Source organism: Arthrobacter sp. T572, assembly GCF_056780115.1.
The window spans coordinates 3,480,032-3,533,497 of record NZ_JBRAZQ010000002.1 but is presented as its reverse complement, the minus strand read 5'-3'; the positions used below and the strand labels follow the sequence as shown (position 1 = coordinate 3,533,497).

At 63.6% G+C, this 53,466-nt stretch carries 63 protein-coding genes (2 of these 63 only partly in view); 36 read left to right on the top strand and 27 right to left on the bottom strand.

The window, feature by feature from the left end; translation table 11 throughout:
* The 11 genes from ACUYMZ_RS17575 to ACUYMZ_RS17525 form a co-directional block, all read left to right on the top strand.
* A protein-coding gene (locus ACUYMZ_RS17575) for a daptide-type RiPP (RefSeq protein WP_426004142.1) crosses the window boundary here: on the top strand, positions 1-100 show its 3' portion. 44 nt of this gene lie to the left of the window's left edge; only the last 100 of its 144 coding nucleotides appear in the window; its start codon lies beyond the left edge, outside the window; its stop codon occupies positions 98-100.
* 40 nt (positions 101-140) lie between these two features.
* Positions 141-281, top strand: coding sequence for a daptide-type RiPP (locus tag ACUYMZ_RS17570; protein ID WP_426004141.1), 141 nt, complete (start codon positions 141-143; stop codon positions 279-281).
* Positions 282-324: 43 nt separating this feature from the next.
* The gene (locus tag ACUYMZ_RS17565; RefSeq protein WP_426004139.1) at positions 325-450 is read left to right on the top strand and encodes a daptide-type RiPP; all 126 of its coding nucleotides are present in this window, start codon (positions 325-327) and stop codon (positions 448-450) included.
* Positions 451-524: 74 nt separating this feature from the next.
* Positions 525-1,343, top strand: coding sequence for a daptide-type RiPP biosynthesis methyltransferase (gene mpaM / locus ACUYMZ_RS17560; protein ID WP_481604878.1), 819 nt, complete (start codon positions 525-527; stop codon positions 1,341-1,343).
* The gene (locus tag ACUYMZ_RS17555; protein WP_481604876.1) at positions 1,340-2,551 is read left to right on the top strand and encodes a YcaO-like family protein; all 1,212 of its coding nucleotides are present in this window, start codon (positions 1,340-1,342) and stop codon (positions 2,549-2,551) included. The genes mpaM and ACUYMZ_RS17555 overlap by 4 nt, the downstream gene beginning before the upstream one ends.
* 14 nt (positions 2,552-2,565) lie before the next feature.
* Positions 2,566-4,233 (top strand): daptide biosynthesis intramembrane metalloprotease, encoded by a 1,668-nt coding sequence (mpaP, locus tag ACUYMZ_RS17550; RefSeq protein ID WP_481604873.1) that lies wholly within the window; start codon positions 2,566-2,568, stop codon positions 4,231-4,233.
* Complete coding sequence (locus ACUYMZ_RS17545) at positions 4,230-4,940, top strand: ATP-binding cassette domain-containing protein (RefSeq protein ID WP_426004133.1); 711 nt, start codon at positions 4,230-4,232, stop codon at positions 4,938-4,940. Before mpaP ends, ACUYMZ_RS17545 begins: the two co-directional genes overlap by 4 nt.
* Positions 4,934-5,686, top strand: coding sequence for a hypothetical protein (locus tag ACUYMZ_RS17540; RefSeq protein ID WP_481604871.1), 753 nt, complete (start codon positions 4,934-4,936; stop codon positions 5,684-5,686). Before ACUYMZ_RS17545 ends, ACUYMZ_RS17540 begins: the two co-directional genes overlap by 7 nt.
* Complete coding sequence (locus ACUYMZ_RS17535) at positions 5,687-6,385, top strand: hypothetical protein (protein ID WP_481604869.1); 699 nt, start codon at positions 5,687-5,689, stop codon at positions 6,383-6,385.
* A 26-nt stretch (positions 6,386-6,411) separates the two neighbouring features.
* Positions 6,412-6,600: a hypothetical protein gene (locus ACUYMZ_RS17530; protein ID WP_481604867.1), complete on the top strand. Its 189-nt coding sequence runs from the start codon at positions 6,412-6,414 to the stop codon at positions 6,598-6,600.
* On the top strand, positions 6,600-7,199 hold the full coding sequence (locus ACUYMZ_RS17525; protein WP_481604865.1) for an NUDIX hydrolase: 600 nt from the start codon (positions 6,600-6,602) through the stop codon (positions 7,197-7,199). The genes ACUYMZ_RS17530 and ACUYMZ_RS17525 overlap by 1 nt, the downstream gene beginning before the upstream one ends.
* A gap of 6 nt (positions 7,200-7,205) precedes the next feature.
* Here ACUYMZ_RS17525 and ggt read toward each other — a convergent pair whose 3' ends face one another.
* The 3 genes from ggt to ACUYMZ_RS17510 all read right to left on the bottom strand — a co-directional run bounded on the left by ggt (position 7,206) and on the right by ACUYMZ_RS17510 (position 11,194).
* Complete coding sequence (gene ggt, locus ACUYMZ_RS17520) at positions 7,206-9,047, bottom strand: gamma-glutamyltransferase (protein ID WP_426004127.1); 1,842 nt, start codon at positions 9,045-9,047, stop codon at positions 7,206-7,208.
* 132 nt (positions 9,048-9,179) lie between these two features.
* On the bottom strand, positions 9,180-10,121 hold the full coding sequence (locus tag ACUYMZ_RS17515; RefSeq protein ID WP_481604863.1) for a diacylglycerol kinase catalytic domain-containing protein: 942 nt from the start codon (positions 10,119-10,121) through the stop codon (positions 9,180-9,182).
* Positions 10,121-11,194, bottom strand: a complete 1,074-nt coding sequence (locus ACUYMZ_RS17510) for an SPFH domain-containing protein (protein ID WP_481604861.1) — start codon at positions 11,192-11,194, stop codon at positions 10,121-10,123. The genes ACUYMZ_RS17515 and ACUYMZ_RS17510 overlap by 1 nt, the downstream gene beginning before the upstream one ends.
* A gap of 103 nt (positions 11,195-11,297) precedes the next feature.
* On the opposite strand from ACUYMZ_RS17510, the gene ACUYMZ_RS17505 reads away from it, so the two are divergent.
* Together ACUYMZ_RS17505 and ACUYMZ_RS17500 are read left to right on the top strand one after the other, a co-directional pair.
* Positions 11,298-12,026 (top strand): NUDIX hydrolase, encoded by a 729-nt coding sequence (locus ACUYMZ_RS17505; RefSeq protein ID WP_481604858.1) that lies wholly within the window; start codon positions 11,298-11,300, stop codon positions 12,024-12,026.
* 96 nt (positions 12,027-12,122) lie between these two features.
* Positions 12,123-12,677: a hypothetical protein gene (locus ACUYMZ_RS17500; RefSeq protein WP_481604856.1), complete on the top strand. Its 555-nt coding sequence runs from the start codon at positions 12,123-12,125 to the stop codon at positions 12,675-12,677.
* Positions 12,678-12,699: 22 nt separating this feature from the next.
* Here ACUYMZ_RS17500 and ACUYMZ_RS17495 read toward each other — a convergent pair whose 3' ends face one another.
* Positions 12,700-13,287 (bottom strand): dTMP kinase, encoded by a 588-nt coding sequence (locus ACUYMZ_RS17495; RefSeq protein ID WP_481604854.1) that lies wholly within the window; start codon positions 13,285-13,287, stop codon positions 12,700-12,702.
* 437 nt (positions 13,288-13,724) lie between these two features.
* On the opposite strand from ACUYMZ_RS17495, the gene ACUYMZ_RS17490 reads away from it, so the two are divergent.
* The 5 genes from ACUYMZ_RS17490 (at position 13,725) to ACUYMZ_RS17470 (ending at position 17,023) form a co-directional block, all read left to right on the top strand.
* Positions 13,725-13,985 (top strand): hypothetical protein, encoded by a 261-nt coding sequence (locus ACUYMZ_RS17490; RefSeq protein WP_426004119.1) that lies wholly within the window; start codon positions 13,725-13,727, stop codon positions 13,983-13,985.
* Positions 13,986-14,075: 90 nt separating this feature from the next.
* Positions 14,076-14,279 (top strand): hypothetical protein, encoded by a 204-nt coding sequence (locus tag ACUYMZ_RS17485; RefSeq protein WP_426004117.1) that lies wholly within the window; start codon positions 14,076-14,078, stop codon positions 14,277-14,279.
* Positions 14,280-14,422: 143 nt separating this feature from the next.
* Positions 14,423-14,812, top strand: a complete 390-nt coding sequence (locus ACUYMZ_RS17480; RefSeq protein WP_442423780.1) for a hypothetical protein — start codon at positions 14,423-14,425, stop codon at positions 14,810-14,812.
* 115 nt (positions 14,813-14,927) lie between these two features.
* On the top strand, positions 14,928-15,413 hold the full coding sequence (locus ACUYMZ_RS17475; protein ID WP_481604848.1) for an SRPBCC family protein: 486 nt from the start codon (positions 14,928-14,930) through the stop codon (positions 15,411-15,413).
* 83 nt (positions 15,414-15,496) lie between these two features.
* Positions 15,497-17,023 (top strand): CYTH and CHAD domain-containing protein, encoded by a 1,527-nt coding sequence (locus ACUYMZ_RS17470; protein ID WP_481604845.1) that lies wholly within the window; start codon positions 15,497-15,499, stop codon positions 17,021-17,023.
* 49 nt (positions 17,024-17,072) lie between these two features.
* Here ACUYMZ_RS17470 and ACUYMZ_RS17465 read toward each other — a convergent pair whose 3' ends face one another.
* Entirely contained in the window at positions 17,073-17,909 is an 837-nt protein-coding gene (locus ACUYMZ_RS17465) for an alpha/beta fold hydrolase (protein ID WP_481604843.1), read from the bottom strand.
* A gap of 180 nt (positions 17,910-18,089) precedes the next feature.
* Between ACUYMZ_RS17465 and ACUYMZ_RS17460 the strand changes: the two genes are divergently transcribed.
* The 4 genes from ACUYMZ_RS17460 to ACUYMZ_RS17445 all read left to right on the top strand — a co-directional run bounded on the left by ACUYMZ_RS17460 (position 18,090) and on the right by ACUYMZ_RS17445 (position 21,073).
* Positions 18,090-19,118 (top strand): AvrD family protein, encoded by a 1,029-nt coding sequence (locus ACUYMZ_RS17460; protein WP_426004110.1) that lies wholly within the window; start codon positions 18,090-18,092, stop codon positions 19,116-19,118.
* Positions 19,115-20,083: a beta-ketoacyl-ACP synthase III gene (locus ACUYMZ_RS17455; protein ID WP_481604840.1), complete on the top strand. Its 969-nt coding sequence runs from the start codon at positions 19,115-19,117 to the stop codon at positions 20,081-20,083. The genes ACUYMZ_RS17460 and ACUYMZ_RS17455 overlap by 4 nt, the downstream gene beginning before the upstream one ends.
* Before the next feature lie 86 nt (positions 20,084-20,169).
* Positions 20,170-20,415, top strand: a complete 246-nt coding sequence (locus ACUYMZ_RS17450) for an acyl carrier protein (RefSeq protein ID WP_481604838.1) — start codon at positions 20,170-20,172, stop codon at positions 20,413-20,415.
* Positions 20,416-20,461: 46 nt separating this feature from the next.
* Positions 20,462-21,073 (top strand): flavodoxin family protein, encoded by a 612-nt coding sequence (locus ACUYMZ_RS17445; RefSeq protein WP_426004106.1) that lies wholly within the window; start codon positions 20,462-20,464, stop codon positions 21,071-21,073.
* 4 nt (positions 21,074-21,077) lie between these two features.
* Here the strand turns inward: ACUYMZ_RS17445 and ACUYMZ_RS17440 are convergent, their stop codons facing one another.
* The 3 genes from ACUYMZ_RS17440 to ACUYMZ_RS17430 form a co-directional block, all read right to left on the bottom strand.
* Complete coding sequence (locus ACUYMZ_RS17440; RefSeq protein ID WP_481604836.1) at positions 21,078-21,794, bottom strand: thioesterase II family protein; 717 nt, start codon at positions 21,792-21,794, stop codon at positions 21,078-21,080.
* Positions 21,795-21,798: 4 nt separating this feature from the next.
* Positions 21,799-22,206, bottom strand: coding sequence for a winged helix-turn-helix transcriptional regulator (locus tag ACUYMZ_RS17435; protein WP_426004103.1), 408 nt, complete (start codon positions 22,204-22,206; stop codon positions 21,799-21,801).
* 78 nt (positions 22,207-22,284) lie between these two features.
* Positions 22,285-22,968: an HAD family hydrolase gene (locus ACUYMZ_RS17430; protein WP_481604833.1), complete on the bottom strand. Its 684-nt coding sequence runs from the start codon at positions 22,966-22,968 to the stop codon at positions 22,285-22,287.
* Between the two features lie 167 nt (positions 22,969-23,135).
* Between ACUYMZ_RS17430 and ACUYMZ_RS17425 the strand changes: the two genes are divergently transcribed.
* From ACUYMZ_RS17425 to ACUYMZ_RS17395, 7 genes are all read left to right on the top strand, one after another.
* The gene (locus ACUYMZ_RS17425; RefSeq protein WP_481604831.1) at positions 23,136-23,813 is read left to right on the top strand and encodes an FMN-dependent NADH-azoreductase; all 678 of its coding nucleotides are present in this window, start codon (positions 23,136-23,138) and stop codon (positions 23,811-23,813) included.
* 9 nt (positions 23,814-23,822) lie between these two features.
* The gene (locus ACUYMZ_RS17420) at positions 23,823-24,527 is read left to right on the top strand and encodes an AAA family ATPase (RefSeq protein ID WP_442423770.1); all 705 of its coding nucleotides are present in this window, start codon (positions 23,823-23,825) and stop codon (positions 24,525-24,527) included.
* A gap of 78 nt (positions 24,528-24,605) precedes the next feature.
* Positions 24,606-25,553: a helix-turn-helix transcriptional regulator gene (locus ACUYMZ_RS17415; protein ID WP_481604829.1), complete on the top strand. Its 948-nt coding sequence runs from the start codon at positions 24,606-24,608 to the stop codon at positions 25,551-25,553.
* Between the two features lie 72 nt (positions 25,554-25,625).
* Positions 25,626-27,362: an ABC transporter ATP-binding protein gene (locus ACUYMZ_RS17410; protein ID WP_481604826.1), complete on the top strand. Its 1,737-nt coding sequence runs from the start codon at positions 25,626-25,628 to the stop codon at positions 27,360-27,362.
* Positions 27,359-29,317, top strand: a complete 1,959-nt coding sequence (locus ACUYMZ_RS17405; protein ID WP_481604824.1) for an ABC transporter ATP-binding protein — start codon at positions 27,359-27,361, stop codon at positions 29,315-29,317. The genes ACUYMZ_RS17410 and ACUYMZ_RS17405 overlap by 4 nt, the downstream gene beginning before the upstream one ends.
* Positions 29,318-29,431: 114 nt before the next feature.
* Positions 29,432-29,872: a type II toxin-antitoxin system Phd/YefM family antitoxin gene (locus ACUYMZ_RS17400; protein ID WP_426004093.1), complete on the top strand. Its 441-nt coding sequence runs from the start codon at positions 29,432-29,434 to the stop codon at positions 29,870-29,872.
* 1 nt (position 29,873) lies between these two features.
* Entirely contained in the window at positions 29,874-30,257 is a 384-nt protein-coding gene (locus ACUYMZ_RS17395; RefSeq protein WP_426004092.1) for a hypothetical protein, read from the top strand.
* Positions 30,258-30,387: 130 nt separating this feature from the next.
* Here ACUYMZ_RS17395 and ACUYMZ_RS17390 read toward each other — a convergent pair whose 3' ends face one another.
* Together ACUYMZ_RS17390 and ACUYMZ_RS17385 are read right to left on the bottom strand one after the other, a co-directional pair.
* Positions 30,388-30,960, bottom strand: coding sequence for an MOSC domain-containing protein (locus ACUYMZ_RS17390; RefSeq protein ID WP_481604821.1), 573 nt, complete (start codon positions 30,958-30,960; stop codon positions 30,388-30,390).
* A gap of 107 nt (positions 30,961-31,067) precedes the next feature.
* The gene (locus ACUYMZ_RS17385; protein ID WP_481604819.1) at positions 31,068-31,580 is read right to left on the bottom strand and encodes a gluconokinase; all 513 of its coding nucleotides are present in this window, start codon (positions 31,578-31,580) and stop codon (positions 31,068-31,070) included.
* 436 nt (positions 31,581-32,016) lie between these two features.
* Here ACUYMZ_RS17385 and ACUYMZ_RS17380 point away from each other — a divergent pair, with 436 nt between their 5' ends.
* Entirely contained in the window at positions 32,017-32,496 is a 480-nt protein-coding gene (locus tag ACUYMZ_RS17380) for a hypothetical protein (RefSeq protein ID WP_481604817.1), read from the top strand.
* Positions 32,497-32,544: 48 nt separating this feature from the next.
* Here the strand turns inward: ACUYMZ_RS17380 and ACUYMZ_RS17375 are convergent, their stop codons facing one another.
* The 9 genes from ACUYMZ_RS17375 to ACUYMZ_RS17335 form a co-directional block, all read right to left on the bottom strand.
* Positions 32,545-33,132, bottom strand: coding sequence for a TetR/AcrR family transcriptional regulator (locus ACUYMZ_RS17375; RefSeq protein WP_426004086.1), 588 nt, complete (start codon positions 33,130-33,132; stop codon positions 32,545-32,547).
* Between the two features lie 28 nt (positions 33,133-33,160).
* Positions 33,161-33,763, bottom strand: a complete 603-nt coding sequence (locus ACUYMZ_RS17370) for a TetR/AcrR family transcriptional regulator (RefSeq protein WP_426004084.1) — start codon at positions 33,761-33,763, stop codon at positions 33,161-33,163.
* Complete coding sequence (locus ACUYMZ_RS17365; RefSeq protein WP_442423765.1) at positions 33,760-34,938, bottom strand: pyridoxal phosphate-dependent aminotransferase; 1,179 nt, start codon at positions 34,936-34,938, stop codon at positions 33,760-33,762. The genes ACUYMZ_RS17370 and ACUYMZ_RS17365 overlap by 4 nt, the downstream gene beginning before the upstream one ends.
* Before the next feature lie 44 nt (positions 34,939-34,982).
* Positions 34,983-35,780, bottom strand: coding sequence for an SDR family oxidoreductase (locus ACUYMZ_RS17360; protein ID WP_426004081.1), 798 nt, complete (start codon positions 35,778-35,780; stop codon positions 34,983-34,985).
* Between the two features lie 105 nt (positions 35,781-35,885).
* Complete coding sequence (locus ACUYMZ_RS17355) at positions 35,886-36,911, bottom strand: 5-oxoprolinase subunit C family protein (protein WP_426004080.1); 1,026 nt, start codon at positions 36,909-36,911, stop codon at positions 35,886-35,888.
* Positions 36,911-37,663 (bottom strand): 5-oxoprolinase subunit B family protein, encoded by a 753-nt coding sequence (locus ACUYMZ_RS17350; protein ID WP_426004079.1) that lies wholly within the window; start codon positions 37,661-37,663, stop codon positions 36,911-36,913. Before ACUYMZ_RS17350 ends, ACUYMZ_RS17355 begins: the two co-directional genes overlap by 1 nt.
* Positions 37,664-37,690: 27 nt before the next feature.
* A complete protein-coding gene (locus tag ACUYMZ_RS17345) occupies positions 37,691-38,494 on the bottom strand; it encodes a LamB/YcsF family protein (RefSeq protein ID WP_426004078.1) in 804 nt (267 codons plus the stop codon).
* 91 nt (positions 38,495-38,585) lie between these two features.
* Positions 38,586-39,935 (bottom strand): MFS transporter, encoded by a 1,350-nt coding sequence (locus ACUYMZ_RS17340; protein ID WP_481604812.1) that lies wholly within the window; start codon positions 39,933-39,935, stop codon positions 38,586-38,588.
* A 48-nt stretch (positions 39,936-39,983) separates the two neighbouring features.
* Entirely contained in the window at positions 39,984-40,616 is a 633-nt protein-coding gene (locus ACUYMZ_RS17335; protein ID WP_481604809.1) for an RraA family protein, read from the bottom strand.
* 336 nt (positions 40,617-40,952) lie between these two features.
* On the opposite strand from ACUYMZ_RS17335, the gene ACUYMZ_RS17330 reads away from it, so the two are divergent.
* From ACUYMZ_RS17330 to ACUYMZ_RS17310, 5 genes are read left to right on the top strand one after another with little or no spacing between them, the layout of a single operon-like run.
* Positions 40,953-42,515, top strand: a complete 1,563-nt coding sequence (locus ACUYMZ_RS17330; RefSeq protein ID WP_442423762.1) for an ABC transporter substrate-binding protein — start codon at positions 40,953-40,955, stop codon at positions 42,513-42,515.
* 14 nt (positions 42,516-42,529) lie between these two features.
* Positions 42,530-43,573: an ABC transporter permease gene (locus ACUYMZ_RS17325; RefSeq protein ID WP_481604807.1), complete on the top strand. Its 1,044-nt coding sequence runs from the start codon at positions 42,530-42,532 to the stop codon at positions 43,571-43,573.
* A complete protein-coding gene (locus tag ACUYMZ_RS17320) occupies positions 43,566-45,341 on the top strand; it encodes a dipeptide/oligopeptide/nickel ABC transporter permease/ATP-binding protein (RefSeq protein ID WP_426004072.1) in 1,776 nt (591 codons plus the stop codon). Before ACUYMZ_RS17325 ends, ACUYMZ_RS17320 begins: the two co-directional genes overlap by 8 nt.
* Positions 45,338-46,138, top strand: coding sequence for an ATP-binding cassette domain-containing protein (locus ACUYMZ_RS17315; protein ID WP_426004070.1), 801 nt, complete (start codon positions 45,338-45,340; stop codon positions 46,136-46,138). The genes ACUYMZ_RS17320 and ACUYMZ_RS17315 overlap by 4 nt, the downstream gene beginning before the upstream one ends.
* Positions 46,139-46,182: 44 nt before the next feature.
* Positions 46,183-46,980 carry an alpha/beta fold hydrolase gene (locus tag ACUYMZ_RS17310; RefSeq protein ID WP_426004069.1) on the top strand — a complete coding sequence of 266 codons (798 nt, stop codon included), beginning with the start codon at positions 46,183-46,185 and terminating at the stop codon, positions 46,978-46,980.
* On the opposite strand, the gene ACUYMZ_RS17305 is transcribed toward ACUYMZ_RS17310, so the two are convergent.
* The 3 genes from ACUYMZ_RS17305 to ACUYMZ_RS17295 all read right to left on the bottom strand — a co-directional run bounded on the left by ACUYMZ_RS17305 (position 46,960) and on the right by ACUYMZ_RS17295 (position 48,468).
* Positions 46,960-47,244 carry a hypothetical protein gene (locus tag ACUYMZ_RS17305; RefSeq protein WP_426004068.1) on the bottom strand — a complete coding sequence of 95 codons (285 nt, stop codon included), beginning with the start codon at positions 47,242-47,244 and terminating at the stop codon, positions 46,960-46,962. The two genes, ACUYMZ_RS17310 and ACUYMZ_RS17305, sit on opposite strands and share 21 nt — an antisense overlap.
* On the bottom strand, positions 47,225-47,755 hold the full coding sequence (locus ACUYMZ_RS17300; protein ID WP_426004067.1) for a hypothetical protein: 531 nt from the start codon (positions 47,753-47,755) through the stop codon (positions 47,225-47,227). The genes ACUYMZ_RS17305 and ACUYMZ_RS17300 overlap by 20 nt, the downstream gene beginning before the upstream one ends.
* Before the next feature lie 239 nt (positions 47,756-47,994).
* Entirely contained in the window at positions 47,995-48,468 is a 474-nt protein-coding gene (locus tag ACUYMZ_RS17295) for an NUDIX hydrolase (protein WP_481605921.1), read from the bottom strand.
* A 282-nt stretch (positions 48,469-48,750) separates the two neighbouring features.
* On the opposite strand from ACUYMZ_RS17295, the gene ACUYMZ_RS17290 reads away from it, so the two are divergent.
* The gene (locus ACUYMZ_RS17290) at positions 48,751-50,076 is read left to right on the top strand and encodes a hypothetical protein (RefSeq protein WP_481604803.1); all 1,326 of its coding nucleotides are present in this window, start codon (positions 48,751-48,753) and stop codon (positions 50,074-50,076) included.
* A gap of 95 nt (positions 50,077-50,171) precedes the next feature.
* Here ACUYMZ_RS17290 and ACUYMZ_RS17285 read toward each other — a convergent pair whose 3' ends face one another.
* From ACUYMZ_RS17285 to ACUYMZ_RS17265, 5 genes are all read right to left on the bottom strand, one after another.
* On the bottom strand, positions 50,172-50,348 hold the full coding sequence (locus ACUYMZ_RS17285) for a hypothetical protein (protein ID WP_426004065.1): 177 nt from the start codon (positions 50,346-50,348) through the stop codon (positions 50,172-50,174).
* 7 nt (positions 50,349-50,355) lie between these two features.
* Positions 50,356-51,486: a glycosyltransferase family 2 protein gene (locus ACUYMZ_RS17280; RefSeq protein ID WP_481604801.1), complete on the bottom strand. Its 1,131-nt coding sequence runs from the start codon at positions 51,484-51,486 to the stop codon at positions 50,356-50,358.
* A gap of 307 nt (positions 51,487-51,793) precedes the next feature.
* Positions 51,794-51,964 (bottom strand): hypothetical protein, encoded by a 171-nt coding sequence (locus ACUYMZ_RS17275; RefSeq protein ID WP_347108458.1) that lies wholly within the window; start codon positions 51,962-51,964, stop codon positions 51,794-51,796.
* A 180-nt stretch (positions 51,965-52,144) separates the two neighbouring features.
* On the bottom strand, positions 52,145-52,975 hold the full coding sequence (locus ACUYMZ_RS17270; protein ID WP_481604799.1) for an oxidoreductase: 831 nt from the start codon (positions 52,973-52,975) through the stop codon (positions 52,145-52,147).
* Between the two features lie 99 nt (positions 52,976-53,074).
* On the bottom strand, positions 53,075-53,466 hold the 3' portion of the coding sequence (locus ACUYMZ_RS17265; protein ID WP_481604797.1) for a GNAT family N-acetyltransferase. It continues 139 nt past the right edge of the window; 392 of the gene's 531 nt are visible here — the last part of the coding sequence; the start codon falls outside the window, past its right edge; its stop codon occupies positions 53,075-53,077.

Sequence of the window (53,466 nt, the reverse complement as noted above, 5' to 3'; positions counted from 1 at the left end):
GGAACTTGAAGCCATGGATGTACCCGATGACTGGGACGAACGGATCAAGGGAATCTCCTGCGGGCTCGCCTTGGTGACGATCGCCGTCACCATCACCTGATGGCGGGTCCACTACATCCAGCCCCGGCCCAAGGAAGGAGGTGAAACAGCACCACATGCACAAGCAGCTCAATATCTCCGTCCAGGAGATCGAATCCATGGATACTCCGGACTTCACCAACTGGTTCGTCGGCGTCACCCAGGGTGTAGCAATCGGCATTATCGCCGTCAGCATCACCTAGGCCAACCATGTCCCCCTGAACAACACCCTGAAAGGAGGCAGCAATGACGCTCCAACTGTCCATCGAGGAAGTGGAAAATCTCGATACCCCTGATGACACACCGTGGTACATCCGCGTCGGTGACGTGATCATCATCGCCGGCATCGTCGTCGGAATCGCCGCGACCTGACCCGTGCGCGGGCGGGAGGTTCTGGTCCCGCCCGCGCGCACCTTTCAATGGCCACTTCCGGAGGAGACAAGTCGATGAAACCGACACCAGACAAAACCGCAGACGCCATTCTGCGCGTCCTGGGTCACGTTGATCCGCCCGAGGATCTTTACAGTGCATCAGGATCGCGCCTCTACGATCTGATCACTGCCGACGACCTCACCGAGCTTCCCGAAATCCTGGCGGCAGCCCGCAGCACCAACGGGCCCATCCTTGAGCTTGCCGCCGGGTCCGGCCGGATCACCCGTGCCCTGCTGGCTTTGGGACGCCCCCTGACGGCCGTCGACTCCTCACCTGAGATGCTGGCGATGCTCGCTTGCAAAGTCAGGACCAAGGAGTTCAACCCCCGCAGCGTCCCGGTTGAACTGGTGGAGGCGGACATGTCCACGCTGGAGCCCGACGGCGGTTACGGTTGCGTTGTCCTCGGTGCCAGTTCCATCACGCTCCTTGACCCGGAAGGACGCCGGAACCTCTTCCGCCGGGTCCGCGGTTCCCTGGCCGCCGACGGTCGCTTCCTGCTGACCGTCCTGAATGCTGACAGCCACCAAACGTCGGGAACCTACGACGGCGGCACAACAGTTTCCGCTCTTGGGGACGACGCCTTCCTGATCACCGCGGAAAGCCGCGATTCCGTAAACGGCGCCAGGCACGTGACCATGATCCACGTCAGCTTCAACGAGGGCGGCACGTACCGGTCCTCCGCCTACACCAGTGAGGTCGCCTTTGTCAGCAATCACCTGATCGAGTCCGAGATCACGGCGGCCGGGCTGGAGATCCTTGAGCGCCGGCCTGTCCGGTTGGCTACGCCCAGTCCGGAACTGAACGACGTTGAACTCTGGGTGTGTGGCCCATGAGCATTGATGCCGTCACCACGCTTGACCCGGCGTCGGGCCTGCTTTCCGAGGCAAGCGTTCACCTGCCCAATGACGTGGGCCTTTGGCGGACCGTGGGCTATCTGTCCAACACCGCCGCCGCCGGCACGGGGTACTCATCCGCGGTGGGGGCCTTCGACCTTCGTCGACGTGCCTCCATGATCCGTGCCGCCGGAGAAGCCGTGGAGCGCTTCGCGTTGGTCCGCGTTGAGGGCGATCGGGATGTCCTGGCCGTGTCAACGGACGAGGACCGCCGCATCGACTTTGTCTCGGCGGGGCTGGGACGGGCCTCCGCACTGGCCTACGACTTCCCCTGGTACCGCGCACGCAACCTGCAAACCGGTGCCGAATCACAAGTTCCGGCTCCGGTGGTGGACTACGGTCCCCAACAGCCTGGCGAACCGTGGGATGCCTTCTTTGATCCCTCTCCCAATGGGGCAGCGTCCGGTCCAACGGCAACCTTTGCCCAAGCTGCTGCCCTGGCCGAGGTCCTGGAACGGGACGGTTTCCTGGCCGCTTGGTACAAGGGAAGTCCGCTCCATCAAATAGACACTGCCCGTCTGAAGGGCCTACCGGACTGCCGCGGCCTGACCCAGCTTCTCGAATCAGCCAAGACCGCCGGCATAGATCCGTGTCTCGCGTTTGTCCCGGAAGACGGCTCCCCACTGCACACGGCTGTCTGCATCATTTGTGATGGCAGCGGGCCGGGATTTGGCGCGGTTGGGCTAAAAACGTCTGCCGACCCGCTGACGGCGTTGCTCGGGGCGCTCCAGGAAGGCCTGCAGATCCGTGAGCTTTTCCTGGCCCGGACACCGCACGCGAGCAGCGCCGCCCTGCAGGTCACTGACGACGATTCGCGCGCTGCCTACTGGTCAACCCCTGGCGCTGTTCAGCGACTTCAAAACTGGGTTGGTTCCTTTGCAGAGTCCGGAATCCCCGCAGGCAAGCCCGTTCCTGATGCAGCCGCCCTGGTCCGGCACCTGGCATCGCGCGGCGTCGGCTCACACTGGGTTGATCTCACGCACCGCCTTCCGGTACGGATCCGGGAGTTGGGTTGGGTCAGCGGCAAAGTGGTCTGCCCGGGTGCCCTGCAGTTGACAATGGACGAAACCAAGGGGCTTTCCATCCCGGATAACCGGAGGGCCGGGTGGGAATCCTCCGGCCATACGACCCCGCACCCGCTGATATGAGCTTGCGTAACAATATGTCCCGGTCCGCAGCTCAGCCGCTTGAATGGCCGGTGCGGCTCAATTCCGTGGCGTCCATCGATCAACCCCTCGACGCGGGTGGTCCGTGGATAGTTGCCCTGAATCAGGTGCCAAAGGCCCGCGTTTCGGCTGACGTGGCCGCGGTGCTGCGGACCGTTGACGGCACCCTGCTGCCCGGGCAGGTAGCAGCTGCTCTCGGGAGCCAATGGACTGCGGAGGACGTGGAAAACGTGGTGGGCCGGTTGGCCCACACCGGAATCTTCGACGCCGGTCCGCACCGTGCAGAGGTCCGTCGCGTGCAGTTCCGGGCACCCTTGACTGTCCAACTCACGCTGTTCAACCCGGCGCCCCTGCTCCAGGCCTTGCGCCCGGCGTTGGCGGTCCTGGTACGCCGGGAAACAGCGGCCGCCCTTGCGATCGTTCTGGTGGCAGGCCTCCTCGGCCTTGTCACGGCCAGCGAAGATATCGTCCGGGTTTTGTCCACACCGTTGCCCATGGAAGCTTATGTTTTTGTGGTTGCGGCCATGTTCGCCTCCACCCTGCTGCACGAACTGGGCCACGGAATGGCCCTAACGTACTTCGGAGGCACGCCCAGACGCATCGGCATCATGCTGTTCTACCTGTCTCCGGCATTCTTCTGCGACGTGACGGACGGTTGGCGCTTGGGATCCCGCAAGCAACGCGTCGTGATCGCCTTGGCCGGTCCGGTGGTCCACGCTGCCTTGGGTAGCCTGGCCCTGGCAACGCATCTATTCCTCCCGGCCTCCCCGCTTGGCGATGCTGTCCTGCTGTACGGGGTGATCTGCTTCGCGGTGGCGGTCCTCAACCTGTTCCCCTTCATCAAGTTGGACGGCTATGTGGCACTGATGTCATGGCTGGATGTGCCGCACCTGCGCAGGAAAGCCCTGGATGCATTGGCCGGCGTCGTCGGCTATTGGCTGCTGGGTGCACCCCGAAGCAATCACCATCAGGGGTGGCTGCCGTGGTTTGGCCTGGCGGGCTTTGTGTCGGGCGCAGCCTTCACCTTGGTTGGCTTCCAACGGCTGGTGCCCGTCTTCCTGCAGCTTGGGCTGGTGGGACACGTGGTTGTGGCCGCTGGTTCTTGCCTGCTCCTCGTAGTGGTCCTCAAGATTGTCCTTGCCTTCTTCGGCTCCGCGGCCAGGCAGGGAAGTCCTTTCTGGAGGCGTGCAGTAGTTGTGGTGGCTGGCGTGCTGTGCGTTGCTGCCCTTCTCGCAGCAGTTCCCGTCAGGCCCACCACTGTTGCCGGCTACACCTACAGCGACGGCGATCTTCGTATTGTCATGCCAACGGTGTCCGGGACACACTCCATCTCCGCCGGGGACGAGGTGATCCTGCAAACGCAGGGCATGGTGATCAACCTCGAAGTGGCCAGGGCCAGCGTTGGTGACCAGCCGCCGTCGAACATCAACGCACCAGTGGAGACGGTAGGGCCGGTGACTTTCCCGGGCGCCCTGGTGCCGGTGCTTGCCTACCCAGGCGAGATGCACGCCTTCGCATCCTCCACCCCTGCGTCCGGACGCGCCGTGATCAGCGGCGGCACAAGCGTGAGCCTGGGGGAGTGGCTTTGGAACGCCATCACCGGGTCGCCGTTGTGGCCGGGCTCGTCCGTGTCCGGAACCGACCCCACGAAAGGTGCCCCATGACTGTCTACGCCAAATTTGCACACTTCAGCAAGAAACGCGGAGACCAATTGGTGGTGGACGACCTGTCCTTCGAGGTGCCCGCAGGCAGTGTTGTAGGACTGATCGGCCCCAACGGTGCCGGCAAGAGCACGGCGCTCGCAGGGTTGACTGGCCTGGTGGCCGCGACCTCCGGAAGTGCCACAGTTTTCGGGACCGGGTACCGGGGACTGCGGAGACCGGCCACCAAAGTGGGAGTGAACCTCGATTGCATGGATATGGAGCCTGGCCTGAGCGGTCGCAGACACCTCCAGATCTGCCAAGTGGCCGCAGGCGTGGGCAGGGACAATGTGGAGCGGGTCCTGGAGCAAGTGGGCCTCGCCGAGCACGCCGACAGGAAGGTCAAGGACTATTCCCTGGGAATGCGTCAACGTCTGGGCATTGGATCCGCAATCATCGGCGATCCAAAGCTTTTGGTCCTCGACGAGCCCGCAAACGGGCTGGATCCGGAAGGCATCCAGTGGCTGCGCCAGTTTCTCAGGGGCTTCGCCGCAGCGGGTGGGAGCGCACTTGTTTCCAGCCACCAATTACTTGAACTGGAACACGTGGCGGACAGCGTGGTGGTGCTGAAGCGCCGAACCATGTTCCAAGGATCCTTGGCGCAGGCCAAAGCGATCGGTGGGGGCAGCCTGGAAACTGCGTACTTCCGCATCCTCGAGGACTCATGGTGAAGGACGACGTGCGGGGAACGATCATGGACGTGGTCCGGTCCGAACTCCTGCGGTACATGAGCGGCTACTCGGTGCTCGGTGTGCTGGCGTTCGCGGCCCTGGTGCCGTGGTTCATCGCCAATTTCGCCGGCTGGCCTGGCAACTCCGAAGCCGTGCCGCCGGGTTACCACATCCAGGCTTTCTGGGGTTTGGCGGCAAGCATCGCCGTAGTAGCTGCCTTTGCCGGGAGCTATGTGGTGTCCCGGGAGTCCTACTACGGCACTTTGCGGCGTACCGTCCTGGTGTCCGGACTGGTTGCCGTGGCGGTTGCCAAGTACGCTGCCGCGTTGGCCATAGGCAGCGGCATCATGCTGACCGGTATTGCTTTGTGGGGTGCGAGCGTCGCGTTCGCCGTACCCGCCGCGGCCCACGCCGAACTCCTGTCCCCTGAATCGTGGCGCTTCCTGCCAGGAGTCGTCCTCGCCGGGGCCATGGCATCCTTGTGGGGCTGCTCACTGGGCTGGATCATCCGGCATTACTACGCAACGACGATCGTCACCATGCTCCTTCCGCTGGCTGTCGAGTTGCCGTTGCTCTTGAGCTTCCCGGAAGCAGCGCGATGGCTTCCGTCCGGAGCCTTGGCAGGTGTGGCGTCATTGCCTATTAGCGGGCTCCTCGGCCCGGTCCCCGCCTTTGCTGTGTCCTCGGGATGGCTGGCAGCCAGCGGGTTCGCCGCGGCCAAAGTGCTCGAAGGCACGGAATTCTGAGTGGGCAACTTGTCAGCAGCCTTCATCACGGATCTGGTCCGTCCCTCCTTATGGCGTCACGCGGCCGTGGGTTCGTTACTGGTGGGTGCGCTCGCCGGAACCTTGTATACCCTCGCCTACTTTGAATCCGGGCCGTCGTCCCTCGGAACCGAGGCAGTGCTGTTGAAGTCTGCCCTTTCCCTGGTCCTCACAGGCTCCGCGCTGCTGGGTTCTTTCGCGTTCACCTTGGCCTTCAGGACAGGATCGCTCCATCTGCGGGTTCTCTTGTTCCAGCGGACCCCGGCGTTCGCAGCAAGGGCAGGATCCACCATGGTTGCGGCTTCCGCCTTGGGAGTTGCCACGGCAGAACTTTGTGCGGCCCTTGGTGCCTTGGTGTCCGGAACAACCGGGATCCATGCTCCAGGTGTGTTCGCCGCCACGGGGTGCATGGGTGCCGCATGGGGATACTCGATTGGTTCGCTGGTGAGGAACCACCAAGTGAGTCTCTTCCTTGTTCCCCTGACCTTGGTGCTCCCGGGGCTTGCTGCTCAGCTGATGCAGGAGGCCGGTCAGTTCGTCTTTCCCTTGGCAGCAGCGGACTGGGCGGATCGGGCGATCCTCAGCCAGCCGGCGTCGTGGTCTCTGCTGACCTCGCTCGGCTGGTTAGCCGCCGTCGGCGCCGCAGCCCTCGGCGTCTTCACCAAACGCGACCTGGCTTGAACCACAACCCAATGAAGGAGTCCATCATGAACCGCACACCCCTGGTCTGGCTGCTGCTGGCCCTGGTCCTCGGCACGTACGGCGTGTCCATCTTCATGAGCAATGCCAACAACCCCGCGTGGTGGTCTACTGTCTCGGGGGTCATTGCAGTCATTGGCGCAGTGGTGATGTTTGCACGATTCCTGCTTGAACGGCGATCAGACAGGAGCGGGTAATGAGTTCGACCATCGATTCTTGGCAAAAGCTGTGGTCCAGCGTGGCGTACAAAGGGTTTGTCACCATTACTCGTGACACCTACATGGAAAACACCGGGACCATCTCCGATTGGGACATCATCAGTGGTGCCGACTCCGCAGCGATGATCGCGTTCACGGAGGGCGGCACTCACGTGGTCCTGTTTGAGCAGTTCAGGGTAGGGCCATCCCGGCAATTGATGGAGCTTCCCGGTGGATACCTGAACCGGGATGAAACTCCTGCCGCAGCAGCCAAACGCGAACTCATGGAGGAAACGGGCTACGAAGCCGCGGCCGTCAGTGATTGCGGATCGGAATGGTGGGCCGCCAACGCCGCCAGGCGCAAACACATCGTGATAGGTGCCGAGGCGCGACTGGTCCGTGAGCCTTCCTGGGACCCGTCAGAAGCTGGAAGGGTGCACCTGCTGCCCAGCTCGGATCTGCTCCCTTTCCTTTTGAGCGGAGAGCTGACAGACGCCGGGCCCGCTTGCCGGGGACTGATGTCCTTCGCGGCAAGCGAGCCCGCCAATCCTGTGCTGGCCGGTCTGCGGACTACTGTCCGCGGACTGCTCACTTTCTAGCTAGGTCTATCTCTGTTTGGGGCCTTTCCCCTCGGACACAACCATCGCTGAGCCGCCGCCGCGTCGCTCCGGCTCAGCGGCAGCTGTCAACAGGCCGTCCTCACCGAACTCGATCGCTGTCGCCGCCCCGATCTCTGCCGCCGACGTGAAGGCATCACCGGCCGGAACCAGCGTGTGGCCAAGGGTGGATAACCCATCGTCATATGCCTCAATGAAGGCAGGCTCTGCCGTGACATTGAGGGTGTTCCTTTGCGCCGCCCGCGGAGCTGCCAACGCCTCGGAGACACTCATGCCCAGGTCCACCCGGTTGAGGATGGTCTGCAGCACCGTGGTGATGATGGTTGACCCGCCGGGCGATCCAAGCGCCAGGAACGGCTTCTGATCCTTCAGGATGATGGTGGGCGACATGGACGACCGGGGACGTTTGTTGGGCTGAATCCTGTTGGGGTCGTCCGGGTTGTACACCGTGGTGAAGTCAGTGAGCTCGTTGTTCAGCAGGAAGCCGCGGCCCGGAACTACAATGCCTGATCCGCCTGTTTGCTCAATCGTCAGCGTGTACTCCACGACGTTGCCCCAGCGGTCGGCGACCGTCAGGTTCGTGGTGGAGATGTTCTCGGTGTCCGTCTCCTCGGCGAGCGGTGCATCGGAAGGCGGGCACGCGCCGTCGTAATCCGTGACGTCGCCGGGAGCCACCGGCTTGGTAGCCGCTGCAGCCGGATCAATCCTGCACGCACGTTCCTTGCCAAAGACATCGTCAAGCAGCGCCGCAGTGGGAACATCCACAAACTTGGGATCGCCCACGTAGGCTCCACGATCCGCGAACGCCAACGCGCTCGCCTCCAGGTAGTGGTGGAGTGCGTCAGTGGTCTCCATGCCGGCAAGGTCGAAGGGCTCCAGGATGTTCAGGGCCTCACCCACGGTGGTTCCACCGCTGCTGGAGGGTGCCATTCCATAGACGTCATACCCGCGGTACTCGACGTGTGTGGGGTCTTGATCGAGTGCCTTGTAGTTCGCGAGGTCGTCCGTTGTCATGAAACCCACCGGTACAGGCAGGTCGGTGTCACCGGATGTGGGCGGAGCCTGAACCGTGGCCGCGATCTCCTGGGCCAATGCCCCGCCGTAGAAAGCGGCAGTGCCGTCCTTGGCGAGCAGCCGGTACGTTTCGGCGAGTTCGGGGTTCTTGAAGACGCTTCCGACGGCGGGAGCGTCACCGCCGGGCAGGAACAGGTCCTGGGTGGAGGTGAAAGTGTCAAAGCGCAGCTTGTTGTCCAACGTCTGCTGGCGGAAGGTCTGGTCCACCACAAAACCCCGGTTGGCCACCTTGATGGCAGGCTTCAATGCCTCGCCCAGGCTGAGGGTGCCCCAACGCTCAAGGGCTCGTTCCCACGTGGCAGGCGTTCCGGGGACGCCGACGGAGACGCCGCTGGTGACCAGATCCGGGGTGAACGGGTAGGGCTTACCCGTTTCCGGATCGATGAAGGCGTCCTCGGGCATGCCTGCCGGTGCTGTTTCACGTCCGTCGATTGTCCCCACTTGCTGGGTCTTGGCGTCGTAGAACACAAAGTACCCGCCGCCGCCAATGCCGGCGCTGTACGGTTCTGTCACACCCAGGGTGGCGGCTGCTGCGACGGCCGCGTCGGCTGCGTTGCCGCCTTTCCGCAGGACTTCTATTGCGGCGGCGGACGCCTCGGGGTCCACGGTGCTCACTGCGCCGCCGTAGCCGGTAGCTGTTGGGTTCTTGTCTGTTTGGCGCGGATCGGCGAAAGCCGGGCTGGCTACCGCTCCGCTCGTCACGCTTAGGGCCAAGGCTGCTGTGACAGCAGCCAGTCGACGTCTCACTTGTGTCATGGTTTCTCCCAGGATTTCCAGACGAAGGTGCGGGTGGACGGTCCGGTCACCCTATCGCGGGGGTTTTTGAGGTTCAACGGTTGACAGGTGCGGCGAGGTGGGCCAAGAGCGGAACGCGGTTAGTTAGGTTAGCTATCGAGGCAGCTTGCCAGAGTGCCTCAGGACCGCCCCCCGCTTGGCCACCAGCCGGAGCGGTGTCCGGCCCAGCTCAACGGTGATCTCCTGCCCCAAGGATGCCGTGAGCCGGTCTTCTTCCATGCCGTCGCCGAACACCACCAACTGGTCCGACGCCACGGTGATCCGCATAGACTCGCCGGCTAAAAGGGCACCTTCCGTCAACGAAGCTCCCGTGACGGGGGAGGGCCACGCTTCCCGCACGAACCAGGCCAATCGGGGGTCTGTTGGAGCCGGCAGCGTCCGGCCTCCCCGTTCCAGGGCGATCGAGGCGCACCATCCGGTGGCTCCTGTCCCGGTGGAAACAATGAGCCCGGAGGACGATTGGCGTTCGCTTGCAGGCTTCCCGTCAGCGCGAGGCGCCGTTAATTGGTACCTCGCCGACTGGTGCGAGGCGTGGCCGACGAACACTTCATTGAGCGCCGAAAGCTGCTGGCCGTCGTCGAGCGTTGCCGTCACGGTGGTGAGGTCCTGGCAGGGGAGGCCCGCCGAATCGGCGGCGGCCAGGAGGGCTGCCGCCTGGGCTGGAGAGTGGTTCACCAGGACACCGGGGTTGGTGCCGGGTTCGGGGTCGATGCCGAGCACCGGCTGGCCGTTGAGGTACTTGGCGACGTTGGCCACCAACCCGTCCTGTCCCACCACGGCGACGATGTCGTCGTCGGCAAGGAGGAAGCGGCTCAGGTCGGCACGTTCGACGTCGGCCTGCCGCCACTCCGCCGGGATCGAGGCGCGCATGGCGGCCAGGGCTGCGGTGAGTTTGTCGTGCCGGTCCTGGACGTCCTGCAGATTGCGCCCCCGGGTCCGGAGGAAGAATTCTGCCTGTCCGCGGGTGGCGTGCCGGTCCAGGAGTTCCTGGAGTTCGGTGCGTCGATGGACGAAGACGATCCGGGGGTTTGCCATTATCGGTCCTCATAGTTGGTGACGGTTACAGCGGGATAATTGGTGACAGGTGCAGTGGGATATTCGGTGACGGGTGCAGCGGTGTCTTTGAACAGCCCGGCCAGTGCGCCTGTGAGCAGGTCGGGGGTGATGGTGAGGTTGCCGATGTTGGGAAGCGAGCCGGCGGCGTCCCGGATCGCCAGTGCCAGCAGCGTTGCCTGGTCCATGTCGCGGTAGACCTGCATGGTGGCAGCCTCGCGGGCGGCGGCGGCTTCTCCTACCAGCCGGATCTGGTTGGCTTCCGCTGCGGCGCTGATACCGGTTCGCTCAGCGGACCCTTGGGCCTCGATCAAGCCAGCGGCGGCCTTTTCCTCCGCAGCCCTGCGGGCGTTGGCACCTTCCTGCGCCACCAGCCGTTCGCGCCGGGATGCCAGTTCGATCTGGCTTGCCATCTCATTCTCGGAGATGGTCCGTTCACGTTCGACGGCGACTGCGCGCCTTTCGTACACGGCCCGGTCGGCTTCGGCCTGCAGCTGTTCGCGAACGGGTGTTTGGAGGGCCCGTTCGACGTCGGATTCGGGCCGGACCGCGAGTACCTGAACGCCGAGGATGTCGATGCCGGTGGACTGCAGCCTCGCATCGGCCCGCAAGGCCTCGGTCAGGAGCAGGCGGAGTTGGGAAACTCCCCGTTCCAGGGCTTCGGCCAGCGTGGTGGTGGCGATCTGGTCGATCGCGTGGCTCTGGCAGAGCTGGCCGATGATGGTTGACACCTGTTTGCGCCCGGTTGCCGCCGGTTCACCTGCAGGGTGGAGCCCGAAGTCGAGTCGGTTCGATACAGCCACGGGGTCGACGAAGCGGTACGTCACGTTGGCCTGCACGCTGACGTCCTGGTGGTCGCGGGTGATGGCGTGGAACAGGGTGGGCAATTCCTGGTCGTCCACGGGAACTTCACTGAGGACGGAGTCGGCTTGGCGGAACCAGAAGGCCTGGCCGACGCCCTGGTGCCGGACCTGCCCTTTCTGCAGGTGGACTACGTAGCCGGTGGGGCTGCCGAGGAAGTGGTTGATCCCGGGGTAGCGCTTGATGGTTGCCATGGTGTGCTCCTTCTCGTTTGTTCTCGTCACTTTGACGATAACTACAACTTAGGCAACAGTCGTCTTTATTGTCAACTTGACGATAATTGCCTACGATTGCTGCATGCCTTCGAATGCCCCTGCCCGCTTCCCAGTGACTGTGGATGTCGTTGCCCTGACTGTCCGTGAGGGCAGCTTGAACGTCCTGCTGATCACGCGCCTCATCGAGCCCTTCCGGGGCCAACTGGCCCTCCCTGGCGGGTTCGTCCTTCCGGGTGAGGACCTGCTCGAGGCGGCGACGCGGGAGCTCGCCGAGGAGACCGGCGTCGAACGCCTTCCCGGCCACCTGGAGCAATTGGGGAGCTACGGGCCCAAGGGTCGCGATCCCCGGGGTGAGATCCTGACGGTGGCCCACCTGCTGCTCGCTCCGGACTTCCCCGTACTGGCTGCGGGCAGCGACGCCGAGAAGGCAGCGTGGTATCCGGTGAGGGCGATCATGGACGGTGAGGTGAGTCTCGCCTTCGACCACGCGCGGATTCTGCAGGATGCGCTGGAACGGGCCAAGGCCAAGCTCGAGTACTCACCATTGGGCGCAGCATTCTGCGGGGAAGAGTTCACCATAGCCCAACTCCGGTCCGTGTATGAGGCTGTATGGGGAACGCGGCTTGATCCCCGCAACTTCCATCGAAAAGCCACCGGAACGCCCGGCTTCCTGGAGGACACAGGCCGCATGACCGCGGGCGACGCGGGACGGCCGGCAGCGCTGTTTCGCCTCACCCCGGAAGCACGCCCGACGGCGGGTCAACCCACCCGTGCGATCCTCAACCCGCCGCTGATGCGGCCACGGGACTAAACGCGGCCTTCGCCCAATAGGCTCTGGACAGCTTCCGGCTCGTGGCTGCACTCTATTCTGAGGGCTTCAGCAGCGGGGCCCTCTCTGGAGGCATTCATGGGCAGGTTCGGTGACTTTCTCGGCACGGCGATGCACCGCAGTACGCCCCAGACCGGAGCCTTGCCGTTGATAACCCAGCCCCAATCCATGGTGGTTCCCAAGCTGGCTGAAATCGTCGGTGGCGTGGTTGCCATGCTGCGGGAGGACGGCCGCAGATCCCTTCCGGTGGTGGATTCCCGCTCCTCGGCTCCGTGGCCCGGCGTTTACGTCCTGGGACACATCGCCGGAGCGGATGACGACGGCGGTACGGCCTTCGCGGAGGTGGCCATGGACGGCTCGGGCCGGCTCGCGCTGTTCCAGCCACTGGAGGTGGCCGCCAGGGGGTCCCGGTTGGTTCCTGTTAGCTCCTCCAGCCTGGAGGCCAGATATTTGAAGCAAGTGGGCGAGATCCGGCCCACCAGCGAACAGGGTGCATTTCCCATCACGTTGGACCGGACCGGTGAATTGATGATCCTGCCTTTGTGGCGGCCCGAATATACGGCGGAGGTGCCCTTGAGGGAGTACTTGTACTCCCTGGCATCCGAGGCCGGTGGAGTCCTGCCTCCCGGCTGAGGCCCCGGGCCAAGGTCCGGGCCTAAGACCTTGCGGTGCTGGCCGGAGCGAGGGCCACTGCATCCCTGAGCCGTTCCAGCGTTTCCTCGGCCGAGCCGTTGGCATCCACCTCAACGAAGTCCGGGAATTCGGGAAGCGAGCGGTAGGCCGCGCGGAAGGCCTGCAGATCGGACAGTGTCTCCCGGTCAGTGCCACGCCGGGTGACGCGTTCCTGCGCCACCCGGGGGTCGACGTCGAAATGGACGATGAGGTCCGGCGCGGGAAGTGCGGCCAGCAACCACGGCAGGAAGCGGCCGCGCCCCAGTCCGTTGGCCTGGCGGAGGGCCAGTTGGCAATGCAGGTGGCGGTCCATCACCACGGTCCCTTTGAAGAAGCGGGCGCGGGCATGCGACACCACGACGTTGAAGATCCGGACAGTGGTCTCAATGGCGTCGACCAGGCGGGGAGGCAGGTGCCAGCCAAAGCGGGCGCTGAGGAGGGATAGCCGGCGCCGGGCGGCATGGTTGCTGAGCAGCAACGCCTTGGTGCCGCTCTTCTCCAGCGTCGTGGTGAGGGCGTTGGCCGCCGTCGTTTTTCCGGACCCGTCTATGCCTAACAGAACAATGAGCATGTGGCCTCCCTTCGTCTTCCGTACAACGCCGAACGGCGCGAACTTGTGCCGAAATATGGCCGGGATCACTACTGTGCCGTGTGGTGACGTCCGCCTATCATGATGCTGTGCACGTACTTTGGTAAGCCGGATTTGTTTGAGCCGGCGGTCTTAGGGGTAAGTACGGAACAAGGAGATCATTTTCTCCGTTCGGTGCCCGTTGATATGGGGTGGATCTCCTATTGGAGTCCCAGCGGACGCCTTCCTAACTGGACAAATTTGTTTGAAGGGATGCGTAGCTACATGAACACTCTTTTAGTGATTGCCGGTGTCATCGCGATCATCTTGCTCCTTGTTGGCGGATTTAACCAAGCCTTGAGCTTCCTGCTGTGGGTAGGAATTATCCTGCTTGTTCTGGCTCTCATTGGTTGGGTGCTTGGCAGGGGCCGGTCGCGCGTATGACCACTGATCCAACCGAAGTTGCCGGCTTTAGCCAGGTGCACGACGGAATCACCACTCCGGGACACCCGATCCCACGGGATTTGGGGGCTCCGGAGCAGGATGAGCAGGTTCCGGTGGATGATTCCGGGGGTGGCCCCGAGGACGCCACGGATGCCGGAGAGAATCAATCGGCAAATCCGGCGGGACCGGCTGAAGAAAAGGATGGGCAAACTGCGGATGACCGCGGTTTGACCACCGAAACCAATCCAACGGATTGACCAGGGTGCGGCCGTGCAGGGAACTGTGCGGCCGCATTCCGGTTCTCCGGGCTTTTCCCCGGCAGTACATCCGTTATTTGAGAGGTAAAAATGCGTATCGGTTCAATTATCGGGCTGATCGTTGTTGTGTGGCTGGTGATTGGTGCAATTGCGGCAGGCCAGCGCGGCTATTACAACGCCCCGCCTGCCCAGTGCTCGCAGTTCGCTACGATCGCGCTGAATATTGTGGCGGGCCCGTTGAATTACACGGGGCTGGACCCGCAGGGCGGCTGTGAAGTTCCCCAGCCTTCTTAGGGCCGGTGTACATCGTAGTGCCTTACCCGGCAGATTACTAAGTTTGCTGATTAATTACGTCCGATCATGGACAGTAAGGCTACTGACCTTATAGGTTCGAGGAGTTCATAAACAGTTCCACCGCTTTGGAAAGGACAGGTCGCATGGACAAGCAGAACGCCACACCGGAAGAAGAAGTGGGCGGCTACGGTACCCCCACTGCGGAGCAGGAAGCCGGCGGAGGCCAAGCCCAGCCGCGGGTGGAAGAAGACCTCAGCGAGGCAGGCCTGAGCCAGGACAGCCCCGACGGCGAAACCTACGCCACCGGCGCGCCCAACCTGAGCCACCTGGATCCGGAAGATTCCGACAGTGCGGGGGAGCCCGGCGCCGGCCGTTTTGGCGGCACGGATGAGCAGTACCACACGGAACAATCCACGATCCCGGACGAATCAGGTTCGGAAACGGCGTCGGACATTCCCGACGGAAGCGGCAATGACCTTCCCCCGGAGGAGTCCCCCAAGGACGACGACGGCGAAAGCTTCGACGCCGGCTGAGCAACCGCGCTGACGCGCCCAAGACCGGCGCGCCTGCGGTTATGCAGCCAGCCGGCTGGCGCGCCACCGGCAGTCCAACCCACCGACACCATGAAACATTGAAGGAGCACCACCTATGGCTACCGTCAATAAGTCAGTCGACGTAGATGTCCCCGTATCCGTGGCCTACAACCAGTGGACACAGTTCGAGACGTTCCCGGAGTTCATGAACGGGGTAGAGGCAGTCCAGCAGATTGATGACACCGCCCTGCATTTCTCCACCAACGTGGGCGGCGTCAAGCGCGAGTACAACGCGCAGATCATCGAGCAGGTGCCGGATTCCCTGGTGAGCTGGGCCAGCGTGGACGGCCCGCGCAATGCGGGAACAGTGAGCTTTGAGCCACTGGATGCCGGCCGGACGAGGGTCAACGTGGAGATCGAATGGGAACCCGATTCCCTGGCGGAGAAGGCCGGGTCGGCGGTAGGCGCCGACAGCCTGCGCGTTGGTGCCGACCTGGACAAGTTCAAGAAATTCATCGAAGCCCAGGGGCATGAAACAGGTGCCTGGCGCGGCACCGTCAGCGGTGGCGATGTTGATGAAGCAGGAGGACCATTGGTTTAACCGCTTCTCCGGGAGGGCCGGCCAACGAACGGGCCGGCCCTCGCGGGCGCCCTACGGAAATGCGCAGTGAGGAGATTACGCCCATGGCAGCTTCCAGCACGGTTGAGGCAGAAAGAAAGTTCGACGCCGATACCTCCACTCCGCTTCCCGACCTCACGGGGGTGAAGGGCGTCGCACGCGTCGGTTCCCCTGCCACCCACACCCTTGAGGCCGTCTATTTCGATACGCGGGACCTGGCTCTGGCAGCCCGTGGCATCACGCTTCGGCGGCGTACCGGAGGACCCGACGCCGGATGGCACCTCAAGCTTCCCCACAGCCCAGGGCGTCGAACAGAAATCCAGGCGCCGCTGGGCCAAGTGGACACCGTACCCGTGGAACTCCTCGACCGGGTGCTGGCCTTTTCGCGTGGACACGCACTCAAGCCGGTGGCAACGCTGGACACCCAGCGCACAACGTACGCACTGTACAGCGACGATGACCAGCGGTTGGCCGAGTTCGTGGACGACCACGTTGTGGCGCGCCCCGCCCACGACAGCCCTGCTCCACAGGAGTGGCGGGAGTGGGAAGTGGAGCTGAACGGGGCGGTCGGGGATCACGACGATGCCCTGCTGGACGCAGTAGCTACCCGCCTCGTCCAAACCGGCGCACGCCCCAGTGAACGGACCTCAAAGCTTGCCACGGCCTTGGGCGATACGTTGCCTCCTGCCAAGGGCAGCGGCCGGGAAGTGCCCCGGCCCAAGGGCCCGGCTGTGGTTCCGGTGCTTAACTATCTGGACGGGTTGCTGGCAAAGGTCCTCTTTGAAGATGCCCACGTCCGGATGAACCGGGACGACGCAGTCCACCAGATGCGGACCCTGACCAGGCGCCTGCGTTCTGTGCTGCGCAGCTACCGCAAGTTTTTCAAGGCAGCCCCCGTGGCCGAACTCGAATCCGAGCTGAAATCGCTGGCCAAGACCCTGGGCCGCTACCGTGACGTTGAGGTGCTGCATGCCCGGCTCCGGAAGGACCTGGACGACCTGCCGGTGAAGCTTGTACTGGGACCCCTGCAGGCCCAACTTGATGAACGGATGAAAGTCCGCGCCGACACCGCCCTGGCTGCCATCCGTACACGGCTCAACAGCCCTAGGTACTTCCGTCTCCTGGACAAGCTTGAAGCGTTCCTTGACGCTCCACCGGTAGCTCCGGGAGGAACCGGACCGGCGCGGAAAACCACCGCCAAGTACGTCAACAAAGCCGCCAAGCGCGTAGCCAAACGCCATGACGCAGCGGTGGGTGCCGCCGTCGGGCCTTCCCGCGACCTGGCGTTCCACGAGGTCCGGAAGGCTGCCAAAAAACTGCGGTTCGCTGCCTCTGCCGTGGAAAGCGTGCACGGAAAGCCGGCACGGAAGATGGCTGACGCAGCACACGGGATCCAGACGGTCCTCGGCGAACACCAGGACAGCGCCGTGGCACGCGCGGAGCTGCTGAAACTCGGCTCGGCGCCGGGCGTGGGAAACGCCGCCTTCACCTACGGTGTCCTCCACGCTGCCGAACGCCAAGCAGCCGATGCTGCCCAGCAGGAGTACCTGCGCGGCAAGAAGAAAGCACGGAAACTGCGCCTCAAGAAGTAAGGAATTAGCCCTCCGGAACCTGGCCCCGGAGGGCAATTTCTCCCCGGGACTATTTCTTCAGGAAGGCCAGAAGCGCTTGGTTGATCTCGGCTCCGTGCGTCCACAGCAGGCCATGCGGGGCGCCTTCGATCTCCTGATACTCGGCGCTGGGCAAAGCTTCCTTGAAACGGCGGCCGGTGACGTCGATCGGCAGGATGTTGTCTGCCGTGCCGTGGACAATCAGGGCCGGAACATCGATCTTGGGGATATCGGCCCGGAAGTCCGTGAGCCACGTGGGCTGGGCAGCGACGGACGCGAAGGCTCCCGAGCTTGCCGCCAGGTTCCAGCTGGCATCCAAGGACTCTTGGCTGAGCCGCTCGGTCCCCAGGAACGTTTCCGTGTTGTAGAAGTTCTTGAAGAAGTCAGTAAAGAACGCGTACCGGTCCGCCTTCACGGCATCTGCCAGACCGTTAAAGACATCCTGCGGAACGCCGTCCGGGTTGTCGTCGGTCTTCAGGAGGAACGGCTCCAGCGAACCAAGGAACACGGCTTTGGCTACGCGGGCTGAACCGTAGGTGCTGATGTAGCGGGCAACCTCCCCGGTACCCATGGAGAAGCCCACCAGGACTGCGTCGTTCAGGTCCAGGGTTTCCAGGACGGTCTTGAGGTCGGCCGCGAACGTGTCGTAGTCATAGCCAACGGTGGGTTTGCCCGACTTTCCGAAACCCCGGCGGTCATAGGTGATGACCCGGTACCCGGCGTCCAGCAGGGCAGCAGTCTGCTTTTCCCATGACGAGCCGTCCAGCGGATAGCCGTGGATCAGCACCACTGCCTGTCCCGACCCGTGATCCTCGTAATAGAGCTCAATCTCAGTGCTGTTTTCGTTTCCGACGGTGATGTAAGCCAAGACTTCGGTCCCTTCATAGCGGTTCTGGGGTGGAACGTTTCCAGCCTACGTGGCCCGCCAACCCGCTGTGCAGGATCCCGGCAGGGTGGTGTTCCCACCAACAGCATCGGCGCACACTGGTTGCCGCCGGCGCCCCGGTGGATTCTTGGATCACCGCCGATGACGATCCTAGGAAGACCCATGCCACTCGCCCTGCGTCCCACCAGCAGCTACGCTTCCATCGACGAGCTCCTGGGTGACGGAAGCCGCCGTTTCTTCAGCCATGGCTATAAGTCCACCAATCCCCGGCTGAGTTCCCTCCGGGTAGTCCACACCCTGGCAGAATCCACCTTGACGGCCCGCGCCGCACTGGGCCTGGACGGCGTCTGGTCCGTCAAAGGAAACTCGGAACAGGTTCCGCATCTTGGCACCACGGACGTCCTGGTCCTGGCGTGCAGAATGGCCGAGGCCCTGCTGGCCAGCCGCTATTCCCCGGATCTGTTGCCGACGGCCCGGCTGGCCTCCGTGACCATCTCCGGAGGCAGCGAACCGGTGGAAGGCCTCTTGGGCGACCTTGAATGCCGGGCAACCCTTGAAGACGGGGCGGCAGGCTCGGTGATCCGGTGCTCCGTGGCGTCCATGGGCGCGGTGCTGGAAATCGACCATCAGCCGGCCGGGCTGGGGCTTGCCTCAGTCCAGTCTCCGACAGAAGAGGCCTTGGTGGGTGAGGCCGGTTCGCGTCTCTACGGGCAACTGTGGGCCCAACGGCAGGTCTCCTTGCTGGACGTGGTCCTGGACGGTGACGGTAACGCCCGGGCCGGGCTGTCCTTCCGCGAACAACCTTCGCTGGGCCGGAACTTGGGTGACCGCCGCGGGTTGGAAGCTGCGTACCCCCAGGCGCTGTCCGCCGTCGAGTACTTTGTAGGGTCGCTGCAACTGGGGCAAGTCCTCCTGTACCGGCTGGACTCCATGGACCGGGCCAACAGCAACACACTGTGGATGCGCCGGACCCGCATCACCCTCAACGTTCCCTGCCCGAAAATCGGGGGCGGGCAGGGTACTGAACTGACGGTCCGGCTGAAGAAGAGCCGCCTTATCGAAAAAGACGGCGGAGTGTGGCGTTGCGCCGACGTCGTGGGAACGTTCGACGGCGGCGAGGTCGTCTGCAGCGTCGCCCACCGTCTTCCCGTGGCGGCTGGCGTCCCTGCGACCGTTGGGGTAGTGAAATGAGTACTGCTGTTGTCCGGGGCCTTGGTGGTGCCCTGCCGGGAAAGGTGGTCACCAACCACCATCTCTCGGCCGTCATGGACACCACCGACGAGTGGATCCGGCGCCGGACGGGAATCGTTGAGCGCCGCCACGCCGATGAAACAGAGAGCACCAGCGTGCTGGCAACCCTTGCGGGAGAACGCGCCCTGGCAAGTGCCGGGGTCGACTCTGCGGGGCTGGTGATTGTGGCGACCTCGACGCCGGACAAAGTCTGCCCGGCCACGGCACCAAAGGTTGCCGCCAACCTCGGGTTGAATGGGGTCGCAGCCTTCGACATTTCGGCCGTGTGTTCGGGATTCGTGTACGCCCTGGCTACTGCCTCATGGGCCATTGAGTCGGGGTCAACCTCTTCTGCGCTGGTGATCGGAGCCGACACGTTCACGCGGCTGCTCGATCCAACGGACCGGACCACGTCCGTGATCTTCGGTGACGGGGCAGGGGCGGCGTACCTTGCCGCGGGCACTCCGGACCAGCCCGGAGCCATCCACGCCTCCACCTTGCATGCGGACGGCGACGGGGAATCCCTGATCCAGGTTCCGCGGGGCGCCGGTTCATTCTTTGAAATGCAGGGCAAGGAAGTCTTCACCCAGGCGGTCACCGCCATGTCCGGATCCCTGCAGACCGTGCTGGACTCTGCAGGTTGGACTGCTGCGGAGGTCGATTCGTTGATAGCCCACCAGGCCAATCTCCGGATCCTGAACGCCGTGGCCTCCGTGGCCGGGATCCCGGCCGCCAAAGCGGAGGTGCATTTGGACAGGGTGGGCAATACGTCCGCTGCCTCCATTCCGCTGGCGATGACCGACGCCGCCACCAAAGGACACCGGACACCTGGAGACAGGGTGCTGCTCACGGCCTTCGGCGGAGGCACCACCTGGGGAGCCATAGCCATGACCTGGCCATCAATCTCGGTGGTCGACCCGCACTAGGGACGGCTGCCAACTCCTGCCGGCGGGGCCGCGCAGGACCACCGTGGCGCCGGTTGCTCCCGGCACACTGAAAAGGGGGAAGAACAATGGAAATCACCGCTCTGGACGTCATCAAGGCTATCCGGTCCACCATGGACGAACTCAGCCATATGGGACCGGACGACGCCTTCGCAGACCTCGACATCGACTCACTCTCACTGGTTGAAGCGGCCGTGATCATCAGCAACAAGTTCGGCGTCCGCGTTGATGAATTCGAACTCACGGAAGCAGGAACTGCCCGTGAGGCCGCCAACCTGGTCACCGGCAAACTGGCCTTGCAACCCGCACTCTGACCACCTCTGCCACCGCCCACAACCACACAACACAGCAAGGACACCCATGACCATTCCCGCAATCGCAGTTCTCTACTATTCAGGCTCGGGCCACACCAAAGTCCTGGCGGATGCCGTCACGGCCGCTGCCGCAGCCACCGGTGCCACCACGGCACTGTTGCGCGTTGATGAACTTGACCAGGAAGCCTGGGATTTCCTTGACGAGGCTGATGCCATCATCTTTGGTGCCCCCACCTACATGGGCACCGCACCGGCAGCGTTCCACGCATTCGCCGAAAAGACCGCCGGTCGGTGGGCCGTCCAGAAATGGCATGACAAGCTCGGGGCCGGCTTCACCAACGCAGCGTGCAAAGCCGGAGACAAGAACTCCACGCTGGACTACTTCGCTACATTCGGTGCCCAGCACGGCATGAACTGGATCAACCTGGGCCTCCTGCCCGGTTGGAAGAGCACCAAGGGTACGGAAAACGACCTCAACCGCTTTGGCTACTTCAACGGGGCCGCCGCACAGACGTTCTCCGACGTCGGTGTTGACGGCGTGCATCCGGCGGACATCGCAACGGCTGAGCATCTGGGCCGCCGGGTGGCGGAGATCACCGCTGTCTTCGCGGCCGGTAAGACCGCGCTGGAACGGGAACTGGTCAGCGCGGGGGCCTGAACCGCTACGGAAAGCCCGGTGACATCCGGTGTCGCCGGGCTTTCTGCTGTTCCCCCTGGTCCTGGTAGGGCTCTGCCAGGGTCGTTTCCACCAGCCTCATCACTGCGGGGTTGCCCACGTGAAAAAGGTGGCCACGCCCGGCTTCCACCACCGGCGGAGCCGCCGTACACCAATCAGCCCAGCGCGCCGATTCCGACGCCGGCACCACGGGATCGTCCCGGCCCACCAGGACCGTAGCAGGCACTTCCAGTTGGCGCGCCGGTGGCCTGCCTTGGTAGCTGCCAAGAAGTGCCAGATCCTCCTGGAGAACCTCCAGGGCACGCTCCGACAACGTGCCGGAAACACCCGGCTCTGCCAGGACGGCATCCGCCCATACGGCGGCGGGGACCTTTCCGGTGGCGGCAGCACCGGCGTCGGGCGTCACCGGCAGGAAGCCCGACGGCGGCCGGGCGGCTGCGAGGAAAACGTGCGCCACGGTGCCGGACTCCTGGAGGCGGAGCGCCACCTCGAAGGCGAGCACGGCACCCATGCTGTGCCCATACAGCGCAATGCGCGGAGACCGGGATTCCTGAACCCGGCTTGCGATGGAGTCAGCCGCCGCTCCGAACGATGCAAAGTTCCGGCCACGGTAGCCGGCCTTGGTAACGGTGACTCCTTGGAAGCGCCACCCAGCGAAGCTTGCAGTGGTTCCGCCCGCGTGGTGCAGGCAAAACAGGTGCATGCCGCTAGCTGAAGGCCAGCCGGTGCCGGTCGTGCTCGAGCCGGGAAGCGGCGACGTCGTCCATGTGTTCCTCGGCCCATTCCTTCATGTCGAAGATGATCCGCAGGAGCGACCGGCCCCGCGGAGTCAACTCATAGTCAGTACGAACGGGCACGGACACGGTGACATGGCGCAGCACCAGACCGTCACGCTCAAGTGACCGGAGTGTGGACGTCAGCATCTTCTGGCTGGCACCCGGAATTTTCTTGCGAAGGTCGCTGTGCCGTTGCTGGCCGCCTTCCAGGGCGAGCATGACAAGGGTTACCCATTTGCTGCTGATCGCTTCAAGGAGTTGGCGCGCGGGGCAAAGGTCCAGGGAAGCGTTGTAGTGCTTCCGGGCCTTCTGGCGCTTCTGTTCAGCCGTGAGAGTCATTTCCCCAATACTTTCCTCATCAAGTGGACTGCTGGGCACAGCTTACTTGGGGCGTGTGACAGTCCGGGAAACAACGACTCAAACCTTAACCGGCGGCACCTCCGCGGCAGGCATGAGCCGCCCACCGACCAGCATCGACTCACCGGCCAGGGCCATGAACGGAAGGTCCGAGCTGTGGTCCCCGTAGGCGTAGCTTGCGTCCAGGTCCACACCGGACACAGCTGCGTGCCTCCGGACAGCGCGCGCCTTGGCTTCACCAACCAGTGCTTCGCGGATACCGCCGGTGTACCGGCCGTCGGTGACCACCGGTTCCGTGCACAGCAGCTCCAAGGTGGGCCACCGCCGTCGTACATGCTCCAAGGCCGGCGCGAACGATGCCGTGACGGCCACCAACTGCCGCCCCGCAGCGGCGTGGGCATCCAGGAGTGAGGCCACTGGCTCAAGAAAAGCCCAGTCGTCCGGCGAGCCGGCCTGGGAGTCGGCCCACAGCCCGCCGAGGTGCCGGATCCCGTCCACGGCACGGCCGCTCCACCAACGGAAGTACCGGGCATTCGTTACTGAACGCGGCACACCGTTCGCGGCTGATGACCTGAGTCCGGCCAGGAAATCCTCCGCTTCGGCGCTGCGGCCCTGGCGCGCTGCATCGAAACGGAGGAACTCGAAGATCGTGTTGTAGGCGGTGACGGTGCCGTCGATGTCCGTGTAGACGGCTTGAGCGGCGTTGGCCTGCCCACAGGACCGGGAGGTTCGGGATTCTTCCACAGGAAGAATCCTAGGGCGCGGTCCGGTGATGGGAAGCCCTTCAGGGGAGGGCACTTCGAAGTGCCCTAGGCACAAAAAAGTGCGTTCTTACGCAGGTCCGCAGCACCGGGTGAGGATCGATGACGGGGCACAAAGCGTCCCCGCAGCAAAGCCTCGAAAGGAAGCACATGCCTACCATCCTCCACGTCAATGCCTCCCCGCGTTACGCCAACAGCGACTCCCTGCGGCTGGCCCGGCACTTCATCGATTCCGTCCAGGCTGCCGGTCCGGAGAGCTTTGAGCTGGAGACACTGAACCTGTTCGATGACGGTGCGCTCCCCGTTTTCGGCCGGATCGCCGCTGCGGCGAAGATGGCTGTCTTCACCGGCCAGGACCAGACCCCTGAGCAGGTGGCAGCGTGGGAAGCCGCCCGGGCTGTGTTTGACCAGTTCGCCGCCGCAGACGCGTATGTTTTCAACATTCCCATGTGGAACTCCGGCGTGCCCTATGTCCTCAAGCAGTGGATCGACATCATCACCCAGCCCGGCTGGAGCTTCGGCTTCGATCCGGAGCAGGGCTACCGCGGCCTGATGGAAGGCAAGCAGGCCCTCGCCATCCACACCAGCGGCGTCTACGCTCCGGGTGTCCCTGCAGCCTTCGGTTCCGATTTCAGCAGCACCTTCTTCGCTGACTGGCTGAACTTCGTAGGCATCGAGGACGCAACCCACGTGCGCTTCGCTCCGACGGTCCTCAACACGGATGTCGAAGGCACCCGCCAGGTTGCAGAAGCGGACCTGAGCGACGCCGCCATCGAGTTTGCCGGCAAGCTCAGCGCCGTGGGTGCCCTCCAGCTCGTCAACGACTAGGAGGCCTGCGTGCGTATCGGCATTTCGGGTACCTATTCCTCGGGCAAGACCTTCACGTCCATGGCGCTGTCCCACTACACCGGGCTTCCCCGGACGCGGGCCAGGACCATGCGGGAGATCCTTCCCGAGGCGGCGCCGGGCAAGACCCTGGAGGAGTGCACGGCTGCGGAACTCATCCAGATGATCGTCACGCGTCACGTGGAGCGCGCTGTCTACGAAGACCGGCTCTCGGACGGCTTCATCTCCGACGGTTCGTCCCTCCAGGAATGGATTTACGGTTCGGTGCGTGTCTCCCTGGGACTGAACCCCAGCGCATCCGCGCACTTGAAGGCAGGCGAAACGGTGGAGAAGACGCCGGAACTGGCATTCTTCGAGGAGGTCATGACCAGCCTCGGCAACAGCTTCAAGCGGCACGTCAAGGGCTCCTTCGATGTCTTTGTCCACCTCAAGAACGAACTCCCGCTCTCGGCCGACGGTCACCGTCCGGTGAACGACCAGTTCCGGAACATGTCGGACGCCATCCTGCAGGAGACCATGGACGAGCTCGGTATTCCGTTCCACGTCGTGTCAGGTTCAGTTGAGGAACGGCTGGTGCAGATCGCCTCTTTGTTCAACCTCGAACCGCGCATGAGTCCCTCGGATGCCACCCGCCTGGCATCCGAGGAGTATGCGCAGCTGGATGTCCGCTCCGAAAAAGAGCGGGTCCTGCAGTAACCAGGAACCGTCCGACTCTCCGTCCGGCCGTCCACCAAAGGGTGGACGGCCGGACGCTGGCCATTAACTGGAGACCCCATGCCTGCCGATAGACCCCCCATCACGGAAAAGCTCACGCCCGGCGGCCGGAGCCTGCCGCCGGACAAACCTCAGGCGCACCGGACCCGTTCCAACCACGCCCGCTTGGGCGAGTTCTTCCGGGCCAGGCGCGAACAGACACGTCCGGAGGACGTTGGGCTGCCCGTTAGCCCTCGACGCCGGACTCCCGGACTGAGGCGCGAAGAGGTCGCCGTCCTGGCCAATGTGGGGGTCTCCTGGTACACGTGGCTTGAACAGGGCCGGGCCATCGGTGCTTCGGAGGAGATCCTGGACGCGATTTCCACCGCCCTGCAACTGAGCCCCGAGGACCGCGCATACGTCATGCTTCTTGCCTCGGGGCGGCGCCCGGTGTCCGATGCGGGGGGTGGCAGCCCGCGGAGCGTTGGTTGGCGGGACACTGGAGCCGGAGGCTTGGAAGGCACCCAGCTTGCCCTGCTTCAGCAGTTGGTGGATGCCATGGAAAACCCGAGCTACATCGCCGATCCGTTCTGGGCCGTCGTGGTCATGAATACAGCCGCCGCGGACACGTTCGATACGCGCGTGGGCGAAAGCTGCCTCCAGCGGTTCTTCACTGATCCGGAGCTCGCCAAACCGCACGTGCACAAGGAGATGATGGCCCGTTCCATGGTGGCGCAGTTCCGGGCGCAGTCGGCCAAGTTCCCGGACGACCCACGCTTTGATGCCATGGCCCGCGGACTGTGCAGCGTTTCGGATGCTTTCCGCGAGCTGTGGGAGCGCCAGGTGGTGGGCGATTCCTACCATGTTGACGTGGTGTACGACCACCCGCTGCTTGGTCGGCTGAGTTTCGCGCCGATGGTGCTGGGAGTACCGCAGTTCCCGGCCCTGCGGCTGTTTACCTACCTGCCAAAGAGCGGCACGGGGACGCAGTCGGCCCTGGTGTCCCTGGAGCGGAAAGCCGTCGTCTGATCTGCCGCTGGTTGCCCGCAGCAACCAGACGTAAACTGGCCTTCGGTTTATTGCTGGAAGCTCGGAGATCCCATGCTCTGGAAGGTTCTTGTTCGTTTCCTGCGGCCACATCAGCGGCTGCTGGTCGCCGTCGTCGTTTTCCAACTGGCCCAATCCGTCGCCTCCCTGTACCTTCCGACGCTCAACGCGGACATCATCGATCATGGCGTGGCCGTTGGTGATACCGGCTACATCCTGCGCATGGGCGGGCTCATGCTGCTGATAACACTCCTGCAGATCGCCTGCGCCGTCATTGCGGTGTACTTCGGCGCGAAAGCCGCCATGGGCATGGGCCGGGATCTCAGGGAAGCGGTCTTCAGCCGCGTGGGGAAGTTCTCCGAACAGGAAGTCACCCGGTTCGGCGCAGCCTCGCTGATCACCCGTTCCACCAATGATGTCCAGCAGGTGCAGCAGCTGGTCCTGATGTCGTGCACCCTCATGGTCACGGCACCCATGCTGAGTATCGGCGGCGTGGTGATGGCGGTCAGGCAGGACGCCCAGCTCTCCTGGTTGATCGCGGTCAGCGTGCCCGTGCTGCTGGTCTGCGTCGGTGTGATCGTGACGCGCATGGTGCCGCTGTTCCGCAAGATGCAGGTGCGGATCGACGCCGTTAACCGCGTCCTCCGCGAACAACTGACCGGCATCCGCGTGGTCCGGGCCTTCGTGCGGGAGGATATGGAATCGGCCCGGTTCGGCAAAGCCAACGACGACGTCACTGATGTTGCGCTGCGGGCCGGGCGTTTGATGGCGCTCATGTTCCCCGTGGTCATGCTGGTGATGAACGTTTCCAGCGTGGCGGTCATCTGGTTCGGGGCATTCCGGATCGGGGACGGGTCCATGCAGGTAGGGACTTTGATCGCGTTCCTGAGCTACCTCATGCAGATCCTCATGTCCGTCATGATGGCCACGTTCATGGCCGTCATGATTCCCCGGGCGTCGGTCTCCGCCGACCGGATCGGCGAGGTGCTGCAGACCGACTCAAGTGTCCGGCCGCCGTCGAACCCTGTTTCCCACACCGGCCGCCGCCGCGGCCAGCTTGAAATGCACGACGTCGGATTCGCCTACCCGGGTGCCGAGCAGCCGGTCCTCAGTGGTGTGTCATTCACTGCGTTGGCGGGGCAGACCACGGCGATCATCGGCAGCACCGGGGCGGGGAAGACCACGTTGGTGAACCTGATGCCGAGGCTCTTCGACGCGACGTCCGGATCCGTGCGGCTTGACGGTGCGGATGTCCGTGAGCTTCACCCGGACCAGCTATGGGGCCACATTGGCCTGGTGCCCCAGAAGCCGTACCTTTTCTCCGGCACGGTCCGCAGCAACCTGCTCTATGGAAAGCCCGACGCCACGGACGACGAACTCTGGCAGGCCCTCGAGGTAGCCCAGGCACGGGACTTTGTTGAGCAGATGGAAGGCGGTCTCGACGCCCCCATCTCGCAGGGCGGGACCAACGTCTCCGGCGGGCAACGGCAAAGGCTTGCCATTGCCCGGGCCCTGGTCAAGAAGCCCGAGCTTTACATCTTCGACGACTCCTTCTCCGCCCTGGACACGGCCACCGACGCCCGCCTGCGCCACGCACTCAAGCAGCACACCAGCGGCGCCACGCTGGTGATCATCGCCCAGCGCGTCTCCAGCATCGCTGACGCGGACCGGATCCTGGTGCTCGACGGCGGCAGGATCGTTGGGCAGGGAACTCACCAGGAGTTGCTGGAAACGTCGGAAACCTACCGGGAAATTGTGTCCTCCCAGCTCGCAGCGGAGGAGGCAGCATGAGCACAATGACCCGGGGTCCGCAACGCCCGCCCATGGGACCCGGCAGGGGTGGCCCGTTCGCCGGCATGAATATCCCCGCGGAGAAGGCGTCCAACTTTGGCGCGTCCGCCCGGCGGTTGTTGGGCACCCTGCGGCCCGAGCGGCTCTGGCTGGTCCTGATCCTGGTGTTTGCCCTGGTCAGCGTAGCCCTGAGCGTCATCGGCCCACGGTTGTTGGGCGAAGGTACCAACCTGATCTTTGCCGGCGTCGTATCCAAAGAACTTCCCGCCGGCGTTTCCAAAGCCGATGTGATCGCCGGGCTGCGTGCCTCCGGTGAAGGGGCCAAGGCCGACATGTTGAGCGCCATGACCCTGACGCCCGGAACCGGAATAGATTTCAGCGCCCTGTCATCGGTGCTGCTCTGGGCGCTGGCGCTGTATGTCCTGGCCGCGGCGTTCGGCTGGATGCAGGCATATGTGCTCAACGGCGTCGTGCAGAGGACCGTCTACCGGTTGCGGCAGCGGGTCGAAGCCAAAATCCACCGGCTGCCCCTGCGGTACTTCGACTCCATCCAGCGTGGTGAGCTGCTGAGCAGGGTGACGAACGACGTCGACAACATCTCCCAAAGCCTCCAACAGTCCATCAGCCAGGTAGTCTCCTCCCTCCTGACGGTGCTGGGCGTGCTGGTGATGATGTTCATCCTCTCGCCACTGCTGGCGCTGATCGCCTTGGTGACCATTCCGCTGACCCTGGGCATCACCGTACTGATCGCCAAGCGGTCCCAGAAACTCTTCGTGGCCCAGTGGAAAAACACCGGTGAGCTCAATGGCCAGATCGAAGAAACCTACACCGGACATGCCCTGGTGAAGGTGTTCGGGCGGCAGAACGAGGTGCAGGAGAAGTTCCGGGCCAAGAACGCCGAGCTGTACCAGGCCAGCTTCGGCGCCCAGTTCGTCAGCGGCCTCATCATGCCGGCCATGACGTTCATTGGGAACCTCGTCTATGTGGGCATCGCCGTGGTGGGTGGGCTGCAAGTGGCTGCCGGGGCCATGCAGCTGGGCGACGTGCAGGCCTTCATCCAGTACTCCCGACAATTCACCATGCCCTTGGCCCAGCTGGGGTCCATGGCCAACATGCTGCAATCCGGAGTTGCCTCCGCGGAGAGGGTCTTTGCCCTCTTGGACGAAGAAGAGGAATCACCGGAACCTGTTGATTCTTCCCCGGGCACGGGTCGGGGCCGACTGGTCTTTGAGAACGTCTCCTTCAGTTACTCCCCGGACAAGCCGCTGATCCAGAACCTGGACCTGGTGGCCGAGCCCGGCCAGAGCATCGCCATCGTTGGGCCCACCGGGGCGGGCAAAACCACCCTGGTGAACCTCATGATGCGGTTCTACGAACTCGACGGCGGCCGGATCACCCTGGACGGCGTGGACATCGCCACCATGTCCAGGCAGGAACTGCGCTCGCGGATGGGCATGGTCCTGCAGGACACCTGGCTCTTCGGTGGAACCATCCGGGACAACATCGCCTACGGAAGGCCCTCGGCATCCGAAGCCGAAATTATGGAGGCTGCCCAGGCCACCCATGTTGACCGTTTTGTCCGCTCGCTCCCGGAGGGCTACGACACCGTCCTGGACGATGAGGGCAGCAACGTTTCGGCAGGGGAGAAGCAGCTGCTCACCATAGCCCGGGCCTTCCTGTCCCGTCCGTCGGTGCTGATCCTGGATGAAGCCACCAGTTCCGTGGATACCCGTACCGAGGTGCTGGTGCAGAAGGCCATGAATGCCCTGCGCTCCGACCGCACCAGCTTTGTCATCGCCCACCGGCTCTCCACCATCCGGGACGCCGACCTCATCCTGGTCATGGAAGCCGGGCAGATCGTGGAGCAGGGGACGCATGCGGAACTGCTGGCCACCGGCGGAGCGTACTCCCGGCTGTACGAGGCCCAGTTCGCGGCGCCGGCGGCGGAAGTGTGAGGTTTCGCGGTCGGTGGCCCCTCGGAGAATGACCGCAGTTTCTTGATCGTCCGGGGCTATGAGTGGATGTCACAAGCAGGTGATTATCTGATGTTTATCAGATAAAATTTTCCTATGACCACAACAGCAACCTTCACGCAGCTTCTGCGCGAGCCAAAGGAAGTTCTGTCCCACATCGACGAAGGGGACATCGTCGTCACGCGGCGCGGCAAAGAAGACTTGATAGTCTCCAAGGCAAGTGATCACCGCAACGACCGCCACGGTCTGCAGTTGGCTTCCGCCCTGATTGCCGCTTCCCTCGGGGAAGGCGACTTTGTCCAACGACTCCATGTGCCTTTTCCATGGCTCACCTTCCTGACCCGGGCTGAGCAGGACGAGTTCGCTGGCGAGGTCGTGGAGGTAGCCCGTGGATGCGCTGCTGTTGGATTTTTCGGGCGGCTCGGCGTAGTGATTTCCTCGTGGGAGGCCACGGCCGCGGCCGCAGCAGAAGGGATCCCTGTCGGCAGTGCGGACCTGAACTATCTGGATCAGCCGGTCATTCTCGAGGGGCCGTAGCTTGGCGAAGCGAACGGACGGCGTTCCCAGGCCGTCGAAAAGCACGGACTTCGTCCTGCAATTCATAACCCGTGAGGCGGAGAAGGGTTGGCAAGATGCTAAAGCAACCGCTCGCAATAGCCTCGCCGAGGCTTGGGAGTACCTCACGACGAATCCAGGCCGTGAACAGCCGGGGCTGTGCTACATACTTCGGGGTGGGTTCCGGAGCCTGACTTACCAAGGTCTGGAACATGACCGTTATCAGTACAAGTTCTCTCACGGTGGCCGCATCTGGTACGCCGTGATCCCGCCGGTCAAGAAGGGCAAAGGTCCAGGCCGCGTGCTCATTGAGCGTGTGGAAACAGGCCATCCGAACGAGACCGAGCCCGGTCGCAACTTCCGCTGATCTTCCAGTCTCAAACGGGGCACGCCTTCCCGACCAACGCTGAGCCGCGTATCGACCCTTTCCAACTGGCTGTGGCTGTTTTGGCACCTGCCTGGCGTCAAAGTATGTCGTTGCGGTAGGCGCCTCGGGATCACGGCAGCCTCGAGGGCCTCAACGCCGTGGCGTCCCCGGCGCGGGAGGGGTCCAAAGGGACGGGGCTGACCAGCACGGCTGGACCGCGGTGGAGCAGGCCACCGGAGACCACCTGGCATCTCACTCCACCCCTTCCACGCATCGCTTTGTGGGCGCCGGGTGCCAGCATGGTGTCCATCCAGGCGCAGGGGTGCGCTGGGCGTCCGGCCTTTAAGGCCACGGAATCGCCTGCGGACTCCAGGGTGAATTCGTGTCCCAGCAACGGAGCCAGTTCGGCCCCGCGGATCACCACGTTCCGGCGCGTCAACAGCGGATCGAAGGGGCCGGCACCGAGGTCTGCGGCGATCGATTCAAGGGCTTCGACGGCGAACAACGTCACCGCTGCGTCCATGTGGGCGGCCTTGCCGAAGAACCGGTCACCCACGATCCCCTTGCCCGCAACAAGCTCGGCAGCGGGGGCATCGGTCGTCGGAACGTCGGCAGCTCCTTCCCGCGCCCGGCCAAAGTAGGCGTGGGCGGGCGACACCACAAGGTGCAGCACCTCGACGTCGTACCTGTATTCAGTGACCATCCCTCAACGCTAGCTGTCCGGCCGCCGGCGCGCACAGGTCCCCGTCTGCGGCAAGCCGACGACGGCGGCCGCCCGCGCAGTGGTTGGCCTGCCTGGGCGCCGCGAAACTAAGCGGCGAGCTGGCCGGAGATTTTCTCGACGAGCACGTCAGGCGCAAGGTTGAAGTCGGCAAGTACGTGCTTTTCGTCGTCAGCCAGGGGTTCCAGTGTGCTCAGTTGCGAGTCGAGGAGGCTGGATGGCATGAACTCGTGATCGCGGGCGTTCATCCGGGCCAGGAGGGTTTCACGGTCGCCGTGCAGGTGGACGAACACCACGTTGGGAACGTGGGTGCGAAGCAGTTCGCGGTAGCTGCGCTTCAGCGCGGAGCAGGCGATGATCGACGGGGCGCCCTGATCCATTGATGCACGCAGCGTGCGCCCGATCTCTTCCAGCCAGGGTTTGCGGTCGGAATCGTCCAGGGGGATGCCCGCGCCCATCTTTGCCTTGTTTGCCGCAGGATGGAGGTCATCGCCGTCCTGGAACGGCATGCCCAGCTGCGCGCCCAATAGCAAGCCGATGGTTGATTTGCCGCATCCGGAGACGCCCATGACTACAAGGGGTGGCAGGGGAGTGGTGCTCATATGGATATTCCTTTGGTTCGCGCCATCGCGGACGGGCATGGCAAAAATCATACTTGAGAAAAGGTTCGCAGTATTTCGAGGGGAGGTCAAGGGGGGTGGCCGCGCCTCAAGCTATGAGAAAACTTAAGCAAATGAGAAAAGTTTCTTGCTTTTATGTGATGCCGGACATACGCTTAAACCATCAGATTTCCCGGAGTTTCCAGCAAACTCCCCAGACCCCGGAGGCACGTGATGCGACGCATCGTTGGAGAACAATCGCAAGGTCATTCACACCGGTGCCGGTACGTGGCCGGGACCGGAACCCATTGCCCGGTCAGCGGCTTGTGGGCTCCGGTTGGTGAAACGGGGCCGGGTCTGCAGGTGTTGGAGGGCAGCATCATGCCCACGCACCGCAACACGGCCATCGTGTGGCATCTGGTCCACGGCCTCACGCCCCGTGACCTACGTAGCTGAAGCCAGGCCGCGCCGACGGACCACCGCCCATAAGCCCCGGCTCACTTCGCTGGAGCTGAGGCTCACAGAGTCCCGGGTCTCGCGCGCCCGCATCGACAGCCATGTGCGGATGCTCCTGAACCGCCGAAATGAGGCTATTGCGGCCGCGCTGGCGGACAAAGTGTCCCTCGCCGCGGTTTCGGCCGTTGTGGGAATCCGGGCAACCGATGTCAAAAGGCTCGGCGGCGCCTACCAGGATCTCCATTTCTCAGGGGCGCAGCAGGATTGGCACCTCGCGGGCCTTGCCGCCATCGTGAGGCAACTCAATGCCGCCTTGGAAGACAAGGACAAGTGCGTGCAGCAACTCCGCCGCGATGTCCTGGCCGGGCTCCAAAAGGGCAGCCTGGACATCTTCCGGGTCGCCGCTTTGACGTCCCTGCCGGCAGAGCGGATCCGCGAACTTATCAGGCCGGAAACACTGTAGGCAGGGAAAGCCGGACCCGCGGGTCCGGCTTTCCCTGTTACGGAATATCTACGCCTGCTCCCGGTCGGCGCTCCAACCGGACAGTGCACCCTTGAGGGCTGCGATCAGCCGGGCCGTTGCCTGGTCCTTGGTCAGCCCCACAGTGTTGATGAGGTCCAGGATTTCGCGGGGGTCGAACAGGATGTTCCACAGGAACATGGCCTCATCGCCGATCGGCGGGAGGCCCAATTCCTCGCACGCCTCGCGCAGTGGCCGCTCCAGTGCATCCGCTTGCACGGTCAGGTAGAAGGCGCCGGAGCGCAGACGGGCCAGGTAGCCTTCGCCGGAACGCGTGTAGAGCATGGCGCCGCCATGGCGCGTGACCAGGTCCACCCACTTGCGGCTCACTGTGGTCAAAAGTTCGACGCCGGACAGTTCCTGCTGCTTCAGGCTGAAGTCGCGCAGTTTCTCACCAACGCCAAAACGGTACTCGGCCAGGATGTCCTCGACTGAAGGAAAATGCCGGTACGCGGTGGCCGTGGATATCTCGGCGTGCTTGGCGACGTCCGTCATGCTGATAGGGCCGCGGCGGGACGCAAACAGCTGGCCCGCTGCCTTGACCAGTTGTCTGCGGTTGCGCTGTGTGTCACTACGCATTGATGGGCACCCTTTCGTCACCTCAAGCTTAGGTCCTGGAAACGGACCACCCAGTCAGGGCGGCCGTGAAAGTCCTGAGCAGTCGGGCGGAGGCCTGTTCGGCCGTGAGCTGCAGGCTCTGGATAAGATCGTTGATTTCGCGGGGGTCGAAGAAACCGTTCCAGAGGAAGAGGGCCTCGTCCCCTGGGTGCTGGATGCCGAGGTCCAGACAAGCTTCCTTGAGGGGCTCCGCAAGAGCATCGGCCTGGACCGTCAGGTAGTACGCGCCGGCCTTGACCCGGGCAAGGTAACCCTCCGGGGATCGGGTGTGGATCATCGATTCGCCGTGCTGGACCACCAAGTGAACCCACTTGGTGCACACAGCCTCCAGTAACTCCAGGCCGGCCGAAGACTGTGCACGGCTGAATTCCAAGAGCTCGCGGCCCACTTCAAAGCGGTAAGCGGCGAGCGCGTCCTCCACCGATGCGAAGTGCCGGTAGGCAGTGGCAGTGGAGATGCCGGCTTCGGCGGCGATTTGGGACATGGTAGCCGAACGGCCGGCTCCGAAGAGCCGGCCGGCCGCCTCAACCAAAAGCATCCGGTTGCGCTGCATGTCTACGCGCAGCCCTGATGGAGGGTTGAGCAGTGTCACGGGGTCTGCTTCAGTGCCGCGAGGCCCGCAGCGATGCGCTCGACGCCGGCGGAGATCGCTTCAGCGCTCGCGGCGTAGGAAAGCCGTAAGTGGTGTTCGCCGTTGCTCCCGAATTCGCTGCCGGGGCGGACTGCCACGCCGAACTCACGCAAGTGGGCCACCATCCGGGCTGCCGGCAGGTCCACGTCGTACTTGGGGAACAGATAGAAGGCACCTTCAGGGGAGCTCACCGTAAGGCCGGGGATCTTGCTGAGTCCGTCGACCATGAGCTCACGGCGCTCGGCGTAGGAGGCGTGCATGCGTTTGATGTCCGGCCCGCAGGTCTTCAACGCAGTCAGCGCGGCCAGTTGAACGGCGGTGTTCATGGAGCCGTTGAAGGTGTTGTGCACCCGTGCTGCGGAAGCGATGATGTCCGACGGTCCCCACAGGTAGCCCACACGCCAGCCGGTCATGGCGTAGCTCTTGGAGAACGTCTGGCAGTAGATGGTCCTTCCGGCAAGTGCCGGGATTTCCAAAGCCGAGGTGAACGGCTCCGGGGTGTAGACAAGGTCACTGTATGCCTCGTCCGAGAGGACCAGGGTGTCCGTTCCGGCAACCATGTCCGCGAGGGCTTCGAGCTCCTGGCGGGAGTGCACGATGCCCGTGGGGTTGGACGGGTTGCAGAAAACGAACATCTTGGCGCCCTTGAGGGCTGTGGCCAGGGCATCGAGGTCCCAATGCAGGTCCTCGGCCAGTGGAACGGGAACAATCTCGCCCCCGGCCATGCTGACCAGGTCTGCGTACAGGGAGTAGGTGGGGTCGGGGATGACCACCTTGTCGCCCGGGTTGACGATGCCCAGGATAGCGGCGGAAAGACCGGCCGTTCCGCCTTGAGTGATGAGCACGTCGCTGGGGCTGGCCACTTCGCCGAGGAGCTGGCCGATACGGGCAGCCAGCTCCTCGCGAAGCACCAGCTCGCCGAGCAACGGCGAGTAGTGGGTGTGTCCCTCTTCCAGAGCGCGGGCGGCTGCGGCACGTACCTGTTCGGGCGTGTCGAAGTCCGGCTCGCCCATGGCCAGGGACACGAGATCGCCCTTTGACTGCGGCTGCTGGACGCGCAGTGATGTTCGCTGGACCCGCAGCACGGCCTCGGATGGTTGGAAGGAGGCAACGGCGGTGGTTGGTTCAAGTGTCATGGGGTCCTGTTTCGGGATAGGTGGAAAGTTTGGCGGGAGCGGTCTTAGCGCCGGGGGTGGTCTTCTGCGGGGGCGCCGGCCCAGCGGCTGATCTCGATGTCCCCTGAGGTGTCGCGCTGGACGGTCGGCGCGATCACCAGTTCCTGGACCACGGTGCGCTGCGGCAATGTGGCTACCAGGTGGATGGCGCGGGCCACGTCCTCGGGCTGGACCATGGCTTCGCGTTCTTCGGCCTTCGGCGGCCGGGCCCGGTTGTCCAGGATGGGCGTCGCGGTTTCGCCCGGAAGGATGGTGACGGCACGGAGTCCTTCGTTGCGGAACGTGTTGTGGAGGTAGGTCATGAAGTTCCGGACGGCGGCCTTCGCGGCACCGTAGGCGGCGCCGCCCAGGAGGTTCGGGTTGACGGCCGCGAGCGAGGACACCGTGATGATGGTGCCGGTGTTGCGGGCCAGCATCCCGGGGAGGACGGCCTGGGTCAGCAGGTAGACGGCGTTGAGGTTGACATCCAGGACGCTGTTCCATTCCTCCTGGCTGATCCACCGGACATTGAGTACCTTGCTCGCGCTGCCCGCGTTGTTGACCAGGATGTCTACAGGTCCGAGGGTTTCGGAGACCCACGCGACCAGGGAATCGACGTCGTCCTTGGCCGCGATGTCAGCGGCCCGCGGGTGGACGCTGCCGCCGTCGGACGCAATGTCCGAGGCGACCTCCTCCAGGACGGAAAGCCGACGGCCAACCAGTACTACATGTGCGCCTTCAGCTGCGAGCAGTTCCGCAGTTGAGCGGCCCATGCCCGTTCCTGCGCCGGTAATGACGGCTACTTTGCCTTCAAGAAGTCCCATGGTTCCGTTCCTTTGGATCGTGGAAAGTGCTGAGATAGCTGTCACATATGCGAAAAGTTTCTCATTTGCGAAGCTGTTGGGTCAAGTGCCCCGGTCGGCCAATGTTCAGGCCGCAGCCCGCGCCGGGGCCGGACGGGAGTGATGGGGGAGGTCCAAGGCCCCGAAAAGGTTCTCCACGCGCGACTCCAAGACGGCCAGCAAGCGCTGCGCCTCGTGGTAATCCGCGACCGCCTGGTGCTGGTCCACCCAACGGAACGTCATGCGTTGCCCCGGACGCGCCTGGCCCAACATTGGCAAGGAGGCCTTGGTGGCGAACGCGACAATCGGGTAGCCCGCAGTCAGGGTCCGGTAGCGGCCCAGAATGATGAGCTCGTCGCCGTGCGGGATCTCGAAAGCGCCGATGGGGACGCCATGCGAGACGATCTCTCCCAGGCCCTCGGGGTGCACCACCGGGCCGTCCAGACGGAGTCCCACATGGTTGGACTTGGCGGTGACGGTGTATTCGCGGGAAGCGAGGAGCTCGCGGATGCCCACGGCCGCGTCCGTCTCCGGACCCTCCACAATGTCGATGGTCCACAAAGGGTGCTCGAACGACGGAATGGGCACAGGAAGGCGGAACAGAGGCTGGGTCAGGTAGGGATGCTCAAACCCCGAGTAGGAGGTCTCGAGTTCCAGGTGCTGTCCCGCGGCGATTTGTTGAGGGAACCCCATTCGTGCCTCGGGGGCCGCGCTGCCCATGAAATGGTCAGTGACCAAGGTTCCGCTGAAAGCCAGGTAATTTCGCATGCCGCCGCGCGCGTTCGCAATCACCACGCGGCCCTTGGCTGGGACACAGACGGGTTCCCACATGGAGACCTTGCTGCCGTTGACCGTGACGTCCGCCGGTGCTCCCGTGACAGAGATCAGGACGGGTTTGGACGAGGTGAATACGAACCGGCCACCCATGAGTTCCAGAGCAGTGGCAGCCCGGTCGTTGCCCACCAGGATGTTCGCCACGGCTGCTGAGTGCTGGTCGGCCGCACCGCCGCAGGGGACACCGAGGGCTTCTGACTGTTCGCGGCCCAGGTCCTGGAACGTGGCCAACCAGGCGGCCTCGCGGACCTTGACGGTAGCGCTGCGCTCGGCCGGCATCAGAGTGCTCCTTCCATCGAGTACGAATCAGTCCTCAGAAACCGTCCGGCCAGGCGTTCCCACTCGGACTCCGGGACCACCTTGAACCGGACAGTGTCTCCGGGCGAATAGGACGTGGGTGGATCTTCGCGGATATCGCAGATGGTCAGGGGAGTACGCCCAATGACCTTCCAGCCTGTGGGTCCCGGGAAAGGCTGGATGATGGCGTTGGTGCCTGCCACCATTACCGATCCCGGGTCCACGTTGGTCCGTGGTTCCCTGCAGCGGCTGACCTGTCCGGGGAACCGGACTGTCCCCATCATGGGTGCCATGGCCGAGGCCAGAAGGTTGATCGACAACACGGAATCCTCAAGATGCCCAAGGACGGCTTCCTGGCTGATGCCCAATTCCGCGGCCACATCCTGCAGGTCCGGAGCGAAGGTCTGGTTGACCACCAGCGGAATCACAAAGTGCTTGCCATCGGTGTGCCCCGTGTCCTCGTGGAACCGTCCAGCAGCCGCGAGCCGGATGGTTTGCGCCAGTTGGGCGTGCCCCACCGTGAGGCAGTCGAACTCCACCAGAATGGAGTCGACGCCGGCCACAACGTCCTGCAGTCCGTGGGGCCGCACCTCGAGGAGGATTTCACGGAGCCTGCGGCTGCCCGCCTGCCGTTCTCCTGCCGTCCCGGAGGCAACGCTGACCATCAGTGCGGAATCACCGAACGGTACGGCCTTGATGTCCGGCAACTGTCCGGGCTCTGGGTGCGTGCTCATGGGTCCTCGGCTTGTTGGTGGGGTGGGTCAGACGGTGGCGAGCTTGGCCTTCTCGGCCAGCACTTCCTGCAGCCCTGTGGCCTTGACTCCGGCCTTGTCCAGCGCGGCGCGGAGGGCGGTGCCGTTCTCCAGGACCTGCGGGTGGTCGCCGTGGAGGAGAACGACGTCGGCATCGTGGCCGAGCGGGACAACCTTGCCGGTGACGGCGCGGACGGTTCCTTCGGTGACGACCTGGACCACGCGGCGCCCGATTTCCTCGGGGTCGTGCAGCAGGGCGCCCTCAGTGTTGCGGGAAACGGGCATGCCGTCTTCGCCGTAGCCGCGGTCTGCCAGGAACACGTAGCCAACCTCGAGGCCGCGCTTGCGGGACTCTTCGGCCAGCAAACCGTTCTGGCAAATCACAATGTAGGACGGGTCGTAGGCCTTGATGGCGTCGGTGATGGCCCGGGCGTGCTTTGCGTCGGTCTGGGCGATGCTTCCCATGCGGCCGTGCGGTGCCACGTGGCTGATCTTGCCACCGTGGATGCGGGCAAAAGCGTCCAGGGCGCCGATCTGGTAGAGCACGTCCGTTCGGATTTCTTCTTCGCTGGCCTCGATCAGGCGGCGGCCGAATCCCACCAGATCGGGGTAACCGGGGTGTGCGCCGAGTTCGATGCCGCGTTCAACGCAGGCCTTGACCGTGGTGTCCATGACGCGTGGGTCCCCGGCGTGGAAGCCGCAGGCGATGTTGGAGGCAGTGACCAGGCCCAGCAGGGCGTCGTCGTCGCCGATGGTGTAGTTTCCGTAGCTTTCGCCGAGGTCTGCGACAACGGCGACTGAGTTGATGCCCAAGGTGACTCCCAATGGTCTTGTTGTGGTGCTTTATGGTCCAACGACGGCGGCCTGGCGGCAATGGCGGCAGGCCGCCGTCGTACTTATCTTGCTAGTGCGTGGCCAGGGGCTGGCCCTTGGTTTCCTTCAGGAAGTAGACCGAAACCAGGGTGATGATGGCGGTGCCGATCGAGGCGTAGGCCGGGACCATGCTGTTGCCGGTGGCCTTGATGATTTCCGTCATGACCAGCGGCGCGCTGCCGCCAAAGATGATGGTGCTCAGGCTGAAGCCGATGCTGTAGGCGCTGTAGCGGACGGTGGTGGGGAACATCTCGGTCAGCACCGTGTGGACCACGGCTGCATGGCCGGAGAAGGCGATAGCCATGACCACGGTGGCGATGCAGGCCATGAGCATGTTGCCCGTGGTGATCATGGCGAACATCGGGTAGGACACCACGGCCATGAGGACCGCGGAGAGGGCCAGGACCGGCTTGCGGCCGATGCGGTCGGAGAGGCGCGCCATGAGCGGGATGGCGACAATGATTGCTACCAGGCTGAAGGCAGTCACGGTCAATGCCTGCAGCATGCTGAAGTTGTTGCCGGAGCCGAGCTGTGTCTTCAGGTACGTGGGCATGTAGGCGAAGAGCAGGTAGTAGCCGGGGCCATTTACTGCCGGGAGGAAGATGGTCAGTGCGATCGCCTTCAGGTGGCGTTTGGACGTGAAGACTGCGCGCAGCGGGTTACGCTCCACCTCGTTCCGTTCACGCAGGGCCTCGAAGTGCGGGGTGTCTTCCATCTTGGAACGGATGTAGTAGCCCACGTAGCCCAGCGGCACGGCGAACAGGAACGGAATGCGCCATGCCCATGATTCCATGGTGGCGTCGCCCAGCGTGGTGATCAGGACCGCGGAGAAGGCGCTGCCGAAGAGCAGTGCGCAGAAGGAACCCACGGCGATGAAGCTCATGGACCAGTTGCGGTGCTTGTTGTGTGCGTACTCGCCTACGAACGCCATGGCACCGGCAACCTCGCCGCCGGCGGAGAAGCCCTGCAGGATGCGGAGCAGGATGAGCAGGGCCGGAGCGGCCCAGCCAATCACGGAGGAACTCGGGATGAGGCCGATGCATGCTGTGGCGCCGGAGATGAGGAGCAGGAGCATGGAGAGCAGGTTCTTGCGGCCCAGCTTGTCGCCCAGGTAGCCGCAGATGACACTGCCGAACGGGCGGGCCAGGAAGCTGACAAGGAAGCCTACGTTGGTCAGCAGCAGGGACCCGACGTCCTTGGAACCCATGATGTTAATGGCAAGGTACGTGGTCAGGAGCCCGTAGATGCCATAGTCGTACCACTCCACGAAGGAGCCCATGGTGCCGGCAATAGTAGCCTTGCGCACCATCTTGCCGTCAGCTGTGACGACCTTTACCTGTGCGGTGTTCAGATCCACTGATTCCGTCGATGAAGTAGACATTGGTGGTTCTCTCAGTTTAGGTCCCGCTGTTGGGGAGGGGAGAAGGGGTTAGCTGTATTCGCGGGTAATCTCGGCGGTCATTTCGGCCTCGTGGACCGCGACAGCCTTGACCAGCTCCAGGATTTCCGCGGCGCGGGCCTGGGGGATGATGACGACGCCGTCATCGTCTGCGGCGACGATGTCACCGGAGGAGCACACAATGCCGCCGATGGCTACCGGCTCGCCGATGACGCCCGGACCGTTCTTGAACGGGCCGGCGGGGGTGGTGCCACGTGCGAAGACCGGGAACTTGATCTCGGTGATGGTGGCGCGGTCACGGATGTAGCCGTCGATGATCGCCCCGGTTGCACCGGCGGCCTCGAAGCGCTGGGAGAGCTGCTCGCCGACGAGTGCGCGGTGCTCGTGGCCGAAGCCGTTGATCACCACAACATCGCCGGGCTCGATGTAGTTGAGGGACTCGATGACGGCTGCGTTGTCGCCTGCTGCACCCAGGACGGTGAGGGCTGATCCGACGCACTTGGCACCGGCCCACACAGGATTGATGTTGCCATCGACCAGGCCGAGGCGTTCCATGGCGTCGCCGATGTTGGCCACGGGGAAGGCTTCGAAGGCGCGGACCAGATCCCGCGGCGGACGGGTCCACTGTGCCTTGCGGACTGTGAGCTCAAGAGTCGTTGCCATGTGTTCCACCTTTGGGTTGGTCCGGGAGTCGGATGAGACGGCGATGCTGAGACGCCAATCACATATGAGAAAAGTTTCGCGTTTTTTTCCGAGTCCGTCAAGCCCTCGATGTTTCCGGCCTGTAAAACCTCGGCGTGGCGCACGTCTCCTGTGGGGGAACTCACAAGAAACCGTTGACTTCACCCGGTCAATGTGTGAATCTCTTCTCATTCGCGAAAGTTATCGCACTTCAAATCCTTTGGGAAGCAGCCGGCTGGGTTCGTTCGCATCCGCCCCGCCATGGTCTCCCGAAGGCGACCAGGAGGTTCACCCCTTATGCAAGGACGTTCCACGTTCATGGCCACTGCGGCCGCAGTAACTGCCGCCGCGTTCCTCTTGACCGGTTGCACCACCGGAGGCCAGGGATCGGCGGGTGCAAGCACGGGCGGTGCCATGTCCACGGACACCATCCGGACCGCCCTCAACGCAGATCCCACTACTTTCAATGCTGCCAAGGCCAACGCCAAGGACGACTACGAGGTTGCCCGTTTCCTGTTTGACACCGTGGTCCGACGGGATGCCGACGGTAAGTTCATTGGCGGGCTCGCCAGCGAGTGGAAGTCCACTGCCACCGATGCCACGCTGACCATCCGTAAAGACGCGACGTGTGCGGACGGCACCCCCATCACTCCCACCATCGTGGCCAAGTCCCTCAGCTACTTCGCGGACCCTGCCACCAAGAACAACTTCGGCAAGCTGGTCTTTGGCCCGGGACAGCCCACCATTACCGGCGACGACGCAGCAGGCACGGTGGACATCAAACTCGCCCAGCCATGGTCCGAGCTCATCGGCGGCCTGACCCTCGCCCAGACCGGCATCATCTGCCCAGCCGGTCTTGCCGACCTGGAGGGCCTCGCGAAGGGCGCCGTCAAGGGTGCCTTTTCCGGTCCTTACACCCTGACCAAGGCAAGCCACGGCGTCAGCTACGACATGACGCTTCGCGAGGACTACAAGGCGTGGCCGCAGTACTCCAAGGCCTTGGAAGGTGTACCGGCCAAGACCGTCCGTTTCTTCCCCGGAGTCAACAAGACCACCGTGGCCAATCAACTCCTCACCGGCGAAATGGACGTCTCGGACATCGCCCCGGCCGATGTTCAGCGTTTCGAAGGCAACAAGGACTACACCGTCACATCTGTGCCCTTTGCCGGTATCTTCCTCTTGTTCAACCAGCGTGAAGGCAGCCCCTTCACCGACCCCGCACTCCGCAAGGCAGTTGCCCAGCTGATGAACCAGCAGGCGTTCAACTCAGCTGCCTACGCAGGCAAGGGCATCACCTACAACTCGATCGTGGCGCCGACCGTGCCATGCGTCCTCCCGGATAACTCCAGCCTCACCAAGGAAGACGCTGCCGCGGCCAAGGCAGTACTTTCGGGGAAGACCTTCAAGATGGTGGGAACCACCAGCATCGGTCCGAACGGCGCAGGCAGCACCTATGTCCAGGAAGCCCTCCGCGCTGCCGGGGCAACGGTGGAACTGCAGCTGGTAGACAACGGCACCTGGGCCACCATGACCCAGACCAAGCCCGAGACGTGGGACCTGACCGTACAGGGCGACGCCAACTTCGTTGGCACCGTGGCAGCCTCATTGACCCGTATTGCCGGTGTTCCCACGGAAAAGGGTGGCCGCAACATCGGTGGCGGCGAAAACGCCGACATCCTCGCAGAGATCGCCACCGCCCAGTCCGCCACTGATGAATCAGCCCGTTGCGACGCCTACACCAAGGCCCAGAAGAGCATCCTCAGCGACAACGACATTGTTCCGTTCGTCGGTGAACCGCAGATCGTCGCCCAGCGTTCCGGATTCTCCATCCAGGCTCCGTCCGGGATCGTCGACTACGCCACCATGCGCATCACCAAGTAGGCAAAGGCTCCACGATGACTGAACCAACCATGCTCTCCAAGGAAGTACAGATCCTCGAGAGCCAAACCCCGGGGGCCACAGGCCCCCGGGGCCGGGCCCTGAGCCTCTCACCCTGGGCCGATTATGCCCTTCGCCGCGCCGGCGGTGTCCTTCTCTCCGTCGCCCTGCTCGTCGTCGTGACCTTCTTCATGGTTCCGCTCATCCCGGGCGACCCGGCAGTGGCAGTGGCAGGAGCGGACGCCACCACCGAACAGATCGAAGCCATCCGCAACAGCCTTGGCCTCAACGATCCCCTCTACATCCAGTTCATCAACTACGTCGGCGGCCTCTTCACCGGCGATCTCGGTGAATCGTTCGCTTACAGCACGTCGGTGTCACAGATCATCGCCACCAAGCTGCCCTTCACCGCGGAGATCGCACTCTTGGGCATCATTCTGGTGCTGCTGGTCTCCGTGCCGGCCGGCATGATCGTGGGCATCCTGACCCGGGGTGGCCGGAAGAAGTGGCTGGACGTGTCCTTCGGGATGCTGACCGGTTTCTTCCAGGCCGTCCCGCAGTACGTCGTCTCCACCATGCTGGTGGTGGTCTTCGCCATCATGCTCAAGGTCCTCCCCGCAGCCGGAGCGGCATCACTGAGCTCGCTGATCCTGCCGGTGATCGGTCTCTCCATCGCGCCCATCTGCTCGATCGCCCGCGTGGTCCGTCGGGAGACTTCCACCGTGCTGGAACAGGACTACTTGCGCACCGGCCGCGGTTGGCGCCTGCCGGCATTGCGCCTCTATGCCCGCCACGCCCTGCCCAACCTGCTGACCACCGCACTCACCCTGGCCGGACTCATCCTGGCCGGCATGCTGGGCGGCGCGATCATCGTGGAAAACGTCTTCAACTGGCCGGGCCTGGGCCGCGAGATCGTCACTGCCATCGTGAACAAGGACTACCCGGTGATCCAAGGCATCATCCTGGTTCTTGGCTTCCTGGCCATCGTGCTCAACCTGCTGGTCGATGTCATCCTCGGCCTCATCGACCCCCGTACGCTCGGAGGAAAATCCAATGGCTGAGACAGCCCGTCCCCGCCGCCGGTTCCGTTGGACCACCGGCCTGATCGTCGGCATCGTTTTGATGTCTATCATGGTCCTCACCGCACTCATCGCGCCGATGTTCCTCACCGACGCTGCGGAGAAGCTCACTCCAAACGCCTCTCAAGGACCCAGCCCTGAGCACTGGCTCGGCACAGACGACTTCGGCCGGGACGTCCTTGCACGTTCCCTGGTTGCTGCTCGACTGACGTTGCTGATGACCGCGGCAACCACGGTGATCGCCGTCGTCGCCGGTATTGCCGTTGGTACTGCCGTATGGTTGGCACCGCGACGCATCCGTACGGCAGTGCTGCGGGTCATCGAAGCCGCAGTGGCGTACCCAAGCCTCATCTTCTCGCTGCTGATCGCGGCGATCCTGGGCCAGGGCACGTGGTCTGCCGTGCTTGCGATTTCCATCGCAAGCATTCCTGCCTTTGCGAGGTTGACGGCGAACATGGCTGCGTCGATCTCGCAGCGGAACTACGTTTCCACGGCCCGGCTTCTGGGCGTTCCCGGCCCGCACATCATCACCCGGCACCTGCTGCCGAACATGGCCGAACCTCTCCTGGTCCTCACGGCCACGGTGTTTGCCACCACCCTGATCGACCTCTCCAGCCTGTCCTTCATCGGCCTTGGCGTGCAGAACCCCGAGTATGACTTCGGCCGGCTCCTCAACGAGGCCCTGGTCAACATCTACTCGCAACCCCTGCAGGCCGTGATGCCGTCCATCATGATCACCATCACCGGGCTGTCCGCGATGCTCATCGGCGACGGACTCGCTGCCGCAACCGACCCCCGGGGTGGACGAAAGTTCGGCAGCCTCCGGAAGGCATCGGAGGTTCCTGCCTCTTTGCGTGCAGACGCCGAAGCGCTCGTTGAGGTGGACAACCTCACCGTCACCACGCCGTCGGGACTTCCCTTGGTGAAAGGAGTCTCGCTCAGCATCCATGCGGGCGAAGTGGTAGGGCTTGTGGGGGAGTCCGGGTCGGGGAAGTCGCTGACGGCCATGTCCATTGCCGGTCTCTTGCCCGAAGAACTCGGAGTGAACGCCAGGACCATGCGCCTGGGAGAGATGGACCTGCTCAAGAAGAACAACCCGCGCGAACTGGCAACCTCGATCGGCCTCGTCTACCAGGACCCCGGGACCAGCTTCAATCCGGCCCTGCGCATCGGCTCGCAGCTGACGGAAGTCAGCCGGGTCCACCTGGGTCAATCCGGCAAGACCGCGTTCGGCCGCATGGTCAAGGCCCTTGCCGATATCCGGATCACCCAGCCGGAGAAGCGCATGAAACAGCACCCGCACGAGCTGTCCGGTGGCATGCTCCAGAGGGCAATGATCGCCTCCACCTTGGTCACGGATCCGCGCCTGATCATCGCGGACGAACCAACCACCGCCTTGGATGTCACTGTCCAGGCCGACGTGCTCCGGCAGTTCCGCACCATCAACCGCGAGATGGGCACCGCCATGCTGTTCATCTCGCATGACATTGGTGTGGTCCAGGCGCTGTGCGACAAGGTCATCGTCATGAACGGCGGCAAGATCCTCGAACGCCTTACGGGTGAGGAACTGGCTGCCGGGAAGGTCAAGCACCCGTACACCAAGGCACTCCTGGCAGCGACACCGTCCATTGCTGAGCGGCGGGCTGAGCTGGTCACGGTGCAGGCTTCGGACTTTTCCATGGATGAAGTTTTTGACGACGATTCGGCCGCCGACCGCGGTACGACCAAGACCGAGGAGACCGCGAAGTGACTGCCGTTCTTGAAGTGAACGATGTCCGTGTGACGTTTGGCTCCGGTCGATCCGCAGCCACCGTCCTGAAGGGCGTCAATGCGAGCATCCAGGCCGGGAAGACCTTGGGGATCGTGGGGGAGTCCGGGTCGGGGAAATCCACCATGGCCAAAGCCATCGTCGGCCTGGTCAAGCCCAGCAGCGGTGTGATTTCGTTTGAAGGCCGGGATGTCATGAAGATGTCCGGAGCCGAGCGCCGCCGCATGCGACGTCTCGTCCAGATGGTTCCGCAGGACCCGTATTCTTCATTGAATCCGCGGCGCACGATCGGCCAGACGCTCGCTGAGGCCATCGATCCCTCGCGGGCCAACCCCAGGGAACACCGGGAGAAGATCTCCTACTGGCTTTCGACCATCCGCCTGGACCCGGACGTTGCCGAGCGCTACCCGCACGAATTCTCCGGGGGGCAGCGGCAACGCATCGCCATCGCGCGTGCCCTGGCCGTCGAGCCGAAGCTCATCATCGCCGACGAGATCACCTCCGCCTTGGATCTCTCTGTCCAAGCGGAGATCCTTAACCTGATTGGCAGGCTGCGCAAGGAACTGGACTTGACCATGGCCTTCATTTCCCACGACCTCGACGTTGTGCACCACGTCAGCGATAACATCCTGGTGCTGTTCCATGGTGAGGTTGTTGAATCCGGAGACGTCGACGCCGTCTACGGCAACCCACAACACCCCTACACCCGTCGCCTGATTGACTCCGTCCCAGGTGGTCCCGGCTTCGACATCGGACCTCGGAGGGCAGTGCCGGTGTGACGCCTCTTTGCAGGACGGGGCTGCGGCGCAGGTACAGTGGCACGGTGAACTTTGCTGTGGCCCCGGACGGCACCGAACTGGCCTGGGTTGCCCAGGGAGCCGGCGAACCGCTGCTGCTCATCGCCGGGCAGGCCACGGCCATGGACGGTTGGGGCCCGACGGCGGAACTGCTGGCCCGCTTTTACCGCGTCATCCGCTTCGATCATCGGGGGATCGGCAGCAGTGGCCGGGGCCAGGCCAATCGCTACACGACGCGTCTACTGGCCGCAGACGCTGTTGCTGTCCTGGATGCCGCCGGTGTTTCCTCGGCTCACGTGTACGGGCATTCCATGGGCGGGCGGATTGGACAGTGGTTGGCGGTCGATTTTCCGGAAAAGGTCCGCACCCTGGTTCTGGCCGCGACAAGCGGTGGACGCTGCGACGACCCCGGGACGCACGCTGACGCGGCTGCGCTCGAAGCGCTGGTCAGCGGAGACTTGGAGCGCTTGATCCCGCTGTTCTTTGAGGAGGAGTGGGCGCGCCGCAATCCGGATGCCGTCCACACATTCTTCACGTCCCGTGCCTCGGCCTGGGCCAAGGCCCGGCACTTCCAGGCCAGCCGCGAGCATGATTCCTGGAGTGAACTCAGCTCCATCAAGGCCCCCACCCTGATTTTGCACGGTACGGACGATCCCCTGACACCGCTCCGGAACGGCATACTGCTTCGGCAGCACATTCCGGGCTCGGTACTGGTGCGGGTTCCCGGCGCGGGCCACGGCCTGCATCTGGACCGTCCGGAGACGATCGACTGGATCCGGGAGTTTATTGCGAGGAAGCGGCGCTTAGCTGGCCAGATGTCGTGAAGGCTTGGATTGCGTCTTCGCCGAGTAGTGGACCTTTCCGCTGGTGCGGGGCCTGCCAGCTTTGGTTGCGCCCACCCCGGGGACGTCAACAGGCCTGATGATGGCGGGCAGCTTCATCTCGGATAGCTTTTTGACGGTGGGCGAGGTCGGGCGCTTCAGCTGCTCGTCAAGTGTCACCTTGAGTCGGGCAGCAAGGATTTCGCGTCGCAGTTTCCTGAACACCTGGTCCTTGTGTGCCTTGTCGCTAAACTTCTGCTGGTCCATCTGCCCCCTCCCGCTCGATCTTGGCTCCATTGTCTCCTGCTACAGGGTGCCCGTCCATGATGTAGAAACTGCGGACGACCCCTTCTTCTTCCTTGTCGAGGCCTCCAAGGTTGGCTGCCTCTTTGAGGAGTTCTTCAATGTTATCGTCTTGCATCCCGGTGTCCGTGACTTCCCACACAGCGTCGAGAAGTTCCTTATCTTTCACGTCGGCAAGTTCGCTCCTGGCCAACAGGTCAAGCATTCCGGCTCCGTATGAATTCAGTACATCGTTAGCGGAAGCAGTCGCTTCCAAGGCCCATTGTGTGCGGCGCCACCACTCGGCGCGCGCGTCTGCCTCGCGCTTCTGCTTGATGGTCCACCAGCCGATGAAAAATGCGACCACTGCGGCCGCCAGTGTTGCATATGAACCGAAGGCTCCCCAGACCTGCCAAGCCTGTGCTTCATGAGGTTTGAGGTCCTGCACTGCCTCAATGACCCTGCTCAGTAATTCCTGAAACTGCTGCTCATCCATGGGGCCGGCTAAGGGTTGTTTGCTTGCGGGTGGACCCGTGCGGGGCGTGGGTGACTGACATCAGTGGCTATCTCAGACCGAAGATCATTGTCGGTCACCTTTGCATCAACTCCGTAGTTTTTAAACACGTAGGTGAAGGCTCACGCGCATCAAGGTGACACTAGCATCTGCCTTTACGCTTGCTTACGTGCGTCATGCCGTTATCCACAAGTACGGTGAACCACGACACCGGAACCTGGTCATCCGGCGCGCAAGTACCCCACCAACGCGTCAACAATGGACAGCTGCCCCTTCACGAGTTTGGTGCGGGCAACGGCTTCCGGGAGCCAGCGCGCGTCGTCGATTTCCGGGAACTCCTGGATGGACCCTGAACCCTTGGGCCATTCCATGGGGAACGTGTTGCTCACCACCTGGGCAGGCTGGAATGTGCCGGCCTCTGCGGCGTAGGCCGTGATGAGCTTCCCGGAAGGCTGCCGGAACACGCCCAGCGGGTGGTACTCCACGTCGGGCGGTGGTGTGCCGATCTCTTCGGTGAATTCACGCTTGGCGGCGGCCAGGGGGTCCTCGTCCTCCAGATACTCACCCTTGGGGATGGACCAGGCGTGCAGGTCTTTCCGCGCCCAGAATGGCCCACCCATGTGGGCAATCCACAGGTCAAGATCCCCGGAGGATTCCCGTCTGTAAAGGAGAATCCCTGCGCTGCGGATGGCGATGGTGACTCCTCGTGGCGGGTGACTCATGAACGTGGCTGACAAGGAACAGGCTACTCCCGGTTGCGGCATCGTTATCCAATTGATGGCGAAACGTGCGAATTACATGCATGTTTTGGCTTCCGACAGCCTGCTGTCTATCTCATAATCAAGGAGTTGCAGGTTCCCTGTGGGGATGGGACCTGTTGCGGTCCCCGGTGTGCGCCGGGGACGTCTCTGGGCGCATCAAATGGAGGTACAGCTATGTCGTGGTCAAGGAGGCACCTTCCACACGGAAGAAGAATCATGGGGCTCGCCGTCGTCCTGGCGGTGGGCCTCTCAATGTTTGCAGGGGTAGGGCCGTCACAGGCGGCCAAGAAAGCGGCCGTGCTTGAAGATCCCGGACCCGTGGGAAGTTTTTTCTCGGAAGGGTTCAACTGGCAGAAGCGGTTTTGGGGCGGAGCTCCCATGTACAACGGCACGTGGGACCCCAATAACGTCAGTGGTCCGGACGCCAACGGCTACGTGAAGCTGTCCATCAGCAATCCCACCGGTTCAGCTCCCGTAGGGGCAGAGTTCCAGTCGACGCGTGAGGGCTTCGGCTACGGAACCTACAGCACCACGGTGGAGAAGGACGTCAGTGCACTCCAGAAGGAAGTGGTGTGGGGCTGCCTGTTCACCTACGACCCCAACGCCTACCCGGGATACACGGAGATCGATCTCTGTGAAGCGTCCGCCTGGGGTGGAGGAGCTGCCTACGGTGAGGACTGGCCGGTGGTGCAGGGCCACGGTTACTGGTTCGACGCCACCAAACCTCCGGGGCAGGGGAACAACACCATCAACTTCGACACCACCAATGCGCCGATCCTGACCCACCGTATGGTGTGGGAGCCCGGCAAGATCACGTTCGAAACATTTGCCGGGGTTAATGCAACGGGAACGCTGCTCAAACGAACGGTCCTGCAGGGGTCGACAGTGCCCGTGCCGGCCAAGGAGCAGATCCACTTCAACCTCTGGGTTACCGGCGGTGGTGGCGGAGATCCAGCCCATGTTGCTCCTGAATCGGTGACGATCCGCGACTTCTCCTTCGTTCCGGGAATCCCGCTGACCGCCCCCACACCGACCGTGACGGGCACAGCCGCTGTCGGTTCCACGTTGACGGCCAACCCGGGAACCTGGACCAGCGGAACGTCCTTGACGTACCAGTGGTTCCGGAACGGCGCCGCTATTGCGGGGGCAACAGCCTCCAAGTACGTCCTGGCAGCAGCTGACCAAGGCACACAGATCACGGTGAAGGTCACGGGAACCAAGAGCGGCTACGCCACAACCACCAAGGAATCGGCACCCACGGCAACGGTCGTGGCCGGCACTCTGGCAGGACCCACACCTACGGTCTCGGGAACCTTGGCTGTCGGCTCGGTCCTGACTGCCAACCCGGGTACCTGGACCTCCGGCACCACGTTGAGCTACCAGTGGTACCGTTCGGGCGTGGCGATCACCGGGGCAACGGCCAAAACGTACACCATAGTGGCCTTGGACCAGGGTGACACCCTGCGTGTCCGCGTGACGGGAACCAAGCCCGGCTACACCACCTTGGCCAAGTTCTCGACCAACACTGCGATAGTTCCCTAGGAACTGAAGAACAAACAACAGGCCCGCGGTGCGTCGCGTTGGGGGATGGTTTGACGCAACCGCGGGCCTGTTGGGCTTTGTGACCGGACCGTGGATCAGTCTTTCTGCGCCCGGACGGGTACGATCCGCTTGACGGCCATACCGAGGGCAAGCATTGCGAACGCTGCCAGCGCAAACCAGAAGAGGTCACCAGCTCCCGTCATGGCGAGGGCTCCGGAACCTGTGGCTCCTGCGAAAGCTCCGGCGGCGGGTGCTGCTGGGTTGTTGTACACGGGTGCTTTACCAAACTTTCTTTCGATTGAATGCTGCATCCAGGTAGGCCTTTGCATGAACGGCCTGCAGGAAGACGTCAATGACGGTTTCGTACATGGTGGCGGCCAGAAGCATGTACCTCCAGCCCCGGTAACGCACAGTAACGATGCGTTCCACAATGAAGATGCCGGTTACGGCGACCCAGAAGGGCTGCAGGTGCAGGCCCGTTCCGGAGGTGATGGAGTAGATGATCGAGCCGAGGTAGGCAACGGTTACCAGCACACCGATCATGGACAGGAACTGCCGTCCCCAATAGGCCCTGGTGACGCTGGTCCAGCCGTACTGCACGCAGTTTTCCACGGCACCGCGCTTCCAGCGGAGGCGCTGCGCCCAGAGTTCACGCCACGTGGGCATGACCTCCGTGACCAGGGTGCAGTTGGCCGGGGAAGCGATCCGGTAGCCAAGAGTGAGCAGCGCGAAGGACAACTCGTTGTCTTCGGTCAGGACAGAGGTGTCATAGACGCCGCCGTTGCCGTTGCCGGGAGGCAGGGTTCCTTCCAAGCGGGCCGCTACGACATCGCGAAGCGTCTTCGCCCGGAACAGGGCCGCGGTGCCGGTAACCACCAGGCACCTCCCGTGGAGGCGCTTCACGTCGCGGGCATAGCGGGCGTATTCGTTGCGTTGGAGGTGTCCAACGAATCCGCCGCCGGGACCGCCACTGAACACGCCGCCCACTGCCCCGAGCATGTCGTCCTTGAGCAGGTTGGCCGTTGCGTTCTCGATGAAGTCCAGGGCCAGCTGGGAGTCGGCGTCCTGGACCAGGATCAGGTCTTCGGGATCGGCATCCGGCAGGAGCGCGCTGAGCGCGAAGTTCAGCGCGCCTGCCTTCTTGTCCTTGTTCCCAACGGTCCGGATCACCTCGGCGCCCTGGGCAAGCGCGAGGATCTCCGTATCGTCGGTGCAGTTGTCAGCGACAACGATCACGCGGTCCGGCCGGCGGGTCTGGTTGTTGAGGGAAACCAGGGTGTCGGTGATACCTGCGGATTCGTTGTGTGCGGGTACCAGGACGGTGACCACTCCGCCGGCAGCCCGGTGGGCGGCGCGGCGGGTCTTGACGGCGGTGTCCGCTGCTGGTGGCTGCAGGGTTTGCGTGCTCATGGCGGTCCTTTCCGTGGTTGTCCCGGTGAGCTGACACCCTTAGATTTCCAAGGCCAACACAAGAAACGACCGCGCAAAGGATCAAGAAATCCTCAAGCTTTCCAGCAATTTTTCCCATTCCACGTCATGTTTTTTGGAAGCGGAACAATAGTGCCTCGCTGCGCCTTTAAACGTTCGACACGCCAGATTCCCATCGGATAACCCGCACCCTGATCCGGCGCCCCGGACCTCCGGTGATGGGCACTTAAAACAAGAGGACGACGCCGGGTGGTACCGGCGTCGTCCGCTTTTGTCTGCTTGGGCTGCTTTAGCGGCTCAGGCTGACGGTGAAGGTTTTCGGTCCGCTGAGCGTCACGGCGATACCGCAGTTTTCTGCGGTGGCGCGGGGGGTGAGGTCCCGGATGGCGGCGTCGATCGTGTGGTCGATCGCTGCCTTGTCCCAGATTTTCAGCGTGATGGAGTCAGTATGTGTCGTCATTGTCAGTACTTTCACTCAGGCTGTTTGACAGCCCCAAGCCTCTTCGCCCGGGGCCGCATCCTCGTCGGTGAGGTTGCTGATTCAGCTTGTATGGGAACGGATTCCCTCATTCATGGTTCATGCTGACAGCCCCGGATGACAAGCGAATCGGCGCAAGTGTGACCGATTACACGCTGCTCTTTACTCTGTGTAACCTGTGGCGGTGCTGATGTCCAGCCAACGGTTAACTTCAGACCGCACAGCTTGGTCCACCGCCTCGTACGCCCTGACGGCATCCGCTCCCAGGAGCAGGAATGACGGAGTGTCCGGGGCTTCGACGGCCTGGATGATCGCCTGGGCTGCCTTGCGGGGGTCACCTGGCTGGGTGCCGTGGACCGTGTCGTTCTCCTTGCGGCGTTTGCCGGCAGTGTCTGCGTAATCGTCAATGGCTTGGGCCGACTGGGTCAGCGACCTTCCCGCGAAGTCGGTCCGGAAACCACCGGGTTCCACGGCAGTGACGGTGATCCCCAGCGGGGCCAGTTCCTTCTGCAACGACCCGGAGATGCCTTCCAGTGCAGCCTTGGTGGCCGAGTAATACCCCGAGCCTGGTGGGCAGATGCGGGCCCCGATCGAGGAGATGTTCACAATGGCGCCCGAGCGGCGGGAACGCATGCCGGGAAGGACGGCCTTGATCAGGGCAACGGGACCAAACACGTTGGTGTCGAACAGTGCGCGGATGTCGGCGTCGTCGCCCTCCTCAATGGCGGCGCGGTAGCCGTAACCGGCATTGTTTACCAGCACATCCACGCCACCGAACCGTTCTTCGGCCTGCCTCACCGCATTCTCCACCTGGGCCGGTTCCGTGACGTCGAGCGCCAGGGCGAGTGCCGTCGTCGGGAATTCAGCGGTCAGGTCCTGCAAGCTGCCGGTGTTGCGGGCGGTCACGACCGCGTTATAGCCCCTGCCGAGGACAGCCTGCGCCAGCGCGCGGCCAAGTCCGGTGGAGCAGCCAGTGATGAGCCAAGTGGTCATGATGTTCCTTTCATGGTTTGTCCCTTCAACTGAACGCTACCCGGCGGCGGAACGGGAGGGACCGCCTTTACAGGTACCGGCAGTGCTCCCCAACGCCTATCAGAGGTCCAGGGTATAGACCACCAGCTGCACCTTCGGTGCAGGGCGCGGCTTCTCCCGCTCGGGCCGCCGGGCATAACCGAGCTGCCGGTACAGGCGCTGCGACGGTTCATTGTCGACGGCGGTGTCCAGCACCATGCGTTTGGCACCCTGGGCGGTGGCGAGCCTCGCGGCTTCGTCCATCAACCGCTGGCCAAGGCCGGTGCGGCGGGTTTCGGGCAGGACTGCGAGGAGCCTAAGTTCCGCTTCGCCTTCTTCCGCCTGCCGGCTCAGGGAGGAACCGTAGGGCAGCAGGCTGGCGGTACCCACCAGACGGCCGGTGTGCACATCCTCGGCAACCAGCAGCAGGCCTTCGTTGGCACGGGCCGCCGCGTCGAGCAGCAGGTTCAGGC

What these genes read in the sequence shown, in the direction of transcription:
- ACUYMZ_RS17545 (WP_426004133.1), top strand. Translation starts at nt 4,230, where the DNA reads ATGACTGTCTACGCCAAATTTGCACACTTCAGCAAGAAACGCGGAGAC.
- ACUYMZ_RS17325 (WP_481604807.1), top strand. Translation starts at nt 42,530, where the DNA reads ATGACTGAACCAACCATGCTCTCCAAGGAAGTACAGATCCTCGAGAGC.
- ACUYMZ_RS17360 (WP_426004081.1), bottom strand. Translation starts at nt 35,780, where the DNA reads ATGGGACTTCTTGAAGGCAAAGTAGCCGTCATTACCGGCGCAGGAACG.
- ACUYMZ_RS17275 (WP_347108458.1), bottom strand. Translation starts at nt 51,964, where the DNA reads ATGACGACACATACTGACTCCATCACGCTGAAAATCTGGGACAAGGCA.
- ACUYMZ_RS17340 (WP_481604812.1), bottom strand. Translation starts at nt 39,935, where the DNA reads ATGTCTACTTCATCGACGGAATCAGTGGATCTGAACACCGCACAGGTA.
- ACUYMZ_RS17510 (WP_481604861.1), bottom strand. Translation starts at nt 11,194, where the DNA reads ATGGCAACCATCAAGCGCTACCCCGGGATCAACCACTTCCTCGGCAGC.
- ACUYMZ_RS17555 (WP_481604876.1), top strand. Translation starts at nt 1,340, where the DNA reads ATGAGCATTGATGCCGTCACCACGCTTGACCCGGCGTCGGGCCTGCTT.
- ACUYMZ_RS17540 (WP_481604871.1), top strand. Translation starts at nt 4,934, where the DNA reads ATGGTGAAGGACGACGTGCGGGGAACGATCATGGACGTGGTCCGGTCC.
- ACUYMZ_RS17350 (WP_426004079.1), bottom strand. Translation starts at nt 37,663, where the DNA reads ATGAGCACGCACCCAGAGCCCGGACAGTTGCCGGACATCAAGGCCGTA.
- ACUYMZ_RS17330 (WP_442423762.1), top strand. Translation starts at nt 40,953, where the DNA reads ATGGCCACTGCGGCCGCAGTAACTGCCGCCGCGTTCCTCTTGACCGGT.
- ACUYMZ_RS17405 (WP_481604824.1), top strand. Translation starts at nt 27,359, where the DNA reads ATGAGCACAATGACCCGGGGTCCGCAACGCCCGCCCATGGGACCCGGC.
- ACUYMZ_RS17460 (WP_426004110.1), top strand. Translation starts at nt 18,090, where the DNA reads ATGCCACTCGCCCTGCGTCCCACCAGCAGCTACGCTTCCATCGACGAG.
- ACUYMZ_RS17335 (WP_481604809.1), bottom strand. Translation starts at nt 40,616, where the DNA reads ATGGCAACGACTCTTGAGCTCACAGTCCGCAAGGCACAGTGGACCCGT.
- ACUYMZ_RS17290 (WP_481604803.1), top strand. Translation starts at nt 48,751, where the DNA reads ATGGGGCTCGCCGTCGTCCTGGCGGTGGGCCTCTCAATGTTTGCAGGG.
- ACUYMZ_RS17530 (WP_481604867.1), top strand. Translation starts at nt 6,412, where the DNA reads ATGAACCGCACACCCCTGGTCTGGCTGCTGCTGGCCCTGGTCCTCGGC.
- ACUYMZ_RS17435 (WP_426004103.1), bottom strand. Translation starts at nt 22,206, where the DNA reads ATGACTCTCACGGCTGAACAGAAGCGCCAGAAGGCCCGGAAGCACTAC.
- ACUYMZ_RS17485 (WP_426004117.1), top strand. Translation starts at nt 14,076, where the DNA reads ATGCGTATCGGTTCAATTATCGGGCTGATCGTTGTTGTGTGGCTGGTG.
- ACUYMZ_RS17565 (WP_426004139.1), top strand. Translation starts at nt 325, where the DNA reads ATGACGCTCCAACTGTCCATCGAGGAAGTGGAAAATCTCGATACCCCT.
- ACUYMZ_RS17455 (WP_481604840.1), top strand. Translation starts at nt 19,115, where the DNA reads ATGAGTACTGCTGTTGTCCGGGGCCTTGGTGGTGCCCTGCCGGGAAAG.
- ACUYMZ_RS17390 (WP_481604821.1), bottom strand. Translation starts at nt 30,960, where the DNA reads ATGGTCACTGAATACAGGTACGACGTCGAGGTGCTGCACCTTGTGGTG.
- ACUYMZ_RS17505 (WP_481604858.1), top strand. Translation starts at nt 11,298, where the DNA reads ATGCCTTCGAATGCCCCTGCCCGCTTCCCAGTGACTGTGGATGTCGTT.
- ACUYMZ_RS17305 (WP_426004068.1), bottom strand. Translation starts at nt 47,244, where the DNA reads ATGGACCAGCAGAAGTTTAGCGACAAGGCACACAAGGACCAGGTGTTC.
- ACUYMZ_RS17475 (WP_481604848.1), top strand. Translation starts at nt 14,928, where the DNA reads ATGGCTACCGTCAATAAGTCAGTCGACGTAGATGTCCCCGTATCCGTG.
- ACUYMZ_RS17425 (WP_481604831.1), top strand. Translation starts at nt 23,136, where the DNA reads ATGCCTACCATCCTCCACGTCAATGCCTCCCCGCGTTACGCCAACAGC.
- ACUYMZ_RS17500 (WP_481604856.1), top strand. Translation starts at nt 12,123, where the DNA reads ATGGGCAGGTTCGGTGACTTTCTCGGCACGGCGATGCACCGCAGTACG.
- ACUYMZ_RS17515 (WP_481604863.1), bottom strand. Translation starts at nt 10,121, where the DNA reads ATGGCAAACCCCCGGATCGTCTTCGTCCATCGACGCACCGAACTCCAG.
- ACUYMZ_RS17480 (WP_442423780.1), top strand. Translation starts at nt 14,423, where the DNA reads ATGGACAAGCAGAACGCCACACCGGAAGAAGAAGTGGGCGGCTACGGT.
- ACUYMZ_RS17470 (WP_481604845.1), top strand. Translation starts at nt 15,497, where the DNA reads ATGGCAGCTTCCAGCACGGTTGAGGCAGAAAGAAAGTTCGACGCCGAT.
- ACUYMZ_RS17490 (WP_426004119.1), top strand. Translation starts at nt 13,725, where the DNA reads ATGACCACTGATCCAACCGAAGTTGCCGGCTTTAGCCAGGTGCACGAC.
- ACUYMZ_RS17365 (WP_442423765.1), bottom strand. Translation starts at nt 34,938, where the DNA reads ATGACACTTGAACCAACCACCGCCGTTGCCTCCTTCCAACCATCCGAG.
- ACUYMZ_RS17355 (WP_426004080.1), bottom strand. Translation starts at nt 36,911, where the DNA reads ATGCCGGCCGAGCGCAGCGCTACCGTCAAGGTCCGCGAGGCCGCCTGG.
- ACUYMZ_RS17320 (WP_426004072.1), top strand. Translation starts at nt 43,566, where the DNA reads ATGGCTGAGACAGCCCGTCCCCGCCGCCGGTTCCGTTGGACCACCGGC.
- ACUYMZ_RS17415 (WP_481604829.1), top strand. Translation starts at nt 24,606, where the DNA reads ATGCCTGCCGATAGACCCCCCATCACGGAAAAGCTCACGCCCGGCGGC.
- ggt (WP_426004127.1), bottom strand. Translation starts at nt 9,047, where the DNA reads ATGACACAAGTGAGACGTCGACTGGCTGCTGTCACAGCAGCCTTGGCC.
- ACUYMZ_RS17525 (WP_481604865.1), top strand. Translation starts at nt 6,600, where the DNA reads ATGAGTTCGACCATCGATTCTTGGCAAAAGCTGTGGTCCAGCGTGGCG.
- ACUYMZ_RS17495 (WP_481604854.1), bottom strand. Translation starts at nt 13,287, where the DNA reads ATGCTCATTGTTCTGTTAGGCATAGACGGGTCCGGAAAAACGACGGCG.
- ACUYMZ_RS17280 (WP_481604801.1), bottom strand. Translation starts at nt 51,486, where the DNA reads ATGAGCACGCAAACCCTGCAGCCACCAGCAGCGGACACCGCCGTCAAG.
- ACUYMZ_RS17270 (WP_481604799.1), bottom strand. Translation starts at nt 52,975, where the DNA reads ATGACCACTTGGCTCATCACTGGCTGCTCCACCGGACTTGGCCGCGCG.
- ACUYMZ_RS17445 (WP_426004106.1), top strand. Translation starts at nt 20,462, where the DNA reads ATGACCATTCCCGCAATCGCAGTTCTCTACTATTCAGGCTCGGGCCAC.
- mpaM (WP_481604878.1), top strand. Translation starts at nt 525, where the DNA reads ATGAAACCGACACCAGACAAAACCGCAGACGCCATTCTGCGCGTCCTG.
- ACUYMZ_RS17440 (WP_481604836.1), bottom strand. Translation starts at nt 21,794, where the DNA reads ATGCACCTGTTTTGCCTGCACCACGCGGGCGGAACCACTGCAAGCTTC.
- ACUYMZ_RS17375 (WP_426004086.1), bottom strand. Translation starts at nt 33,132, where the DNA reads ATGCGTAGTGACACACAGCGCAACCGCAGACAACTGGTCAAGGCAGCG.
- ACUYMZ_RS17300 (WP_426004067.1), bottom strand. Translation starts at nt 47,755, where the DNA reads ATGGATGAGCAGCAGTTTCAGGAATTACTGAGCAGGGTCATTGAGGCA.
- ACUYMZ_RS17400 (WP_426004093.1), top strand. Translation starts at nt 29,432, where the DNA reads ATGACCACAACAGCAACCTTCACGCAGCTTCTGCGCGAGCCAAAGGAA.
- ACUYMZ_RS17410 (WP_481604826.1), top strand. Translation starts at nt 25,626, where the DNA reads ATGCTCTGGAAGGTTCTTGTTCGTTTCCTGCGGCCACATCAGCGGCTG.
- ACUYMZ_RS17450 (WP_481604838.1), top strand. Translation starts at nt 20,170, where the DNA reads ATGGAAATCACCGCTCTGGACGTCATCAAGGCTATCCGGTCCACCATG.
- mpaP (WP_481604873.1), top strand. Translation starts at nt 2,566, where the DNA reads ATGTCCCGGTCCGCAGCTCAGCCGCTTGAATGGCCGGTGCGGCTCAAT.
- ACUYMZ_RS17385 (WP_481604819.1), bottom strand. Translation starts at nt 31,580, where the DNA reads ATGAGCACCACTCCCCTGCCACCCCTTGTAGTCATGGGCGTCTCCGGA.